The sequence below is a fragment of the Stappia sp. TSB10P1A genome (assembly GCF_900185725.1).
In the GTDB taxonomy this organism is placed as follows: domain Bacteria; phylum Pseudomonadota; class Alphaproteobacteria; order Rhizobiales; family Stappiaceae; genus Stappia.
This window is the reverse complement of sequence record NZ_FYAU01000018.1, coordinates 113,132-168,336: the sequence shown is the minus strand read 5'-3', so window position 1 is coordinate 168,336 and position 55,205 is coordinate 113,132. Positions and strand designations below refer to the sequence as shown.

Sequence of the window (55,205 nt, the reverse complement as noted above, 5' to 3'; positions counted from 1 at the left end):
TCTCCAGCGCGCTGTTATGGGCGCGCAGGCTGATATAGCCGCCCAGCGAGGCGCTGACGGGGTCCCGGTCCAGTCCACTCTCGCGCAGCACCGCGTCGAAGGGAACGCCGCGCAGCCGGCAGTAATCCGCAAGGCCGATCTGGGCGCGGGAATGAATGAGAAGCGTATCCGCCGAGGCGGCCACATCGTATCTCACCAGCATTTCGGCAACGATCCGTCCAGGGAGACCGGCAGGCTGCGCCGGTAGGGCAGGATCCGGGGGCCGGACCGCCGCGGATAGTATATGAAACGATCGCGATTATGGAAGCTCGCGTCGGACGCGTCCCGATCAGGGTAAACGCGCTGATTGCCGTTTGACTTTTGCGCGCCCGCGTCACATCAAGTCGGGCGCAAAGGTTGCGCTTCAGGCGCGGCGTTTTCCACCGCAAACGCCACGCTCGAAACGCCACACTCGAAACGCAACACCCGGCGCAAGACCAACGCGAACCCGACGAGACGGCCCATGGCGCCCCCCCGCGAAGATCGCTCCCCGACCGCTCCCTCGATGACGCCCGAACTGTTCCGCAAGTGGCGCAAGTCGCTCGGGCTGAAGCAGAAGGACGCCGCCGAGGTGCTCGGCCTCAAGAAGCGGATGATCCAGTATTACGAGAAGGGCGACCGCAACGGCCGTCCCGTCGAGATCCCCAAGGCGGTGCGCCTCGCCTGCTTTGCGCTCTCCGCCGGCATCGCCGATTTCGACGGCCTCGCACCGGTTCCGGCGCCGCTCGGCGCCCCCCTTCGCGCCGCCCTTCCGCCCGCCTCGTCCGCCGCGGCGTCTCCCGCCTCCGAGCCGGCCGTCGGCGCGTGACCGCACGCCCCCGCGCCAGGAGCTGGAAACATCGCGCGGATGGGGTTTCGCCTCCCGCGCTTTTTGCCTATAAGGCGCGCTCAGCCGTAGATTTCACCCATCAAGTCGCCAGCGACCGGATCCCGCCCGTGCGGGGGAGCCGGCGAAGGCCAGCCGCGAGCCCAGTATGCCCAGACGCACAGACATCTCCTCGATCCTGATCATCGGCGCCGGGCCGATCATCATCGGCCAGGCCTGCGAGTTCGATTACTCGGGAACCCAGGCCTGCAAGGCGCTGCGCGAGGAAGGCTATCGGGTCATCCTGGTGAACTCCAATCCGGCGACGATCATGACCGATCCGGATCTCGCCGATGCCACCTATATCGAGCCGATCACGCCCGAGATCGTCGCCATGATCATCGAGAAGGAGCGCCCGGACGCGCTGCTGCCGACGATGGGCGGCCAGACCGCGCTGAACTGCGCCCTGTCCCTGAAGAAGATGGGCGTGCTGGAGAAATACGGCGTCGAGATGATCGGCGCCACCGCCGAGGCCATCGACAAGGCCGAGGACCGCGAGCTGTTCCGCCTGGCGATGGAGAAGATCGGCCTGGAGACGCCGCGCTCGCGTCTCGCCCATTCGCTGGGCGAAGCGCTCGACGCGCTCGACGACATCGGCCTGCCGGCGATCATCCGCCCCTCCTTCACCCTCGGCGGCACCGGCGGCGGCATCGCCTACAACCGCGAGGAATATCTCGACATCATCGAGCGCGGCCTCGACGCCTCGCCGACCACCGAGGTCCTGGTCGAGGAATCGGTGATCGGCTGGAAGGAATACGAGATGGAGGTGGTCCGCGACCGCGCGGACAACTGCATCATCATCTGCTCCATCGAGAACATCGACCCGATGGGCGTGCATACCGGTGATTCCATCACTGTCGCGCCGGCGCTGACGCTGACCGACAAGGAATACCAGATCATGCGCGACGCCAGCCTTGCGGTGCTGCGCGAGATCGGCGTCGAGACCGGCGGCTCCAACGTCCAGTTCGCGGTCAATCCGCAGAACGGCCGCCTCATCGTCATCGAGATGAACCCGCGCGTCTCGCGCTCCTCCGCGCTCGCCTCCAAGGCGACCGGCTTCCCGATCGCCAAGGTCGCGGCGAAGCTCGCCATCGGCTACACGCTGGACGAGCTCGAGAACGACATCACCGGCGGCGCCACCCCGGCCTCGTTCGAGCCGTCGATCGACTATGTCGTCACCAAGATCCCGCGCTTCGCCTTCGAGAAGTTCCCCGGCGCCGAGCCGACCCTGACCACCGCCATGAAGTCGGTCGGCGAGGTCATGGCCATCGGCCGGACCTTCGCCGAGAGCCTGCAGAAGGCGCTGCGGGGCCTGGAGACCGGCCTCACCGGCCTCGACGAGGTCGAGATCCCCGGCCTTGGCCAGAACGACGACAAGAACGCCATCCGCGCCGCGCTCGCCTCGCCGACGCCGGACCGCCTGCTCAAATGCGCCCAGGCCTTCCGCCTCGGCACCGACATCGACCAGGTCTACCGCTCCTGCCACATCGACCCGTGGTTCCTGCGCCAGCTCAAGGCCATCGTCGACACCGAGGAGAAGGTGCGCGCCCACGGCCTGCCGGACACTGCGGTCGCCATGCGCGGCCTCAAGGCGATGGGCTTTTCCGATGCGCGCCTTGCCTCGCTCGCCGGTCTCGACGAGGCCGACGTCAAGGCGCTGCGCGGCAAGCTCGACGTGCACCCGGTCTACAAGCGCATCGACACCTGCGCTGCCGAATTCGCCTCGCCGACCGCCTATATGTACTCCACCTACGAGACGCCGTTTGCCGGCAAGCTCGCCGACGAGGCGCGGCCGAGCGACAGGAAGAAGGTGGTGATCCTCGGCGGCGGGCCGAACCGGATCGGCCAGGGCATCGAGTTCGACTATTGCTGCTGCCATGCCGCCTTCGCGCTGCAGGATGCCGGCTTCGAGACCATCATGGTCAACTGCAACCCGGAGACCGTCTCCACCGACTACGACACCTCGGACCGGCTGTATTTCGAGCCGCTGACCGCCGAGGACGTGCTGGAGATCCTGCGCACCGAGCAGACCAACGGCACGCTGCACGGCGTCATCGTCCAGTTCGGCGGCCAGACGCCGCTGAAGCTCGCCCAGGCCCTGGTCGAGGCCGACGTGCCGATCCTCGGCACCGCCCCGGACATGATCGACCTTGCCGAGGACCGCGACCGCTTCCAGAAGCTGCTGCACCGCCAGGGCCTGAAGCAGCCGCAGAACGGCATCGCCTATTCGGTCGAGCAGAGCCGGCTGATCGTCGCCGAGCTCGGCCTGCCGCTGGTCGTGCGCCCGTCCTATGTGCTCGGCGGCCGCGCCATGCAGATCATCCGCGACGAGGACGCGCTCAACGCCTATCTGCTCGGCACCCTGCCCGAGCTGGTGCCGGCCGACGTGCGCGCCAAGTATCCGAACGACAAGACCGGCCAGATCAACACGGTGCTCGGCAAGAACCCGCTGCTGTTCGACCGCTATCTCGACGGCGCCATCGAGGTCGATGTTGACGCGCTCGCCGACGGCAAGGACGTCTTCGTCTGCGGCATCATGGAGCATATCGAGGAGGCCGGCATTCACTCGGGCGACAGCGCCTGCTCGCTGCCGCCCTATTCGCTCTCCGAGGAGATGGTGGCCGAGCTCACCCGCCAGACCGAGGTGCTGGCGAAGGCGCTGGCCGTCGGCGGCCTGATGAACGTCCAATACGCCATCAAGGACGGCGAGATCTTCGTGCTGGAGGTCAACCCGCGCGCCTCGCGCACCGTGCCCTTCGTCGCCAAGACCGTCGGCGTGCCGATCGCCAAGATCGCCGCGCGGGTGATGGCCGGCGAGCCGCTCGCCTCCTTCGGCCTGAAGAGCGAGACGCTCGACCATGTCGCGGTCAAGGAGGCGGTGTTCCCCTTCGCCCGCTTCCCCGGCGTCGACACGGTGCTTGGCCCGGAGATGCGCTCCACCGGCGAGGTGATGGGCCTCAACGGCACGTTCGAGGTGGCCTTCGCCAAGTCGCAGCTCGGCTCCGGCACGCGCGTGCCGACCAGCGGCACCGTCTTCGTCTCGGTGCGCGATGCCGACAAGGAGCGGGTGCTCGATCCGATCCGCCGCCTGGCGCGCATCGGCTTCCGCATCATCGCCACCCACGGCACCCAGAGCTTCCTGGAGAAGCAGGGTATTTCCTGCGACAAGGTGAACAAGGTGCTTGAAGGCCGGCCGCACATCGTCGATGCTATCAAGAACGGGGAAGTCCAGCTCGTCTTCAACACGACCGAAGGCGCCCAGGCTCTCTCCGACAGCAGGTCGCTGCGCCGCGCGGCCCTGCTGCACAAGGTGCCGTATTACACGACCTTGGCTGGTGCGATCGCGGCCGCAAAGGGGATCGAGGCCTATGCCTCGGGCAACCTTGAAGTGGTTCCGTTGCAGGCCTACTTCACGAAGGCCTGAAATCACGAGGGCCTGAAATCACGAGGGTATAACTCCGGGTCTGAATGGCTCTGAGTCTGAGTGAGTTCAGGCACGAGTGACTCCGGACCTGAGTCTTGTGAGCGTTCCGGCCGGGCCAAGCCCTGCCGGGCGTCATTTTTTTTGACGCGCGACGTCTGTGGGCGGCGCGAAGAAGAAGGGTCGAAGACCTATGGAAAAGGTTCCGATGACAAGCGCTGGCTATGCCATGCTCGAGAAGGAGCTGAAGCAGCGGATGTCGGAAGAGCGGCCGCGCATCATCCAGGCGATCTCCGAGGCGCGCGCCCATGGCGACCTGTCGGAGAACGCCGAGTATCACGCCGCCAAGGAACAGCAGAGCCTCAACGAGGGCCGCATCAGCGAGCTTGAGGACAAGCTCGGCCGCGCCGAGGTGATCGACGTCACCAAGCTGTCCGGCGACACGATCAAGTTCGGCGCCACGGTCACCCTCATCGACGAGGACACCGAGGAAGAGAAGAAGTACATGATCGTCGGCGATGTCGAGGCGGACGTGAAGCTCGGCCGCATCTCAATCTCCTCGCCCATCGCCCGCGCGCTGATCGGCAAGGCCGTCGGCGACAGCGTCGAGGTCACCGCGCCCGGCGGCGCCCGCGCCTACGAGATCATCAACGTCACCTTCGGCTGATCCGCGGCTCGACTGATCCGCGCGCGTCTGTCCCGCGGCTCGGCTGATCCGCGGTTCGCCTGATCCGCGCGCGTCTGTCCCGCGCTCGCCTGTTCCGCGGCTCGGCCGCATCACCGGTTGCCGGTCGGGCTCCCTGTCCGATCGGCGGTTCGGTGGTTTGTCCGATCGGCGGAGCGGTGGCTTGGCTGACCGGCAGTTCGGCTGATCCGCAGTTCGGTGGTTTGTCTGATCTTCTGGCCGCCTGATCTCCTGATTGTCCGCATGACCGGTTGCCTGCCGGACTGCCCGCCAGATCGGCTGATCGCCCGTTTGTCCGATCGGCCGACCGCAGTTCGTCTGATCCGCAGTTCGTCTGATCCGCGGCTCGTCTGATCCGCGGCTCGTCCGCATGACCGGTTGTCCGCCGGGCTGCTCTTCAGATCGGCGGCTCGGTGGTTTGTCCGATTGGCTGATCAGCTCATCGGCTGGCTCACTGAGCGTCCGCCTCCTCCGCGCACCGCCCTCTCTCTTCGTCGTCCCGGTCAAGCGGAGCGCAGAACCGGGACCGGCGAGCCACGGCGCTTGCGGCTTTTGCCAAGGCCGATCACCGGCGCCCTTTGGCTCTCCGATCCCGGCTCGGCGCGATGCGCCGTCCGGGAGGATGCCCGCGGGGGCTGAGCGTGAGAACGACGATTGAAGGGCTGCGGCGGGATCACGCCGGCGGCCTCGCAACCCCATCGCAGCCGCTCTGGAAACGAATGGACCCCGGATCTCCGGCTGCGCCTGCGTCCGGGGTGACCTCGGAGAGGGAGGCGTGGCCTTGCGCTCGCTCAACCACCGCTCCGCTCGCGCCTCGCCAGCCGCCGCCCTGTCGAGCAAGGATGCCGAGCAGGGATGCCGAGCCACCGCCCGAAAGGCCGCCGAGCCCTCCTCCCCCTCGGCCGTCGTCCCGGCCAAGCGAAGCGCAGAGCCGGGATCCATTGGCAACCCCGGCAGGCGTGAGACGGCAGGTGCGCCCGCTCGTCATCGCGGGCGGCCCTTCTTCCGGTGCTCGGCCTCTCGTCCGCCACCTCCGGCACGGCCCCTCCTTTCGGTCACGCGGCGCCGGCCCCTTGCAAAAAGCGCCTGGGGGATAAATCCGGAACCCGCGCCCTTGCGGCCGCCTTCCTGGCGCGACCGGAACCGAGACAGGAAGCGCCTTCGCCACCCGCTCCCGCCCCTGCGGACGGCTTGCCGCACGGCCGATGGCCGATCCCGGAACCGGTCGCGATGCAGGCGCGCCGGGTGTCCGACAGGACGAGCCGTCCGACCCGTTCGGGGCCGCCGTCTCAATTTTCGCGGATTTCGAGAACGATTTTTGCAAAATTCTTATCGAAATTTGCGCGCGCAAAGCAGCTCGATTAGGCCAATTATTTCAAATGCCTAAGACCGAAAACCCGAACAGCTTCGCGAAATTCTCGAGACTCGCCTCTCACTCTCGTTTTGCCGCTATCCCCGCCCGCGCCGCCTCCGCCCATCCCGCCTTGTCCCCCCGCCCGTCGTCGTCTCGGGCAAGCGGAGCGCGGCCTGGAGCCGGCGCCCCCGCCGGGGATAACCGCCGGATGGCGGCCGGCACGAGGCGGGACGGCGTCGCCCCCTCCTGCCGCTGTCACGCCTGCGCCGGCAGACGTCCGGACGCCGCCGGGGCGGGCGGCATCGCCAGGCGGAAAGTCGCCCGCCGTCTGGCGGCACACAACCGGCCGGCGTGGGAGGAAAGAGCACTCGCCACCGGTCCCGTCCTGCCGCCCCTTCTTGCAGCGCCTCCGGGAACCGCCCTTCTTCCGCCGCCCCCTGGCACCGCCCCTCCTTCGTCATTCCGGGCAAGGCGCAGCCGCGACCCGGAACCGGCGAGCCACGGCGCTTGCCGCCCTGCCGAGCCCGCCACCGACGCCCTCGGCTCTCCGATCCCGGCTCGGCGCGATGCGCCGTCCGGGAGGACGCCCGCGGGGGCTGAGCGTGAGAACGACGATTGAAGGGCTGCGGCGGGATCACGCCGGCGGCCTCGCAGCCATCACGGCCGCTCTGGGAACGAATGGACCCCGGATCTCCGGCTGCGCCTGCGTCCGGGGGGACGATGGAGAGGAGGTCAGGCCACGCGTCACCAGGCGTCCGCCGCTCCGCTCGCGCCTCGCCAGCCGACGCCCTCTCGAACAAGGTTGCCGAGCAAGGATGTCGAGCAACAATGCCGAGCCACCACCCGAGAGGCCGCCGAGCCCGCCTCCCCCTCGGCCGTCGTCCCGGCCAAGCGAAGCGCGAGCCGGGATCCAGAGGCAACCTCAGCAGGCGTGAGACGGCAGGCTGCGCGTCGCCCACGTCATCGCGGGCAACCATTTTTTCGGCTCGCGGCCGCTTTTCCGCCGCCCCTGGCACCGCCCTCTCTCTTCGTCATTCCGGGCAAGGCGCAGCCGCGACCCGGAACCGGCGAGCCACGGCGCTTGCCGCTTTTACCAAGGCCGATCACCGGCGCCCTCGGCTCTCCGATCCCGGCTCGGCGCGATGCGCCGTCCGGGAGGGCGCCCGCGGGGGCTGAGCGTGAGAACGACGATTGAAGGGCTGCGGCGGGATCACGCCGGCAGGCTCGCAGCCATCACGGCCGCTCTGGGAACGAATGGACCCCGGATCTCCGGCTTCGCCTGCGTCCGGGGGGACGATGGAGAGGGTGGCAAGACTACGCGTCACCAGCCATCCGCCGCTCCGCTCACGCCTCGCCGGCCGCCGCCTGTCGACCAAGGATGTCGAACAAGGCTGCCAAGCAACGATGCCGAGCGACCACCGAGAGGCCGCCGAGCCCGCCTCCCCCTCGGCCGTCGTCCCGGCCAAGCGAAGCGCGAGCCGGGAACCATTGGCACCCCCGGCAGGCGTGAGAGGGACGCGCGCCGCCCACACGCTCCCGTCATTCCGGACGGCCTACGGTGCAGCCGCATGGCCAGATCCGGAATCCAGCGTATCATTTGCCCCGAAGGCGCTATCTTTTCTCCGCGTATTTCGTTCTAACATTTTTGTTTATATAAGAATTCAGTCCACTTCCGCGATCTGCCAAACGCTTCATCGCCTCTACATGATGGCGCCCAGCGCTAGCATATGTATAAATATACTCATGACCATCATGAAATTTAACAATTATACGATCATCCGCATAGTCATATGAAATAATTCCAGATTCACCACTCAAATTACGATATCTCTTCATAATAAATCTCCCTCATCAAATAAATCGGGAGTATCTTCGTCCCTTCGCTTGCTGAGCCCTTCTCCTTGGTGAAGACAGGGATGCTTGACCTTCGCAAGATCTTTCGACCCCTCAAAATGCACCCACCCGCCTTTTGGCATATGGACACTAATGATCGAGGCTCCACACGCCGGACATTCGTGACGATAACTACTCTTCTTCGGCTCGGAAGAATCCGAGATCAAAATCCAACAAGCCTTCACATGTGTAACACGACCGCCTGCAAGGTGGCGAGGGTGAGGCCTTCTTCGGGTCCATCGCATATGTATGATTTCGCCTCGAACACTACGAATCTACCGTAACGTAAGACAAAACCCTATCACAATCAGAAACAGGTGCCTCACTCCTTCACCGGCACCACGGGTTCGTTCTTGGTCTGGCGGATGGTGAGGGCTGTGCGGACGCTGTCGACATTGGGCGTGGCGGTGAGTTCGCGAATGATGAAGTTCTGGAACGCCTGCAGGTCCGGCACCACGCATTTCAGCAGGAAATCGACCTCGCCGGACAGCATGTAGCTTTCGCGCACCTCGGGCCAGCTCCGGACCTTCGCCTCGAAGGCGTTGAGATCGCTTTCGGTCTGCGAATGCAGGCCGACCATGGCGAAGGCGGTGACGTCGTAGCCGAGCTGCTTCTCGTCCAGCAAGGTGCGGTAGCCGGTGATCAGCCCGGCCTGTTCCAGCGCCCGCACGCGGCGCAGGCACGGCGGGGCGGAAATGCCGACGCGCCGCGCCAGCTCCACATTGGTGATGCGGCCATCCGCCTGCAGCTCTTTCAGAATGTGCCAATCAATCGCGTCGAGGCGAATTTTCACGCTGGTCTCCTTCACAAATCGCTGGCACAGACATGTCGTCGCCCCTTCGCCGAGTGCGGCGACCGCGCAAGCCGCCACCCCGCCGCCGGCAGGCGGGAGGGCCGGCCGGACGGGCAAGGGGCGCGTCGCGCGACGCATATCGGGGCCGACAGATCGCGCCTCCTGGTCATCCGGGCACTTATGATTCTTTGCCGAAATCTGCAATACTATATCAACACAGGTCATGACGAAGAAATATCCGGAAAGCAGAACCGCACAGGAACCGGCCACCGCATGGGTGCTGACCGACGGCAAGGCCGGCGACGAGACCCAGTGCCTCGCCGTGGCCGAGGCGCTGGGGATCGAGGCCGAGCGCCGCCGGGTGGCGCCGCGCGCGCCCTGGTCGTGGATCATGCCGCGCTTCGACCTGATCGACCCGCGCGAGGCGCCCTTGCGCCCCGGCAGCCCCATCGCCCCGCCCTTTCCCGATCTCGTCATCGCCTCGGGCCGGCGCGCCGTCTCCTATCTTGCCCGCATCAAGCGCGACAGCTTTGGGCGCACCTTCACCGTGCTCCTGAAGGACCCGCGCACCGGCGCGAAGGCGGCGGACCTGATCTGGGTGCCCGAGCACGACAGTTTGCGTGGCGACAACGTGATCGCGACGGCAAGCGGTCCGCACCGGTTCTCGCAGGCGCGGCTTGATGCCGCACGCGCCGCGCCTCGGCTTGAGATCGCCGCCCTGCCGCGCCCGCGCGTTGCCGTGCTGATCGGCGGCGACAGCCGCAACCACCGTTTCACGGAGGAAGACATCGCCCGCCTCGTCGCCGGGCTGGCACAGCTCGCAGGCGACGGCGCCGGGCTGATGATCACCGCCTCCCGCCGCACGCCACCGACCCTGGCGCAAGCGCTTGCCGGACTGGCACAAAACGGCCCGCACCTGATGTGGGACGGGCTCGGAGACAACCCGATGCTCGATTATCTCGCCAATGCCGACGCCGTGGTGGTGACGGCGGACAGCGCCAACATGGTCGGCGAGGCGCTGGCGAGCGGGCGGGCAGTACATGTTTTCCATCCGAGCGGGGGACACCGCAAATTCGATGCGTTTCTGGGGGCGGTTTCGGCAAGGAACGCCGTGCACCCCTTTCCCGGACCGCTTAAAGTGACTACCTGTGAGCCGATCGATTCCACCCCGGTGATCGCCGAGGCGATCCGACGGCGATTCGCGGTGCATCGCGCCGCTCTCGCGTCCGGCTGACAGGCACCCGGGCACAACAGGCAAGGACGAGGCGATGGCCGAACAGCACCACAGACTCCTGATCATCGGCTCCGGTCCGGCCGGCTACACCGCCGCCGTCTATGCGGCCCGCGCCATGCTGGAGCCGGTGCTGATCACCGGCATCCAGCCGGGCGGCCAGCTCACCATCACCACCGAGGTGGAGAACTACCCCGGCTTCGCCGACCCGATCCAGGGTCCCTGGCTGATGGAGGAGATGCGCAAGCAGGCGGAAAATGTCGGCACGACAATCGTTTACGACACCATTCTGTCGGCCGACCTTTCGGTGCGCCCGTTCCGCCTGACCGGCGACAGCGGCATCACCTATACCTGCGACGCCCTGGTGATCGCCACCGGCGCGCAGGCCAAGTGGCTGGGCATTGCGACCGAGCAGGAGTTCATGGGCGCCGGCGTGTCGGCCTGCGCCACCTGCGACGGCTTCTTCTATCGCGGCAAGGAGGTGGTCGTGGTCGGCGGCGGCAACACCGCCGTGGAGGAGGCGCTGTATCTCGCCAATCTCGCCTCCAAGGTGACCGTGGTGCACCGGCGCGATTCCTTCCGCGCCGAGCGGATCCTGCAGGAGCGGCTGGCCCGCAACGACAAGATCGAGGTGATCTGGGACAGCGTCGTCGAGGAAGTGCTCGGCGGCGGCATGCCGAAGGCGGTGACCGGCGCGCGCATCCGCAACATCCACACGGGCGAGACCCGCGACATTCCCGCCGACGGCTTCTTCGTCGCCATCGGCCATGCCCCGGCGGCGGAGCTGTTCAAGGACCAGGTGAAGATGAAGCCGTCGGGCTATATCTGGACCGCGCCGGACAGCACGGCGACCTCGATCCCCGGCGTGTTCGCCGCCGGCGACGTCACCGACGAGATCTACCGCCAGGCGGTGACGGCGGCCGGCATGGGCTGCATGGCCGCGCTCGAATGCGAGCGGTTTCTGGCCGAACATGAGATTGCGGAAGTGCAGGCCGCCGAATAGGCTGTCTGCCGGGAGGCTTCGGCCGAAATCGCGGGAACTGACGAGAACAGACAGAGGGTGTCGTGCCGCTTGACTGGGACAAGCTGAGGATTTTCCACGCGGCGGCGCAGGCCGGCAGCTTCACACATGCCGGCGACATGCTGAACATGAGCCAGTCGGCGGTCAGCCGGCAGGTCAGCGCGCTGGAGCACGACCTGAAGGTGCCGCTGTTCCACCGGCATGCGCGCGGCCTGCTGCTGACCGAGCAGGGCGAGGTGCTCTACCGCACCGCCCGCGAGGTGTTCATGAAGCTGGAGGCGGCGCAGGCCCGGCTGACCGACAGCCGCGAGAAGCCGAGCGGCGCGCTGAGGATCACCACCACCGTCGGTCTCGGCTCGACCTGGCTGACTCAGCGGCTCAACGAGTTCATCGACCTCTATCCGGAGATGGACCTGAGGCTGATCTTCGACGACGACGAGCTCGACCTCGGCATGCGCGAGGCGGACGTGGCGATCCGCCTGCGCCAGCCGACCCAGCCGGACCTGATCCAGCGCAAGCTGTTCACCGTGCATTTCCACGTCTATGCGGCGCCGAGCTACATCCAGCGCTTTGGTGCGCCGAAGTCCGTCGCCGCCCTCGACGGCCACCGGATCGTCACCTTCGGCGAGCACGCTCCGCCCTATCTGCGCGACATGAACTGGCTGGAAACCGCCGGTCTGCCGCCGGGCGAGTCCCGCCGCTGCGTGCTGCGGGTCAACAACGTGGTGGCGATCAAGCGCGCCGTCCAGCGCGGCATCGGCATCGCCATGCTGCCGGACTATATCAACGAGGACAGTTCCGGCCTCGTGCAGCTTCTGCCCGAGGCGGAAGTGCCGAGCTTCGACACCTATTTCGTCTACCCGTCCGAGCTGAAGAACACCGCGCGCATCGCCGTGTTCCGCGACTTCCTGCTGGCCAAGGCCGAGCGCTGGACCTATTGAGGCCGCCCCGCCGCCAGCCCCGCCGCCCATCGGGGAGAGGCGGGCGCGCCGCCGCCGGTATCGCAAGCCGGATCTCATCACGCGCCCCTTGCTGCCTGCATGGGATGCAGGCACGGCGCTGCCTGACCGAAAGGCAGTCGGCAGCCGTGGCCTCATCCGTATTTGACCCTGTCGCACTGCGGCAGACTAGCACAGTGCCGAGAGGGCGGGCATAACGCCTCCGGCGCAGGCAGGAAATCCGCCGATTTCTCCGAATTTCGCAGGCAGATGGCTGAGCCATGACGAATTTGCATAGCAGATCTGCACGCGTGCTTCTTGCATAGGCGCGTTGTGCACTGCATATAAGCAACAGGCTGTTGGTCTGCTTCGTCGCTACCTCCTCCCAGCGACGTGTGATGCGACCAGCTGTTCCCCTCTGGAAGGTGATTTCGCCACGATGTGGCAAAATCAAATAACTGCCGGGTCTTCGGACCCGGCATTTTTTTTGCCCCGATGGCCAGCACGCAAAAAGGCCCGGCGCAGGGCACCGGGCCTCTCGGGCGTTGGGGCGGGGGAAGCCGGAAGCGCACCCCTCACATGTAGAGCTTCTCGCCCTCCAGATCCTTGTAGAGATGGGCGACCTGCTCGCCATAGCCGTTGAAGAGCTGGGTCGGCACCTGCTCGCCGGTCGGCAGCAACTGCTCGCGCGCCTGGCTCCAGCGCGGATGCGACACCTCCGGGTTGACGTTGGCCCAGAAGCCGTACTCGCTCGCCTGCACCTCCTCCCAGAAGCTCACCGGCCGCTCCTCGACGAAGGAGAAGCGGACGATCGACTTGATCGACTTGAAGCCGTATTTCCACGGCAGGGCAAGGCGCAGCGGCGCGCCATACTGCTTGGCGAGCGGCTTGCCGTAGACACCGGTGACCAGGAAGGCGAGCTCGTTGGTCGCCTCGGCCAGGGTCACCCCCTCCACATAGGGCCAGGGATACCAGGACGCCCGCTGGCCGCCGGCGGTGTCGGGGTCGAGGAAGGTCTCCATGCGCAGGTATTTCGCCTCCGCCTTCGGCGAGGCGAGACGCACCAGTTCGGCGAGCGGGAAGCCGGCCCACGGCACCGCCATCGCCCAGGCTTCGACGCAGCGGAAGCGATAGAGCCGCTCCTCCAGCGAGACCTTCTGCATCAGCTCGTCGAAATCCAGCACCTGCGGATTGTCGCAAAGCCCGTCGATCTTCACCTCCCAGGGGCGGATCTTCAGCGCCTGCGCGGCGGAGGCGATCTGCTTGTGCGAGCCGAACTCGTAGAAATTGTTATAGATCGAGGTGACCTTTTCCGGGGTGATCTCGCGGTCGAGCGTGTAGGCCTCGTTGCGCGGCGCCGGATAGAGCCCGGCATTGGGGTCCTCCTCCGCGAAAGCCGGCCTCGGCAGGCCCGCCCCGGCCATCGAAGCTCCGGCAATGCCAAGCCCGGCCAGCACCGCGCGGCGGTTGAAAAACACGGCCTCCGGCGTCGCCTCGCGCTCGGGCAACTCCCAGCTCCGTCTGCGGATGATGTTCATCGTGACCCGTCCTCTTCCAGCCCGTTTCGCCCAGCCCGTATCGCCCAGCCCGTATTGTCCGTCCGGCCTCCAATTGACCTAGCGCGCGCGCTCCTTCGCGGCAAATCAACAGCGATTGAACGCCAAATGCCGGGCGCGTGAAAGCGCGCCGCCGGCCGCCGCTCAGGACAACTCGCGCAGCCGGTGGCCGGAGGCCTCCTGCCCGGCGGTCGCCGGCAGAACGGCGAAGATCGGCAGGGAGACCAGCGCCAGCGCCCCCGCCACCGCGAAGGCGATGTGGAAGTTGACGAGGCCGAGCGCATCGCCGGTGACCCAGCCCGTCGCCTCCAGCACGAAGCCGGCCAGCGCCACGCCCAGCGCCAGCGAGACCTGCTGGAACACCGAACTGAGCGCCGTCGCCTGGCTCGCCTCGCCGTCGTCGACGCTGGTGAACATCAGCCCGTTGGAGGCGGTGAACAGGAACGAGCGGGTCAGGCCGGCGCCATAGAGCACCAGCACGAAGATCCACACCGGGGTTCCCGGCGCGAAGCCGGCCATGGCGAAGGACAGCAGCGCGCCGCCGAGCGAGGCGATCACCATCGCCGTGCGGAAGCCGAGCGCGGCGAGCGCCCGCTTGACGATGAACTTCATCGAGATGGCGCCAAAGGCCCCGGTGAAGGTGATGAGGCCGGACTGGAAGGCATTGTAGCCAAAGCCCGTCTGCAGCATCAGCGGCATCAGGAAGGGCATCGAGCCCGACGAGATGCGGAAGATGTTGGTGCCGATCAGGGTCAGGCCGAAGGCGCGGTTGCGCAGCAGCGCGGGATCGAGGATCGGGTTGTCCCGCCTGCGGGCATGGGCGAGATAGGCGGCAAGGGCAGCAAGGCCAACGACGGTGGTCACAAGGCCGACGGCCGGCGGCAGCGCCGGCAGGCTGATCACCGACAGGCCGAAGACGATGCCGGCCGCCGCCGTGCCCGTCAGCAGGAAGCCGGTCCAGTCGAGCCGCGAGGTCTCGCGCCGCGGGATCTCCGGCAGGTAGATCCCGCAGAGCCAGATGCCGGCGAGCCCGATCGGCACGTTGATGATGAAGATCCAGTGCCAGGACAGATAGGTGGTGAGAAACCCGCCGATCGGCGGCCCGGCCATCGGGCCGATCAGCCCGGGGATCGTCATCAGGGTCATCGCATGCAGCAGGTCCTTCTTCTGGAAGGTCCTGACCAGGATGAGGCGGCCGACCGGCACCATCATCGAGCCGCCCATGCCCTGCAGGAAGCGCGACAGCACGAAGGTCAGCAGCGAGTCGGAGAAGGCGCAGGCGAGCGAACCGATGACGAAGACGACGATCGCCCAGCGGAAGACGCGCTTGGCGCCGAACGTGTCGGCCATCCAGCCGCTGACCGGGATGAAGATGCCGAGCGCCACCAGATAGGAGGTCAGCGCCAGTTTCAGCGCGATCGGGCTGGTGCCCAGATCCGCGGCGATCACCGGCAGCGACGTGGCGATGACGGTGGAATCCATCATCTCCATGAAGAACGCAAAGGCGATGATGAGCGGGACGGTATTCATGATGTCCGGGGGCAGGTGCGGCGCGGGAGGGAAGGCCGCCCCTCTCAATAGCCCGAAAGCGGAGGGCTGCAAATGGCGAAACGGCAAAAGCCGCAGCACCGGGCAGCGCCGCCGACGCTGCCCGGTCCCGTCTTGCGCAGTCGATCAGGGCGCGCCGGAAATCCGGTAGACCCCGCCCTCGCCCTCGTCGGTGGAGAACCACAGGGCACCGTCCGGGCCGTTGCGCAGGGTGCGAATGCGGCCATAGGCGCCGACGATGAGCCGTTCCTCCGCGGTCACCTGGCCGTTGTCGACCGTCAGCCGGGCGATCAACTGGTCCTTCAGCGCCCCGACGAACAGGTCGCCGCGCCATTGCGGCACCGCATCGCCGGTGTAGAAGGCCATGCCGGAAGGGGCGATCGACGGGTCCCAATAATGCACCGGCTGCTCATAGCCCTCCGCATGGGTCCCGACGCCGATCCGCGCGCCGGAATAGTGGCGGCCATAGGAAATCACCGGCCAGCCGTAATTCTTGCCGGCTTGCGGAATGTTGATCTCGTCGCCGCCGCGCGCGCCATGCTCGACGGTCCACAGAACGCCGGTGCCGGGCTCGATGGCGGCGCCCTGGATGTTGCGATGGCCGGTGGACCAGATCTCGGGCAGCGCCTGCGCCCCGTCGGCAAACGGATTGTCGGCCGGGATCGATCCGTCCGCGGCGACCCTGAGCACGGAGCCGGCATGGTCGCGCGGATCCTGTGCCCGCTCGTCCTCGCCGCGATCGCCGAGGGTGACGAAGAGCGTGCCGTCGGGCGCCGGCACGATGCGCGCGCCGAAATGCCGCCCGCCGGAGGTCTTGCGGTTCATGCTCGCCAGAACCGTGACGTCTTCCAGCCGTGCCGCCTCCCCCTCGACGACCAGACGGGCCCGGGCGGCGGCCGTTCCCGCCCCGCCCTCTCCCGGTTCGGAATAGGTGAGATAGACCGTGCCGCTCTCGGGGAAATCGGATGCCACGACGAGGTCGAGCAACCCGCCCTGCCCCGAGGCGCGCACCTGCGGCACGCCGGCGACCTCGACCCGCCTCTCCCCGTCGGGCGAGACGAGCAGCATGCGCCCGCTCACCTCGTTGACCAGCACGGAGCCGTCGGGAAGGAAGTCGAACCCCCAGGGGTGAGACAGACCGGCAACAATGCGGGTCACGGAGAAGCTGACATCGCCGGCCGTGTGCACCGATTGGGCGGAAACGCTGGCGCAGGCGGCGACAAGAACCGCGCTGCCTGCCAGGACGGTGAGTGCTGAGCGCAAGGAATCCTCCCCTAGCAATGGCCCCCTAGCAATGACCCCCGGGGGGTTAGCTAGGGTGCACAGGGAGAATGGCAAACGCCAAGCGGGCATCTGCGGGCGGCGGCCGGGCGCGGCGCGGCGGGTGCCGCGCCGTCCCCTGCGGTCCCGGACGGCCCCTTCACGCCGCCTGGCGGCCGTGCCGGGCCAGAACCTGATCGGCGGCCTTGCCGGTCAGTTCCGCCAGATGGTCGAAGCAGCTCGAATAGGTGGCAACCCCCGCCGTCGCCGAGCGCAGCTCGACGATCAGGCCGGAGAGCTCGCTTTCGGGCATCAGGGCGCGGACCTCGTCCCAACCGCTCCAGCCCGGCCTTGCATCGAAGCCGAGCAACTGGCCGCGCCGCGCCGAGACGATGGCGTTGATCCGCGCCGTCGCCTCGCTGGGGCAGGCGATGGTCACCTGGTGGATCGGCTCCAGCAGCACCGGCCGGCACTCCGGCAGTCCCTCGCGCATCGCCTGGATCGCCGCCATGCGGAACGCCTGGTCCGAGGAATCGACGCTGTGATAGGAGCCGTCGGTCAGCGTCACGGCGATGTCGACCGTCGGAAAACCGAGCGTGCCGGTCTTCAAGGCTTCCTCGACCCCCGCCCGCACCGAAGGGATGTACTGCTTGGGGACCACGCCGCCGGTGATCGTATCGGTGAAGACGAAGCCCTCGCCGCGCGCAAGCGGGCGGATCTCGATGGCGACATCGCCGAACTGGCCGTGGCCGCCCGACTGCTTCTTGTGACGGGCGCGCACGGACGCGCCGGCGCGGATCGTCTCGCGATAGGGGATCGCCGCCTCCCCCGTCTCCACCGTCAGCCCGTATTTGCCGGTCAGCCGCTCCAGCGCCACCCGCAGATGCATCTCGCCCTGGCCGTCGAGACGGGTTTCACTGGTGTCCTGCGCCTGGGTAACGACGAGTGCCGGATCCTCCTCGCACAGCTTGGTGAGCGCCGCCGACAGCTTGACCTCGTCGCGCCGCTCGCGCGGAGAGATGGCAAGGCCCAGAACCGGCGCCGACACGCTCAGCGGGGCGAGTTGCGGCGCCGGGGCTGTTCCCCCCAGCGTGTCGCCGGTCCTGACGCCGTCGAGCTTGCCGAGCCCGACCGTGTCGCCGGCCTCCGCCGGTGGACGCTTGACCGCCTGCTGGCCCATCACCCGGTAGAAGCCGGAGATGCGCACCTGCTCGCCGTCGGGCCGGGTCAGCGTGTCGGCATCGGCGAGCCGGCCCGACAGCAGCCGGGCGATGGAGAGCTTGCCCGCATGCAGCGTGTGTACCGTTTTGAGGATCTGCACCACCGGGCCGTCGGTCTCCTCCAGGCCGAGGCGGGCGCGGGTGGCGGCAACGCCCGGCGCGTCGTGGCGCAGCGTCTTGAGCAGCCGGCCGACGCCGTTGCCATGTTCGGCCGAGCCGAACAGCACCGGGCAGATCAGCCCGTCCCGCATCTCGGTGCTGATGTCGGCGAAGATCCGCTCGCGCTCCGGCGCGATGTCCTCCAGCAGCGATTCCATCAGGACGTCGTCATGGTCGGCGAGCGTCTCCAGCATGGAGAAGCGCGCTTCCACCTCCCGCGCCATCGCCTCGTTGGGAATGTCGATGACCTGGCTTTCGGCGTGTTCGCGATAGACATAGGCGCGCTCGAGCGCCAGATCGATGAAGCCGGTGGCGATGCCCTCGTTCCAGATCGGGATCTGGCGCAGCACCAAGGGAACGGCCGAGGCCGGCTGCAACATCGCCAGCACGTCGCGCAGCCGCGAGCCGGTCTTGTCGATCTTGTTGAGGAAGAGCAGGCGCGGAATGCCGCGATCCTCCAGATGCTTGAGGATAACCTGCAAGGCCGCGACCTTCTTCTCGTCGGCCTCCGCCACGACGACCGCAAGGTCGATCCCCGGCAGGACGCCGGTCATGTCGCCGAGAAAATCGATCGCGCCGGGGCAGTCGAGAAAGGTGAAGCGGTCGCCGAGGTACTCCGCCTCGGCGGCGTTGACCTCGACGCTCATGGCATGGCCGCGCGCTTCCGGCGCGCCGTCCCCGACCGTGTTGCCGGCTCCGACCGATCCCTGCCTGGCTATGGCCCCTGTGCGGGCGAGCACTGCTTCCAGCAACGTCGTCTTGCCGCTGCCGAACGGCCCGAAGATCCCGATGCACCGGGGCCCGGTTTCTCTGCCGCCGGCTGCACCGCCATTCACCCTGTCTGCGCCCATGTCGCGTCTCCTTCTCCCGTCGGCCCCGCAGGGCCGCGTGTTGTCAGGAGGAGCCGGGCGCGGCTGACCTAGCGGCACCGCGCACCGGCACCGCCGCCCGCCGACAGCGGGCGGACGCTCATCGTCGCGCCGAAATCGCGGTGAACGCAAGGGAAACCTGTACCGCACTGCGGCAAGCTGCGGCAGGCCAGGGTCCCGGAAACGGCAGCGGCCGGCGGCATTGCTGCCGCCGGCCGCTGGGCGCGGGACAATCCGTCGCGGCGTTTACGCGAGATTGCCGCAGAAGCGCTGGATGCGGGTGCAGGCCTCCTCCAGCGCCTCGGTTGAGGTCGCGTAGGAGATGCGGAAGTTGGGGCCGAGGCCGAAGGCCGACCCCTGGACGACAGCGACGCCCTCGGCCTCCAGCAGTTCGGTAACGAAGTCCTCGTCGGTCTCGATCACCTTGCCGGACGGCGCGGTCTTGCCGATCGTGCCGGCGCAGGACGGAAAGACATAGAACGCCCCTTCCGGCATCGGGCAGCTCAAGCCCTTGGCCTGGTTCAGCATCGACACGACGAGATCGCGGCGGGCCTTGAACACCTCGTTGTTGGCCGCAATGAAGTCCTGCGGACCGTTCAGCGCCTCGACCGCCGCCCACTGGGCGATGGAGCTCGGGTTGGAGGTCGACTGGGACTGCACCTTGGCCATCGCCTTGATCAGTTCGACCGGGCCGCCGGCATAGCCGATGCGCCAGCCGGTCATGGCATAGGCCTTGGAAACGCCGTTCACCGTCAGGGTGCGGTCGTAGAGCTTGGGCTCGACCTGGGCCGGCGAGGTGAATTCGAAGCCGTCATAGACGAGGTGCTCGTACATGTCGTCCGACATCACCCAGACATGCGGGTGCCGCAGCAGCACGTCGGTCAGCGCCTTGAGCTCGTCACGGGTATAGGCGGCGCCCGACGGGTTCGACGGCGAGTTGAAGATGAACCACTTGGTCTTCGGCGTTATCGCCGCCTCCAGCGCCTCGGCGGTGATCTTGAAGGTCGACTTGTCGGCCTCGACGATCACCGGCTCGCCGCCGGCCAGCAGCACCATGTCCGGGTAGCTAACCCAGTACGGCGTCGGAACGATCACCTCGTCGCCCGGATTGATGGTGGCGATCAGCGCGTTGTACAGCACCTGCTTACCCCCGGTACCGACGGTGATCTGCGAGGGCTCGTAGGTCAGACCGTTCTCACGGCTGAACTTGGCGCAGATCGCCGCCTTCAGCTCGGGGATACCGTCGACGGCCGTGTACTTCGTCTTGCCTTCGGTGATCGCGGCGATCGCCGCCGCCTTGATGTTCTCCGGCGTGTCGAAATCGGGCTCGCCCGCGCCGAGGCCAATGACGTCGCGCCCGGCGGCCTTGAGTTCGCGAGCCTTGTTGGTCACGGCGATGGTAGCGGACGGTTTGACGCGCGAAAGTGCGTCGGCAATGAAGCCCATGATGCTCTCCCGATGAGGCAATTGCCCGATAAGGCAGGGATTGAAAGCGCGCGGGAGACTACTTCCCGCACCCCGGCCACGCAAGGGAAGATGGCGCGCACCGCCAAGGTTTTGTGCGCAAGACAGCGACCCGGCGCGCCCCGAGGATCGCTTTGCCATCTATCCCGTCGGCCGTTGCGAACGCAGCCGGGCCACGCGGCCCGGCGTAAGCTAGTGCTTGGTCTCGATCAGCAGGTAATGCGTCGGCCCGCTCTCGATCAGCATCACGCGCATGCGCTTGCTGCGCGTCACTCCGTCGAAGCCGCTCACGGTCGCCTGCAGCGGCGTGTTGCCGCCCTTGCGGGCGTGATCGACCAGCGTGACGAAGGTCTTGGGATGCAGCATCGTCTCGGTGATCGGCGCGGATTCCATCAGTTGCTCGGTCACGGCAAAGGTCTTGCGCGCCGCGTTATTTGCCGAGACCAGCATCCGGGTGCGGACATCGACGACGAGCATCGGCGCATAGACGCAGTTGAAGATCTGCTGGAAGTCGACCCCGCGCTCCTTGACCTTGGTGGCCGAGAAGACGATGCCGCCGAGCCCGGCCGAGACGCGGAACGGGATCACGTCATAGTTCAGCGTGAAGGAATCGCCGCTCGCCAGGAAGAACCGCTTGCTGCCGTCCATCGGCGCGCGCCGCGCCAGCGCCGTCAGCACCACCGAGGCCAGCGTCTTGCCGACCCGGTTGGGGATATGCGCAATGTTGCGACCGATGCACAGCGAGGCGTCGGGGATCTCGAACAGCTTGTTGAAGGCATCGTTGGCGTAGCGCAGGTAGCCGAAGCTGTCGACGACGAGCACCGACTTCTCGCTGTCCTCCACCAGATGCCGGATCAGTGGTGCGACACCGCGCACCGCCGTGCCGTTGGCCTCGTCCTCGACCTCCGAGCCGGAGACCGCGATGACGAACGTGCGCCCGCCCTCCGCCTGATAGCGCATCGCGACCAGCGACAGGCCCGCGCCGAGATCGTCGCCGCCGAGTTCGATCGGCCCGGCGGATCCGCCTTTCACCGCCTGTTGGATCAGCCCGAGGATCTGTTTCTGGTCGTTCTGGGCCATATGGCGCATGGCCGTCGACAGCGACGCCTCGTTCAGTCCCGAGCGGTGTTCGAAATCGAGCGAGCGCGGCTCCAGCCAGACGACCCGCTTGGCCTGGATATCGACCATGAAGAACGACAGGCCAGCGATCGACATTGCCGGCGCCCCGCTTGCGCCGGGCACCGGCCGCACGACAGCCTCGCCGTCCGGGTCTCCAACCTCAGGCGGGCGGGCGCTCTTCTCCATTGCATCCATTTGGCTTTTCCGGTTGCTTGCGGGCGAGCCGGGGCCGGCGCGCACAGGACCTCTAACTGTCTGGTTTCCATCCTGACCGGGAGCTCCTGAGATTCGGTAAAGCCGAAGCTCGAAATTGACCGGAACCCGAAGATCGGCCCTGCCTTGGTTCTGCCGCGAAATGACACCGGAAGTGCCTGAAAGGCGGCTTGGGGAAGTCCAACTCGCCGATCACCTTGCCAGCATCAGGCACGTCCGTTTGGTCGGAGATAAGTCATGCGTTCCAGTACCCGGTCATCCCGCTCCCGCTTCGGCAGGACATTCAATGCCCTCGCGGTTGCCGTGCTCGGCGCCCTCCCCGCCCTGCTGATCGCCTCCAGCGCCCGTGCCTCCGGCAGTTCCTTCGTCGAGGACTGGACCATGGGTGTCCTGCTTCTCGCCTTCGGCAGCATGCTCGTTCTGGTGACCATGCTGGGCAAGCGCCTGTCGCAGGGTCTGGCGAGCGGCAGCCGCCTGCGCTCCGACGCCCGGGGAGAGCGCTGATGCGCAGCCCGTCGCCCAGCCTTGCCGACCGCATGCCCGCGCAGAACCGCCGCGACGAGGGTCATGGTGCCCTCCTGCTCGCCGCGGCCATCGGCATCGGCCTGCTCTTCGCCGGCACGCTGACCGTGTTCGGCGAGCCGCTGACCCATTCCCTCAAGGATCTGGCCCTCAAGGATCTGGCCCTCAAGGATCTGGCCTCGGCCGCCGCCCCTGCCGACCCCTCCCGCTGAACATGCATGCGGCCGTCCTTTCGGCCTCGTTCTTTCCACCATTGGCAAAGCGCCCTGCCAGCGCGTAGGCTCTTGCAGGGACGGGCCGTATCCCCCCACGCCCCGGATCTTGCGATGGATCAAGGATCCGGCGGCGGGGAACGGCAATGGTCCTGACAGGGACGGATTCCGGAGGCAGGCCGACAGGCGCCCCACGGGGCCACGAGCTGGTGTGCATCGCACGCGGCCCGTGCGGGCGGGGTCCGGTTCCCCTTGCGACGGGAGCGGAGTTCGAGCCATGGCGGTCAACCTGACACTTTCCCCGGCAACCATGCGCATGCTGGTGCAGAAGGCCCGCGCCGCATCCGCATCGGCGCTGGACGGCGGCTATGACGACGGCCGCGACCGGGAGATCGAGTTCGACGTCGACACCCTGCAGGACACCCATGCCCATGACGGCCTCGCCGAAGAAGAAACCGAGGACCTGTCGGCCGAGGAACTGAGGGAACTCATCGAAGATCTTAACGTCGATGAGGCCGCCGAACTCGTCGCCACCGTCTGGATCGGCCGCGGCGACTACGAGGCGGACGACTTCGACCAGGCTGTCGAGGATGCGCGCGACCGTGCCCTTGGATCAACCGCCAAGTATCTGATCGGAATGCCACTTCTTGCCGATCACCTGGAGGCGGGGTTGGACGCTCTCGACCTCTAGGGTCGACCCGCTCCACAGGCGCCAGCCTTTTCTCTGGATATCCGTGCCTGCCGCGCCACCGGGGGGTTTACAGATTGTTAACCATGACGGTTAACTCTCCGATGGCGCGAAAACAGGTCGGAGACACCGCATGAGCTTCACGGATCGCAGCCAGAACGACGAAAAAGCCGGTGCCTATGCCGACATGCTGACGAGCGCCAAGCCCTCCCCCTGGCCCATCGCCCTGCGCGTGACCAGCGCCGCCCTGCTGCTGACCCTGATCATCTGCTACGCCTTCCCCAACGGCTGATTTCGCGCGTCGGATCAACCCGCTTGCAGGGGGCTCCGCTTTCCGATAGCGCAAGCTGATGAGCCGCACCCTTGCCAATTCCCTCCTGCTTCTGACCGCCCTGATCTGGGGCTCCGCCTTCGTCGCGCAGGCGACGGCGATGAAGCATCTCGGCCCCCTGACCTTTACCGGCCTCCGCTTCCTGATGGCCGCGCTCGCCGTCCTGCCCTTCGCCCTGGCCGAGGCGCGCCTGCGCCGCGACCGGCCGCTGGACCTGCGCAGCGCCGCGTCCTTCACCGGGCTCGGACTGGTGTTCTTCGCGGCGATCACCCTGCAGCAGGTGGGTCTGCTCACCACCACCGTCACCAATGCCGGCTTTCTCACCGGCATCTATGTGGTGCTGACGCCGCTGGTGGCGCTGGCAGCCTTCCGCGAAATGCCGCATCCGATTGTCTGGCCGGCCTCGCTGGTGACGCTCGCCGGCATCTACCTGCTCGGCGGCGGCGCGCTTTCCGCGCTCACCACCGGCGATCTGCTGATGCTGATCTGCGCGGTCTTCTGCGCCCTGCATGTCGGGCTGATCGGCAGCGTCGTGCGCCACTGCGCCCGGCCCGTGCTGCTGTCGGTCTGGCAGTTCGCCGTGGTGGGAACGGCAGCGATTATCCCCGGCCTGCTGCTGGAGCCGGTGAGCCTTGCGGCCGTGCTCGCGGCCTGGCCAGAGCTGCTCTACACGGGCCTCGTCTCCGGCGGCCTCGCCTTCACCCTGCAGGCCATCGGCCAGCGCTGGACACGGGCGGCCGATGCCGCGATCCTGCTGTCTTCCGAGGCGCTGTTCGCCGCCCTGTTCGGCGCGCTGCTGCTGGGCGAGCGGCTGGGACCGACGGGGCTTGCAGGCTGTGCGCTGATCTTCGCCGCGATCCTCGCCGTCCAGTTGGTGCCGATGCTTGCCCGCCCGCGGCGGGCAGCGCCTGCCGCACCCACCCTCGCGCCCGCCCTCGCGCCGACCGCTGCCGCCAAACCGGAGCCGGCGACCTCCGCCTGAGGAAACGGCCCGACCGTCGCACAGGAGACGAACTGCCGTGACCGACATCGTCCCGCCCCCCGCAGGCCGCTCCCCCGGACGGATCGACGCCCTAGACGCGGCGCGCGGGCTCGCGCTCGCGACGATGGCCGTCTATCACTTCTCCTGGGACCTGAAATGGTTCGGCGTCGTCGACTGGCCGGTCGATTCGGCCATCGGCTGGCGGGCCTTCGCCATGGCCATCGCCGCAAGCTTCCTGTTCCTGGTCGGCGTCGGCCTGGCGCTGGCCTATCGCGAGGGCCTGCGCCCCCGCCATGCCCTGCGGCGGGCGGGGCGGATCGCGCTGGCCGCCGCCGCCATCAGCCTGGCCACCTATGCGGCGCTCGGCGACCAGTATGTGCGCTTCGGCATCCTCCACGCGATCGCCGCCGGATCGCTGCTGGCGCTGCCGGCCCTGCGCGCACCGCTGTGGCTGGTGACCGGCCTCGCCCTTGCGGCGCTGGCGCTGCCGCACCTGGTCAGCGTGAGCTTTCCCGGCGATGCCTGGTTGATGTGGAGCGGCCTTGTCGCCGCCCCGCCTCTGTCGGTCGACTATGTACCGCTGCTGCCGTGGATCGCGCCGATCCTCGCGGGCATCGTCGCGGCGCGCGTGGGACTTGCCACCGGTGTCTTCGCACGGCTGTCGCACTGGACCGCGCGGGGGGCGCCCGCCCGTCTCGCCGCGCTTGCCGGCCGCCACTCGCTGCTCTTTTACCTCGTGCACCAGCCAATTCTTTTCGGCCTGGTGTGGACCGCGGCCAGTCTCGGGCTGACGCCCGACCGCGCCGCCGCGACCTTTGTCGAGCAATGCGTCCAGAGCTGCACCCTCACCGGCGAGGAAGCCGCCTGCCGCAGCACCTGCACCTGCACTGTCGAGGCGCTGCAAGCCGACGGCACCTGGGCGGCGCTGCTCGCCCGCCCCGACGATCCCGCGCTCAACGACCGGCTGGCCGAACGCTACCGCCTGTGCCGCGACTAGGCGCAGTAGCGGCCCTCACCGGAACGTGACACAGGTCACTTCGCGGCCAGCCGTGCAAACGCATTCTCATGCTACAGTCACGAGGCGAGCAGGGACCACCACAGACATGACGGCACAGGCACGATCCGACCGGCGGAATGCCACCGACCGGCCGCCGCAGCCCTGTCCCACGGGAGCCACAGGATGATCCGGCAGGAATGGACCGTCGGGCTGATGACCGGCACGGTGCTGGACGGCAATATCGACGTGGCGCTGCTGCGCAGCGACGGCGAGAGCATCGCCGAATTCGGCCCCTGGACGCTGGCGCCCTATCCGGACGGCCTCAGGCCCCTGCTGGTCGAGACCCTGGCACAGGCGGCCGACTGGGGGTTTTCCGGTGAGGAGCCGGCGATCTTCGCCGAGGCCGAGGCCCGTGTCACCGAAGCCCAGAGCGAGGCGGTCGCCAGGTTTCTCGATGAGGTCGGCCTGCCGCGGGCGGAGGTCGCCGCCATCGGCTTCCACGGCCAGACCGTGCTGCACCGCGCGCCGACGCCGGGCCGCAAGGGCCGCACCCGCCAGCTCGGCGACGGCGCCGACATGGCCCGCCGGCTCGGCATCACGGTCGTCAACGATTTCCGCAGCGCCGACATGGCCGCTGGCGGCCAGGGCGCGCCGCTGGCCGCGATCTACCACGCCGCCCTGCTGAAGCGCGCGGATGCCGGCCCCGAGACCGCGGTGCTCAATCTCGGCGGCGTCGCCAACATCACCTGGGTCGATGCGGACGGCGTGCCGCACGCCTTCGACACCGGCCCGGCCAACGCGCCGCTCAACGACTGGATCGGCCGCAAGGGCCTCGGCGGCATGGATCGCGACGGACGGATCGCCGCCACCGGCAGGGTCGACGAGGCGCGGCTCGCCCGCCTGTTCGAACATCCCTATCTCGCCGCCCCCTATCCCAAGTCGCTCGACCGCAACGACTTCACCTCGGCCATGGCCGACGGCCTGTCGGACGCGGACGGGGCGGCGACGCTGACCGCCTTCACCGCCGGCGCGGTCGACAGGGCGCTCGCCCGCCTGCCGCGGCGCCCGCAGCGGCTGGTGCTGTGCGGCGGCGGCCGCCACAACCCGGTCATGCGCCGCGAGATCGCCGAGCGCGCACGTGTCGAGGTGCTGATGTCGGAGGATCTCGGCTGGCGCGGCGATGCCGTGGAGGCCGAGTGCTTCGCCCTACTCGCCGCCCGCACCCTGCGGGCCCTGCCGATCAGCTTTCCGACCACCACCGGCGTCGCCCGTGCCCTCGGCGGCGGCGTCGTCCACGCAGCGCCGGCATACCTGCAGGCCGGTGCCCGATGACCCTGCGACCGCCACAGAGCCTGCGGCCGCGCCGCGCGGACGACCTGCTCCAGGATCCCTTCCGCGAGGAAGCGGCGGCCGAGCGTGTCGCCTCGCTGGTGCGGCTCAACCGGGCGCTGGCGAGCGCGCTGGAGCGGCTGGAGAGCGCCGCCCGCCGGTTCCACGAAGCCGGGCGCGAGACGCGCGACGAGGCGCGCCGGCACTGGCGCCGCCGCCATGCCGAGGCCGGCGAGGCACTGTGGAACGTGCTGATCCAGCGCGAGACGTGCGGCCTGCATCGCCACGAGGGGTACTTGCGCGAATTCGGCGTGCCCGGCTCTGTGCACCTGCTGATGGGGCCGGCGGCAACGGCGATGGATCCGCCCGATCCGCCGCCGCTCGCCGAACCCGACCCCGCCGCTCCAGACCGGACATCGCACCCTGCATGACCCCGTTTCCGCCCTCCACAGCCACCCCTTCGTGGGACGAAGGCAACACCTTGCGAAATGTTCTCTCCGGCCGGACGACAAATGCGAGACAAGCCTTCCCACGAAGCAAGCCCCCGGTATATGGACAGGGCTTCCAAAATCCCCAGCGCCGGACCGCCGTGCCGACCATGAGCAGACTTCTTGCCCGAAGCCGGAAAGCGGCTGTCAACGCGGCGCTCGCCACCATGCTGCTGGCCTTCGTGCCGGCTCCCGAAGGGCCGCGCGGCCTGCCGTCGATGACGGGTCAGGCGCAGGCCGCGACCACCGTGCCGCCCGGCAACCGCTCCGCCGCGCAGCCGCGCATCCCCTTCGCCTCCGCCCGGCGCACCGCCGCCGGCGGATCGGGCTATGAGGCCAAGTTCGACCGGATCATCGGGGTGCTGCGCCGCGACACCCGGCTGATCCGCGACATCAAGCGCGTCGCCGATCTCTACGGCATCGATCCGGTGCACATGCTCGGCGCCATCGTCGGCGAGCACACCTATAATTACGACAGCCTGGACAGCGCCCAATCCTACTACGTCAAGGCGCTCAGCTATGCCGGGATCCGCATGGAATTCTCGCTCGGCGGCGAGCATGTGCAGGATTTCGTCGAACGGCCGCAGTTCGAGCGCTGCAATGCCGGGCGCAGGGACACCAACACGCTGTGGAACTGCTACCAGCGGGTCTGGAACGCCACCTTCCGCGGCAACCGCGTGGACGGCATCCGCTATCCGGACAAGACCTTCAACGAGGCGTTCTTCCAGCCGCTCTTCGCCGGCCAGAGCTTCGGGCTCGGGCAGCTCTCGCCGCTGACCGTGCTGATGATGAGCGACAAGGTGGCGAGCACCAGCGGCCTTGCCAAACTGTCGCCGCGCGACGAGCAGGAAATCTACCGCGCGGCGATGGATCCGGGCCGCTCGCTCCACTATATGGCGGCGATCCTGCGCGATGCCATCGACGCCTACAAGTCGGTCGCCAATGTCGACATCTCGAAGAACCCTGGCATCACGTCGACGCTCTACAATCTCGGCGACCCCTGGTCGCGCGCCGCGGAATACCGGCGCCGGCGCGCCGCCGGCACCCAGCCCTGGCCGGTCGAGAACTACTATGGCTGGCTGGTAAACGACAGGATCGAGGTCCTGCGCAGGCTTCTGTAGCCGCCGCCGAGCACCGGGCGCGGAGCCGCCTCACCTCAGATACGGATTGGTGCGCCGCTCGTGGCCGATGGTCGACGCCGGACCGTGGCCGGGCAGGAAGGTCACGTCGTCGCCGAGCGGCAGCAGCTTGTCCCGGATCGAGGCGATCAGCGTCTCGTGATTGCCGCCCGGCAGGTCGGTGCGCCCGACGGAGCCGGCAAACAGCACGTCGCCGGAAATCGCAAAGCGCAGCTCCGGGTCGAAATAGACCAGATGGCCCGGCGCATGGCCCGGACAATGCAGCACCTGGAAGCTGCGGCCGGCCATGGTCAGGTCGTCGCCTTCCGACAGAAAGGTGTCCGGCTCGACCGAGCGGGCCTCGCCGACGCCGAACTCGCGCGCCTGCTGCTCGACCCGCTCCAGCAGCGGCCGGTCCGCCTCGTGCGGCCCCAGCACCGGCACCGCCAGCCGCTCGGCAAGGTCCGCCGCGCCGCCGACATGGTCGATATGGCCGTGGGTGAGCACGATCTTCTCCACCTTGACCCCGTGCTCGGCCAGCGCCCCGAGGATCCGCTCGACATCGCCGCCCGGGTCGATCACCGCCCCGGCCTTCGTCTCCCGGTCGAAGATCACCGAACAGTTCTGCTGGAAGGCCGTAACCGGGATGACGATGATCTGGATGGGGGGCTCCTGGCCCTGCGGTTCCGACATGACGGCTCCCATGTTGGGGGTTACGCTGGCGCGGCACACTCGCCCTGACGGGGCCGCTGACACGCGCTCAGGTAACCCGTCGGCTGCCGGTCTGGCAACCGCCGGCGACGGAAATGCCCGGCCCGCGCCGCCTGTCCTGTCATTTCCGGCAGGGCAAATGCCGCGCTGCAGCCTCTCTCCTTCGGAAAAAACCGTCACACACGCGGATTGCAAGGGTTTTCCTTGCCCGAAAGGCGCCTGAGACCGTATGATATTCACGCGGTTGGCAAGGCTGGAGCGGTGCGCGGGTGCCGAAAGCATAAGTTCGGGCAGTTCGGCAAGACACAAGTCATCGAAATTGGTCACGCTGCACGCTCGCGACGGTTTTCCCTTGGGGAAATCGGGCGCGGCGATGTGGCGGGCAGCCGCATGTGGACCCTGGCGTGGCAAGGACTGAGAAGGCAGCCCTGCGCCGGAAGATGGTGATCTGCGAGCCTGCTGCTGCGGCAGGCCGTTACAAGGTGATGTGAACATGGAAGACTGGCGTTCGGACAATCGTCGGCAGGGAAAGCGGCGCGGCGGTTCGAAGGACTATGGTGGGGACGGGGACGAGTTCGACGCTGGTTTCGACCATGGCAAACGCAACAAGCCCGAACGCGGCGGACGGCGTGACAGTTTCGGAGAAGCCGGTTGGACTGCCCCGGAGCCGGGCCTTGCGCCGGAAGAGCCTTATGCGCCGGCTGACCGGTTTGGCGGCGGCGGTGATCGCGGCCCGCGCGGCGGCGGCTTCGGCGGCCCCCGCGAAGGCGGCGATCGCGGTCCCCGGCGCGGCCCTCCGGCCGAGCGTGGCCCGCGCCAGACCGGTGTCGTGAAGTTCTTCAAGTCCGACAAGGGCTTCGGCTTCATCATGCCGGACAATGGCGATGCGGACGTCTTCGTGCACATCTCGGCGGTCGAGCGCTCCGGCCTCACCAGCCTGGACAGCGGCCAGCGCGTCTCCTTCGAGACCGAGCCGGACCGGCACGGCAAGGGGCCCAAGGCTGTCGAACTGAAGATCGAGGAAGGCGGCGGCGAGGAGGTCTGAGCGACCTTCCGACGTGCCAACCTTCGCAAGGAACTGCCGCGCGCTCGGGCCTGCGGCACCCTTGCGAACCGACATGGCGGCGGCCAGCGATGGCCGCCGTCTTTCGTTTCGCCCGCCCCCGAAGCCTCGTCGCTCCGCCGGCTGCCTCCCGAGGGGCACCGGAACCGGCCGTGCCTTCGGCCGACTTCGCGGCCGAGGTTCGCGCAACGGGAAGACTTGCAAGCCGCGCGGCAAGCAGCCATAGACCGGACATGATCGACATTCGCCCCTTCACACCTGCGGACACCGACGCCGCGCTCGCCGCCAACGAGGCGAGCCTGCCGGCCGTCAACAGCCTGACCCCGGACGAGTTGCGCGCCCTGGCGGCACAGAGCCGCCACACACTGGTGGCCACTGGGCCCGACGGCCTCGTCGGCCTGATGGTCTGCCTCGACGAGACCGCCGACTATGACAGCCGCAACTTCGCCTGGCTGAAGCAGAACCTCGGACGGTTCTCCTATGTCGACCGGATCGCGCTGGCACCTGCCGCGCGCGGCTCGGGCACCGGCGAGCGGCTCTATCGCGCATTGCTCCAGCGACTGGCGGCCGATCCCGAGCGGGCCGGACTGCCGCTCGCCTGCGAGGTCAACACGCGGCCGGCCAATCCCGGCTCGCTGCGCTTCCACCAGCGGCTCGGCTTCGCCGAGATCGGCGCGAGTGATCATGGCGACAAGGCGGTCGTCTATCTGGCCCGGGCGGTGACGCTCGCGGAACAGGAAGGAGCTTCAGCGTGAACTATCGGCACGCCTTCCATGCGGGCAATATCGGCGATGTGCTCAAGCACGCGACGCTCGCCCGCATCCTCACCTATCTGAAAACCAAGGATGCACCGTTCCGGGTCATCGACACCCATGCCGGCCTCGGGCTCTACGACCTGACCAAGGGCGATGCCCAGCGCACCGGCGAATGGAAACAGGGCATCGCCCGGGTCCTGGAAACCCCGCAGCCGCCGAAGGTCGCGGACCTGCTCGCGCCCTGGCTCGATGTGGTGCGTGAGGTCAACGGCTGGACGGAGGGGGGAAGCGGCAGGCTGACGCTCTATCCCGGCTCGCCGCTGCTCGCCCGCAAGCTGATGCGCGACCAGGACCGGCTGACGGCGACGGAACTGCATCCGCTCGATGCCGCCAAGCTTGCCGAGCTCTTCGACGGCGATCACCACACCAAGGTGATCGAGCTCGACGGCTGGCATGCGATCAAGAGCTTCGTGCCGCCGAAGGAGAAGCGCGGGCTGATCGTCGTCGATCCCGCCTTCGAGGAGCCTGACGAGTTCGAGCGCCTCGCCTCGGGCCTCTACAAGGCCTGGCGGCGCTTCGGTACCGGCGTCTACATGGCCTGGTATCCGATCAAGGACCGCAAGCTGATCAAGCGCTTCTACGACGCGATGTCGGTCTCCGGCATCACCCGGATCTCGGTCGCCGAGCATCTCGCCGGACGTCCCGCGCCGGACAAGCCGATGGCCGGCAGCGGGCTGATCATGATCAACGCGCCATGGGTGCTGAAGGGCGAGTTGGAAATCCTGCTGCCCTGGCTGACCGAAACCCTGCAACAGGGGCGCGGTGCCGAGTGGAAGGTCTTCGACCTGACCGGCGAATAGCCGGACATGGCGGCGGGCGCGAGTGCGACGGGCGCTTGACCGGGGCTGCCCGCTGACGCATCGTCCACAAGCTCAGACGTGCCCCGAGGAGACCGCCGCATGACCGCCATCATCCGCCCGCTTCTGCGCAGCCTGTCTGGCGCCGCGCTGGCCGCCCTGCTGGCCCTGCCGGCAACCGCCGGCGAGCGGCCTTACTTTTCCTGGAACAGCGACCCGCGCGTGCCCGAATGCGAGGCGATGTCGGTGCAGGGCGCCGTCATGGGCCACATTGCCCGCGCCGATCCGGACTATGGCCGCGGCCTCAAGATCCGCGACATGCACCGGATCGTCGAGACCGGCTACAGGGTCAACCAGCCGAGCCCCTATGCCCGCCGCTATTGCGAGGCCCGGGCGCGGATGAGCGATGGCCACGAGCGGCGCGTCTACTACGCGATCATGGAGCATAGCGGCTTCGTCGGCGTCTCGTGGAACCTGCAGGCCTGCGTCGCCGGTCTCGATCCCTGGCGGGTCTATGACGCCCGCTGCCGGACGGTTCGTCCCAACTGAGCAGGCCCCGACACGGCGGGATAGGCGCGATGCGACAGCCCGGCCCTGCGCCGCTCCGGCAGGTGCGTGTCCACCTCCGGGGCACGGCTTTCGCGGTGCTGCTGCTGGCGCTCGCCTGCCTGCTGACGGGCGCGGCGCAGGTCGAGGCGCGAGACGCCGGCCGCTTCGACTACTATGTCCTCGCCCTGTCCTGGTCGCCCTCCTACTGCGCCCGCGCCGGTCGCTCCGCCGATCCGATGCAATGCCGGGCGGCGCGGCCCTTCCGCTTCGTGCTGCATGGGCTGTGGCCGCAATATGAGCGCGGCTACCCGGAGTTCTGCCGGCTGCCGCAGGGCAGCGACCTGTCGCGCGAGACCATCGAGCGCATGCTCGACATCATGCCGAGCCGGGGGCTGGTCCGTCACCAGTGGCGCAAGCACGGCAGTTGCAGCGGGTTGGAGGCGGAGGCCTATTTCGATCTGTCCCGCCGGGCCTTCGCCAGGGTGAAGATCCCCGCCGCCTTCGCCACCACGGCGGCCGGCGGGCAGATGTCGCCCGATGCGGTGGAAACCGCCTTCCGCCTCGCCAATCCGGGCCTGCGCGACAATGCCATCGCCGTCACCTGCGAAGGAGGGCGGCTGAGCGAGGTGCGGGTCTGCCTGACGCGGGATCTCCAGTTCCGCTCCTGTCGCTGGGTCGACCGGCGCGGCTGCACCCAGAGGCAAATCAATGTCCCTCCCCCCGCTCGCTGACCGTTGCCACCCTCACCCAGGCCGGGCCGCGCGCGCGGCCGTCCTCGCCCTTGGCCTAGCCACCGGGATGCCGCCCGCCGCCGCATTGGCCGAGGCCTTCGGCGACTGGCGGCTCGACTGCGCGACGCGCGAGGCCTGCCGCCTGTCCGTCGAGGGCCGCGAGGAGGTGACCGGCGAACCGCGCTTCACCCTGGCGCTCGCCGCCAGCGGCCAGGCTCTGGCGCTGGAATTCGCCTCCCGCGGGCCGCGCCCGGATGACGGCCGCGCCATGCAATGGGAGGTCGATAGCCAGTTGCTGCATGTGCTGCGCCCCGGCGAGTTCGCGCTGCATGGCGACGTCCGCCGCCTCTTCGTCACCGACGGCGCGGCCGGGCGCAAGCTCCTGGCGGCCATGCGCAAGGGTACGCGCCTACGCATCTCCTATCTCGACGCGGTGGCCGAGGCGCATGACGCGGTGTTCTCGCTGGACGGGCTGACGGCAGGACTGGAGGCGCTGGCCGGCAAGGCGGAGCTTGCCGCATCGCCGCCGGTCGCCGCGCCGGCGCTCGCGGAAGTCGCCGCTCCCTCGCGCAGCGAAGCGGTTGCCGCTCTCGGCATTCCCTATGCGGTGCTGGAACGCCACGCCCGCACCAGCGACTGCGAGAGTACCGACAGCAGCGCCTTCCGCGACGTCGACATCCCCATCGCCGCACTCGGGCAGACGGCAGTGCTCTACGCCCTTCCCTGCACGGTGTCCGGCCGAACGGTGACCTATCGCCTCTACCTGCGCGACACCGGCGAGATCGGCGGCCTCGAAACCCTGTTCTTCGCCCTGCACGACCCGCGCTTCGGCTGGATCGGCACGGACCTGCTGGCCAATGTCGGCTTCGACGATGTGTCGAGAACCTTGCGGGCCGACTATGCCGGCCCGTCGGACCGGACCTGCGGCTATCGCGCCGCCTGGTCGTGGCAGGACCATGCCTTCCGCCTGGAAAGTTTCGAGGGACCCGGAGACTGCCGCGACGCTGGAAATCCGGGGCGCTGGCAGCGTCATCATCCCCGCTGAGGCCGACCAATCAATCGGACTACCGGCGCAGCATCTCGTCCAGCTTCTGCCTGACCTGCTGCGGCGAGGCGCGCAAGGGGTCCGCGACCATCGCCAGGGCCGGCGTCTTGTCCGAGATCACCTCGTTCACCGCCTGATGATAGCGGCTCAGCGGCACGTCGAGGATGTCCGGACGGTAGGGCGCAAGCGAGGGGCCGGACACCGCGTAGACCGCGGCCGACAGAAACAGCGCCTTGCAAAACGCTCCGAGCGGAGAGTGAAGCGACAGCCGCATGTCGGGCCCCTTGCGCGTGAGGGAGAAGGCGGAGAGGCCGCTTGCGGCCCCCCTTGATCCCCGGGTGATCCCCACGCTAGAAACCGCCCTTTAACGAGACCTTACCGTGCTCCCGACAATTCGCCTCAACAACGTGCTGAAACCCTTGTTGTTTTTCAAGCCGTGGACAAACAACGCAAAACCGCGTTAACCAGAGAGATGCCATCCTGAAAAAAGCTGGCACTCCTTCCCCGTCCCCCGCAAGGCGCGCCCTGCGGCTTCAGTCCCACACCATCCGATCCGCGCCACAGCAACACCGGAGGTTTCCCGTGCTCGTGCTCCGCTCCTCCCCGCCCTCGCCCTTCGGCCGCAAGGTCAAGATCGCGGCCGCCGTCCTCGGCCTCAAGGACCGCATCACGGTCGAGATGACCGACACGCTCGATCCGCAGGATTCGATTCGCGGCCAGAACCCGCTCGGCAAGATCCCCGCCTTGGTGCGGGAGGATGGCAAGGTGCTGTTCGACAGCCGGGTGATCCTGGACTATCTCGACCACCTGGCCGGTGGCGGCCGCATCATCCCGACCGGCGAGGCCCGCTTCGACGTGCTGTGTCTTGCAGCTCTTGCCGACGGGCTGATGGATGCCGCCCTGCTGCAGGTCTACGAGGCGCGTTTCCGCCCCGAGGAACGCCGCCATGCCGACTGGCTCGCCTATCAGGGCGAGAAGGTGACCCGCGCACTCGCCGTTCTTGAGGCGAACCCGCCGGCGGCGCTTGCGGCCGGTGCCACGCCCGATGTCGGTCAGATCGGCGTCGCCTGCGCGCTCGGCTATCTCGACCTGCGCTTCGGCGGCGCCTGGCGGGCCGATCACCCGAAGCTGGTCGCCTGGCTCGACGCCTTCGAGGCGGCCGTGCCGGCCTTTGCCGAGACCCGCATCGCCGCGTGAGGCCTCCCCTCACGCCAATACGGGATATCCGAGCGCGGCCGCCTGCCGGTCGCGCTCGGCGATGACCGCATAGTCCTGGACATCGAAAGCGACGAAGCCCCGCAGCGACAGCGCTGCGCGCAGATCGCTGGTTGCCGCCTCGATCGCCGCGACCACCGCCCGCCGCAGGACCGGAACCCACGCGTGATTCGCCCGTGCCGTGATCAGCGGCAGGCCCGGCGTCGGCGGCGTCTCCAGCAGCACCCGCACCTTGCGCGCCGCCGGCTCATGCGCCTGCGCCAGACGGAAACTCACGGCATCGAGCGTGGCGGCGTCGGCCTGCCCGCCGGCCACCGCCTGCAGGGCGGCGCGGTGGGAGCCGGTCTCGATCACGCCGGAGAAGTACGCCCGCCCCTTGGCAAGCGGCGCCAGAAGATGGCGCAGCGCGCCCTCTCCCGATTGCGAGCCCGAATGATTGTAGGCGAGCCGCGCGCCCTTCAGATCGGCGAGCGTTGCCGCCGCGCTGCCCTGCGGCACGACCACCACCGAGCGGTAGTGGCCGGGCGGGCAGGCGTCGAGGCCATAGTTGGGTGAGCCCAGCACGCAAACCGCCTCCGCCAGATGGCGCACCAGCGGCAGCCCGCAGGTCTGGCCGATCAACAGGGCGGGATCGCGCCAGGCCGGCAGAAGCTCGCGCCCGCGCTCCAGCCGCGCCGGGGCGGCGAGGCCGTGATCGCGAAGCGCCTCGCGCAGGAGAGACCAGAAGCGGTCGGTCTCGCTCCGCACCTCCGGCCAGTCATACATCGGCAGGAAAGCGAAGCCTGCGGGTTTGACGGAGGGAGGGGACACGCGGTGCCTGTCTGCTGGGAACAGTCGGAGAGGTGACGACGGGACCTTAGGAAGCAAGCCGGGGAGAGGCAACCCGCCCGCAACACTGTAAAACGGCGCGGGATCCTGCAGAAACGACAACGGGGAGCCGATGTGGCTCCCCGTCGTGCAGTCCGTGCCGCAAGCGGCTCAGAACTTGTAGCTGACGCCGAACCGGACCTGATTGTTGTCCAGACGGGTCCTGTAGGTCTGGCCGCCGAGCCCGAACTTCGTGGTACCGTAGTCCTGGTACTGGTATTCCAGGCGCGCCGTGATGTTCTCGGTGACGGCACCTTCGACACCGGCACCCAGCGTCCAGCCGATACGCGCCACGCTCTTGGAGGCGCCGTTTGCCCGGACATCCACATCGGCAATGGCAAGACCACCGGTACCGAAGACCAGGAAGCGGTCGAAGGCCCAACCGGCGCGCGCGCGCACCGTGCTGTTCCAGTCGCTGCTGGTCTTGTAGTTGACGCCGGCAACCGTGCGCGACTTGTCGATGGCGCTGAGGCTGAAGTCGGCTTCGGCACCGACCAGGAAGTTCGGCGAAACCATGTAGTTGTAGCCGGCGTGCACACCGCCGGTCACACCGTTGTCGCGGGTGTTGAAACGACCGGTCACCGCATTGGTGGTGCGGAAATCGGACCAGTTCCATCCGAGATGCCCACCGAAGTAGAACCCCGACCAATCGAACCGTCCGGCCGGAGCCGGGTCCGCATAGGTGTAGCTCTGAACGGGCTGCGGAAGGTCGGCCGCGAATGCCGGGCCACTCGCCGCAAGGGCGGCGGCCGCAGCAAAACCGGCAGCAGCTAGACGCTTCATGTGAATACTCCAGTTACGCGTTGATCAATCAGACATGCAGGCGCGCACGCAGCACATGTCCGGCCCCCCAACGAACAAGTTATGGAGGCGAAATGTGGCGATGCCCGTAACGAAATGAGGAGATCCCGTGGCAGCGGTCGATTTTTTGGCGACGTGGTAACCAATTGGTTACCTTGGGGGATCGATAGATTTCACCAGGGGAGCGGACATGACGGACGGTCTCCCCCGACCACGCGGTGCCCCCGTATCAGACCCGAAACGTCCGCCGGAAGCAACCGTTTGCTGGCGGGTGGCTATCCCCGGACGCAGGGCAGCATCCCGCATGCCGGGCTTTTCATCTGCAGCCGAATACATATATAGGGCAGGCTTCAGGCAGGCAGCAGGTTGGCAGTCGAGCCGGGCTCCGCAAGGCGCCGCACTGCCCTGCCGACCAAGCACGCTCGCACGTCAGTTCACCTCTCAACCGGGTGTCACAGCTTCATGCTCATCGACTATGTCAGCCTCGTCGGGGGTCTCGTCGTTCTGATCGTCGCCGGCGACGTTCTGGTTCGGGGGTCGGTGAGCGTTGCGGAACGGTTGGGCATTCCCACCCTGGTGATCGGACTGACCATCGTCGCCTTCGGCACCAGCGCGCCGGAACTCGTCATCTCGCTCAGCGCCGCCCTGGACGGTCTGTCCGGCATTGCCATCGGCAATGTCGTCGGTTCGAACGTTGCCAATGTGCTGGCCGTTCTCGGCCTGCCGGCGCTGTTCGCCGCGACCTCCTGCGACGAGAATGGCGCGGTGCGCAACTCGGTCTTCATGGTCGCGGTCAGCGCCATCTTCATCGGCATGTGCTTCTACAGCCCGATCTCGCGGATCGACGGCGGGATCCTGTTGCTGCTGCTGGCTCTTTTCCTCTGGGAGTCCGTCCGCGCCACCCGCAAGCACCGGGCCCAGAATGTCGGCGCCGCAGCGGTTGCCGATGCCGACGGCGAGCTGCCCTTCGACGAGGTGGAAGGTGTCCCCGACAATATCGGCCTCGCGGTTCTCTTCATCCTTCTCGGCCTGATCGGCCTGCCGCTCGGCGCCCATTTCACCATCGAGGGCGCCTCGTCGCTGGCCCGGAGCTGGGGCGTGTCCGACGCGGTGATCGGCCTCACCGTCGTCGCGCTCGGCACATCGCTGCCGGAACTGATGACCTCGCTGATGGCCGCGATTCGCGGCCACGCGGCGGTGGCGCTCGGCAATGTGATCGGCTCGAACGTCTTCAATCTGGTCGCGATCATCGGCATCACCTCCATCGTCGTGCCGCTGCAGGTGCCGGAGGAAGTGCTGCGCTTCGACCTGTGGGTGATGTTTGCCTGCGCCCTTCTCGTGCTGGCCTTCGCCGCGTTCAGGATCACGATCCGCTGGCCCGCCGGCCTGCTCCTCAGCGCCCTTTATGTCCTCTATATTTTCATCGTGTTCCAGACGGGCAAGATCGCCTGATCGGACCTTGCCGAAATCGCGTAAGCTGCGCTGACGTTCGTTCCGTTCGATATCCAGCGAGTCGCCATGCCCGTCTCCCAGAGCCCCGCAGAGACACCCCCAGCGCCCCCCTCAGAGACACCGGCAGATCCCGCGCAGCCCGTCGCCCTGGTAACGGGCGCGGCCTTGCGAATCGGTCGGGCCATCGCCGAGGACCTTTCGGCCAACGGCTTCCGCCTGGCGATCCATGCCCACCGCTCGCTGTCGGAGGCAGAAGCGCTGGCGAGGAACATCGCCGAACGCGGCGGCAGCGCCTGCATCGTCTCCGGCGACCTGACCCGGCCGGAAACGCCGCAGCGGATCATGGCGGCCGCCCGCGCACAGCTTGGCCCCGTCCGCCTGCTGGTCAACAGCGCCTCGATTTTCGAGAAGGACGAGATCGGCGGCCTGGAGATAGACCGCTATGAAAAGCACATGGCGATCCACACCCGCGCGCCGATCTTCCTGACCCAGGAGATGGCCAACGCCCTGCCGGACGGCATGACCGGCCTCGTCGTCAACATCATCGACCAGCGGGTCTGGAAGCTGACGCCGCAGTTCTTCTCCTACACCCTGTCCAAGGCGGCGCTGTGGACAGCGACGCAGACGCTGGCGCAAGGGCTCGCCCCGCGCATCCGCGTCAACGGCATCGGCCCCGGCCCGACGCTCGCCAACACCCGCCAGCAACCGTCCGATTTCGCCCGCCAGGCCGAGGCCGTGCTGCTGCGACGCGGCCCCGGCCTCGACGAGTTCGGCCGAACGATCCGCTATCTCTGGGACACGCCCTCGATCACCGGCCAGATGATCGCGCTCGACGGCGGTCAACATCTTGCCTGGGAAACCCCGGACGTCGTAGGCATGGAGGAATGACCGGACGCAAGAACGACACCCCGCCCGAGGACGACGACCTGCCAGAGGCGTTCGACCTCGACGATACCGAGGACGGTGACGGCGCGGGCGAAGGCACTGGGGAAGGCACTGGGGAAGACACTGGCGCGACCGCCGGCGGGCGCGCGCCCCTGCCCGTGTTCGAGGCGGAACCCTCCCCGCTCGGACCCGAGGCGCGCGGCGTCGACGTCATCTCGCATGCCGTGCGACGGCTGCCGCTGGGACCGGGCGTCTACCGGATGCTCGACGAGGAGGGCACGGTCCTCTATGTCGGCAAGGCGCGCTCGCTGAAGAAGCGGGTGACCAGCTACACGCGCCTGCAGGGCCAGTCCAACCGCATCCTGCGGATGATCATGGCGACCGCCTCGATGGAATTCGTGACGACGCGCACGGAAACCGAGGCGCTGCTGCTCGAGGCCAACCTGATCAAGCGCCTGCGGCCACGCTTCAACGTGCTGCTGCGCGACGACAAGTCCTTCCCCTATATCCTCGTCACCGGCGACCACGAGGCCCCTGCCCTCGTCAAGCATCGCGGCGCCCGCCGCCGCAAGGGCAGCTATTTCGGCCCCTTCGCCTCGGCCGGCGCGGTCAACCGGACGATCAACGCGCTGCAGAAAGCGTTCCTGATCCGCAACTGCTCCGACAGCTACTACGCCAATCGCAGCCGCCCCTGCCTGCTCTACCAGATCAAGCGCTGCGCCGGCCCCTGCACCGGCGAGATCGAGCCGGAGGATTATGCGGGCCTGGTCGCGGAAGCGAAGTCCTTCCTGTCCGGCCGCAGCCAGATGGTGAAGAAGGATCTCGCCCGGCAGATGGAAGCGGCGGCGGAAACGCTCGATTTCGAGCGCGCGGCCGTCTATCGCGACCGCCTTTCCGCCCTCTCGCACATCCAGTCGCACCAGGGTATCAACCCGCAGAACGTGGAGGAGGCGGACGTCTTCGCCATCCACGAGGATGGCGGGCAATACTGTATTCAGGTGTTCTTCTTCCGCACTGGCCAGAATTGGGGCAACCATGCCCTGTTCCCGCGCGCCGACCGCTCGCTCGGCGTTGCCGAGGTGCTGGAGAGCTTCCTCGCCCAGTTCTACGACGACAAGCCGGTGCCGCGGCTGGTGCTGCTGTCGCACGAGATCGAGGAGCGCGCGCTGCTCGCCGCCGCCCTGTCGGAAAGCGCCGGCCACAAGATCGAGGTGGCCGTGCCGCAGCGCGGCGAGAAACGGGAACTGGTCGAGCACGCGCTGAAGAACGCCCGCGAGGCGCTTGGTCGCCGGCTGGCCGAGACCAGCAGCCATGCCCGCCTGCTCAAGGGCGTCGGCGAGGCCTTCGGCCTCACCGCAACGCCGCGCCGCATCGAGGTCTACGACAACTCCCACATCATGGGCACCAACGCCGTCGGCGGCATGATCGTCGCCGGCCCCGAGGGCTTCGCCAAGGGCCAGTACCGCAAGTTCAACATCCGCTCGCAGGATCTCGTTCCGGGCGACGACTACGGCATGATGCGCGAGGTGCTGACGCGGCGCTTCTCGCGGCTGCTCAAGGAGCATGCCGACGAGCGCAAGGCGGCAACGCCCGCTCCCGAGGCGGCGGCGGCGGACGACGAGATCTCCGAGGACACCAGCGCGCTGCCGGCCTGGCCGGACCTCGTCTTCATCGACGGCGGCCTGGGCCAGCTCAACGCGGCACGCGAGACGCTGAGCGCGCTCGGCATCGAGGACGTGCCGCTGGTCGGCATCGCCAAGGGGCCGGACCGGGATGCGGGGCGGGAGAAGTTCTTTATTCCCGGCAAGCCGTCCTTCATGCTGCCGGAGCGCGATCCGGTGCTGTATTTCGTCCAGCGCCTGCGCGACGAGGCGCATCGCTTCGCCATCGGCACGCACCGGGCGCGGCGCAAGAAGGACATTACCCGCAATCCGCTCGACGAGATCGCCGGCATCGGTCCTGCCCGCAAGCGCGCCCTGCTGCGCCACTTCGGCACCGCCAAGGCCGTCTCCAAGGCCGGGATCGACGATCTGATGGCGGTGGATGGCGTGTCGGAATCGGTCGCGCGCGCGATCTACGACCACTTCCACGAATAGCGCCCGCGCCGCCCAAATCTGTGCAAAACCGCTCCTGCCGGTCTGGCAGGTGGCGGCAAGCCGCCATGATGCGAAAAGCCCAGCGGGCGATTCCCTGTCACCACCAGCCTTGTTCGGACCCATGGCGAAGCTCTATTTCAGCTACTCCTCGATGAATGCCGGCAAGTCGACGATCCTGCTGCAGGCGGCCTACAACTATCGCGAACGCGGCATGGCCGCCCTGTTGCTGACGGCGGCGCTCGACGACCGGGCGGGGCGCGGACGCATCGCCTCGCGCATCGGGCTTGCGGCCGAGGCGGATCTGTTCGAGGCGACCACCGACCTTGCCGCCCACATCCGCACCCGCCGCAGCGAGGGGCCGCTCGACTGCGTCTTCGTCGACGAGGCGCAGTTCCTGACCGAGGCGCAGGTGTGGCAGCTCGCCTCCGTCGCCGACGACATGGGCATCCCGGTGATGTGCTACGGCCTTCGCACCGACTTCCAGGGGCGCCTGTTCCCCGGCAGCGCCGCCCTGCTGGCGCTGGCCGACACCCTGCGCGAGGTCAAGACGATCTGCTGGTGCGGCCGCAAGGCCACCATGGTCGCGCGGCTGGATGGCTCGGGCCGGATCGTCGAACAGGGCGAGCAGGTGGTCATCGGCGGCGAGGACCGCTATGTCTCCCTGTGCCGGCGGCACTGGTCGCGGCGGCAACTGTCGCATGAAGGCGGCCACGGCGCCGCGACGAACGAGGGGGCGGACGGCGCCTGACGGTGGCACAGAACACGGCCATGACACCGCATGCGCGGCACGGTGAGGGAAGGACGGACAATGGTTTTCGGGAAACTCTTCGGCGGACTTTTCGGCGGTGGCGACAAGGCCCCGGCGGCCTCGCGCCACCAGACGCAGGAATACAAGGGCCACCTCATCACCCCGGCGCCGACCGCGCGTGACGGCCAGTGGCAGGTCGCGGGCTCGATCTGCCGCACCTTCGAGGACGGCGAGACCAAGACTCACGACTTCATCCGCGCCGATCTGATGCCGAGCGAGGAACAGGCGGCGGAGTTCGCCGCGCGCAAGGCCCGCCAGATCATCGACGAGCAGGGCGACCGCCTGTTCGGCTGAACGCGCCGCGACCCGTCGGCCGCGCCTATCGGCCCTGCGAGCGGAGGTCTTCCAGCCGCTGGATCTGGCGGCCGTTCAGATCGAAATTCTCCGGCGAAAGCCAGGCCTCGAACGCGGCGCGCAGGCGCGGCCATTCGCTGTCGAGGATCGAGAACCAGGCGGTGTCGCGGTTGCGGCCCTTGTAGATCATCGCCTGGCGGAACGTGCCCTCGTACGAAAAGCCGAGACGCCCGGCGGCGCGCCGCGACGGCGCGTTGAGCGCGTCGCATTTCCACTCGTAGCGGCGATAGCCGAGCTCGTCGAACACCCGCCGCATCATCAGATACATCGCCTCGGTGGACTGCACGCTGCCCTGCATCAAGGGCGAGAAGTTGATGTGCCCGACCTCGATGACGCCGTTGGCCGGGTCGATCCGCAGATAGCTGGCGACCCCCAGTTCGCGGCCGGTCGCCGCGTCCACCACCACATGGAACAGCGGATCCTCCCCGGAATAAGTCGCCTCGGCAAAGCGCTGGAACTCGTCCTCGGTCTCGCTGGGGCGGTAGCCGAGATAGGTCCAGTTGCGCCCCTCCCGATCCTCCCGATAGGCCTGAAAAAGACCGGGCGCATGGCGCGGCTCAAAAGGCTCAAGACGGCAGGCCCTGCCTCCCATCGCCGCGCGCGGCGGCCTTGGACGCGCCGTCCAGCCCGCAACCTCCGGCCCGATCGCCTGCCCGAATTCGTTCCGCCGCTCGATCATTCCAACGCCCCGCCACCTGTCTGGACCGCACCCAGATATACCGCGCCCGCACACCCATGCGAGCACCGCCCGCACGCAGTTTCACGGCACCGGTGAGAGGCTTGCAAGGCCCTGCGGCACCGAGGGCCGATTGACGCGATGGGGTCCGCATGCTTCAAGGACCAGAGCAATCCCTGCCACTCATGCAGTGCGAGACCCTGAAGCGACATGTCTCAATCCCATGTCTGGAGCCTTCCCAACATCCTGACCTACGGCCGCATCCTTGCGGTGCCCGCGGTCATGATCTGCTTCTATTTTCCCGGCCATGGCCCGCGCTGGATCGCCCTCGGCATCTTCATCGTCGCCGCGATCACGGATTTCTTCGACGGCTACCTGGCCCGCGCCTGGCAGCAGCAGTCGCGCCTCGGCCAGATGCTCGACCCCATCGCCGACAAGCTGCTGGTCGCCGTGTGCCTGCTGCTGCTGGCCGGTCGGGGCGACATCGCCGGCTGGTCGATGATCGCTGCCGCGATCATCCTGTGCCGGGAGATCCTGGTGTCGGGCCTGCGCGAATTTCTGGCGGAACTGCGGGTCAGCGTGCCGGTGACCAGGCTCGCCAAGTGGAAGACGACGGTCCAGCTTGTCGCCATGGCCTTCCTGTTGGCCGGCCCGGCCGGCGAGGCCGTGCTTCCCGGCACCCAGTTGCTCGGGCTGATCGCCCTGTGGATCGCCGCCCTGCTGACGCTATATACGGGCTACGACTATTTCCGGGCCGGCATCGGCCATCTGGTGCGGGACTGAACCGCAAGCCGGCGCGAGGACGGAGCACACCATGCAACTGCGCTATTTCGCCTGGGTCCGCGAGCGCATCGGCCTCGATGCCGAGATCGTGGACCTGCCGGGCGGCATCGCCACCGTCGCCGATCTGCTCGACTGGCTCGCCTCCCGCGACGAGGGTTATGCCAGCGCCTTTGCCGAGCGGGAGATCATCCGCGTCGCCCTTGACCAGGAGCATGCCGAGCACGACGCGCCGCTTGCCGGCGTGCGCGAGGCGGCTTTTTTCCCGCCGATGACCGGTGGCTGAGGCAGCCATGGCCAGCACGCCGAAGTCATACCAGGACACCTCGCCGCCGGTGGACGTCCGCATCCAGAGCGGCGATTTCGACGTAGCCGCCGAGATCGAACGGCTGCGGCAGAGCCATCCGAACATCGGCGCCGTCGTCACCTTCACCGGCCTGTGCCGCGACGAGGGCGGGCGCCTCGCCGCGCTGGAACTCGAGCACTATCCCGGCATGGCCGAGGCGGAGATCACCCGCATCGCCCGTGAGGCCTGCGCCCGCTGGCCGCTCGACGGGCTGACGGCGATCCACCGCCACGGCCGCATCGAGCCCGGCGGCAACATCGTGCTCGTCGTCGCCGCCTCCCGCCATCGCCGCGCCGCCTTCGAGGCGGCCGAATTCCTGATGGACTATCTCAAGACCCGTGCTCCGTTCTGGAAGAAGGAGCACCTGAAGGACGGCACCAGCGGCACCTGGGTCGATGCCCGCGACAGCGACACGCGCGACGCCGACCGCTGGAAGGCTTGACCTGCCGCCGATAAGGGAGGATGTCTTGTCCATCCTCGCAGGCGCTCCACAGGCCTGCGCCCCCCCGTCTCCCCCAACAGGCGCGCCCCCCCATCGTCCGGAGGCCGCGACCGGACCGCTCATGACCTCCACAGCAACGCCCGTCGCGACGCTCGACGGCCCGCGCCATGGCCTCGGCTTCAAGGAATTCGTCGCCATCGTCGCGGCGCTGATGGCGCTGAATGCCCTCGCCATCGACGTGATGCTCCCCGCGCTCGGCGACATCGGCCGGGCCTTTGCCATCACCGATCCCAACGAACGCCAGAAGATCGTCATCGTCTACCTGATCGGCTTCGGCTCGGCGCAACTGGTCTGCGGCCCGCTGTCCGACCGCTTCGGCCGCCGTCCCGTCCTGCTCGGCGGACTGGCGCTTTATGCCGCCGCCGGCCTGTTCAGCGTCGTCGCCGCCTCGATGGACCAGATGCTGCTCGCCCGCCTGCTGCAGGGCATCGGCTGTGCCGCGCCGCGCGTGGTGGCGGTGTCGGCGGTGCGCGACTGCTATTCCGGCGCGCGCATGGGCAGGGTCATGTCGCTCGTCATGATGGTGTTCATGAGCGTGCCGATCATCGCCCCGTCGATCGGCCAGGTGATCCTCCTTGTCGCGCCCTGGCGGGCGATCTTCCTGATGCTGACTTTCGGCGGCTTCGCCATGCTCGGCTGGTGCGCGCTGCGGCTGCGCGAGACGCTTCCCGTGGAGGAGCGCCGGCCGCTTTCGGTCTCCACCGTTCTCGGCGCCTACCGCGCCACGCTCGCCACCCGGGTGACCTTCGGCTACATGCTGGCGACGACGCTGATTTTCGGGGCGCTGTTCTCCTTCATCGCCTCGGCGCAGCAGGTCTATGTCGACCTGTTCGGCCTCGGCCCGGCCTTTCCGCTTGTCTTCGCCCTGATGGGTCTGGCGCTCGCCGCCGCGTCCTTCCTCAGCGCCTCCCTGGTCGAGCGCATCGGCCTGCGGCCGCTCTCGCACTGGGCCCTGGTCGCCTATGCCCTGCTCAACATCGTCCAGGTGATCGCCGCACTGACCCTCGGCTCCAACGTCTTCGTCTTCACCTCTCTGCTGGTGCTCGGCATCTTCTCCTTCGGACTGATCGGCCCGAGCTTCAACGCCATCGCCATGGAGCCGCTCGGCCACATCGCCGGCGCCGCCTCGGCCATGGTCGGCTTCGTCACCACCAGCGGCGGCGCCGCGCTCGGCTACCTCGTCTCCAGCCGCTTCGACGGCTCGGTGCTGCCGTTGACCCTCGGCTTCGCCTGCTTCGCGTTGTCGGGCCTTGCCGTCGTCGCCTGGACCGAACGCGGACGGATGTTCGCCGTCTAGCCCCCCTTCAAAGGCAAAAGGGCGGCCCGCCGGCCGCCCTTCGCAGTGTCGCTCAATGAGGGGTACCTGACGGTCTCAGCCGGCGGCTGCGACCTTCACCGCTGCCTTCGGCTGCACCTCGAGGTGATAGTCTTCCATCAGGGTCTTGGTGATCGGATGGACCGTGAACGTATACGGCCCGACCTCGGACACCGGGGTCACTTCCGCCGCCGTGCCGGTGAGGAAGCAGGCCTCGAAGCCCGCCATCTCCTCCGGCAGGATCGCCCGCTCGATCACCTCGAAGCCGCGCCGCTTGGCCAGGTCGATGACCGTGCGGCGGGTGATGCCGTCGAGGAAGCAGTCCGGCTTGGGCGTGTGGATCTTGCCGTCCTTCACGAAGAAGACATTGGCGCCGGTCGCCTCGGCCACCTGGCCGCGCCAGTCCAGCATCAGGGCGTCGGCATAGCCCTTGCGCTCGGCCTCGTGCTTGGAGATCGTGCAGATCATGTAGAGGCCGGCCGCCTTGGAGCGCGAGGGCGCGGTCATCGGGTCCGGACGGCGATAGGCCGCCATGTCGAGACGAATGCCCTTCAGCCGCTCTTCCGGCTTGAAATAGCTCGGCCATTCCCAGGCGGCGATCGCCAGGTGGATGGTGTTGGACTGGGCCGACACGCCCATCATCTCGCTGCCGCGCCAGGCCACCGGGCGGACATAGGCATCGACCAGATTGCCCTTTGCCAGCAGTTCGCGCGTCGCCTGGTTGATGGTCTCGGCGCTGTAGGGGATCTCGAAGCCGAGGATCCGGGCCGACTCGTGCAGGCGCTCGGTGTGCTCGCCCAGCTTGAACACCTCGCCGCCATAGGCGCGCTCGCCCTCGAAAACGCTGCTGGCATAATGCAGGCCGTGGCTCAGTACGTGGAGCTTGGCTTCGGCCCAGGGCACGAACACGCCATCATACCAGATGTGGCCTTCGCGTTGGTCAAAGGGCAACTGCGCCATATGAACTACTCCCGAAACAGGCAACGGGCTCGGTCCCGTTTGCGTTTGCGTTGTGTTTGAATGAGATGCCGGTCCGCCGGCACCGTCACGACTGCAATATGCTTCCGCCTCGCGGCTTTGCGCGGCCCGCCAACTGTTTGTATGGTGACGGGCCCCTCGGCGCCTGACCACGCGCGACACCGGAGTCGCACGCCTGGCCCGGAAAGCCACGGTCTGCAACGCCGATGGACAACATCTACCATGCTTGAACGGCGATGACGTACGATCGTTTCGCAGCAGACTGGATACGTGTAACAATCAGTCGGAAATAAGTCAATATGGCTGACGTAAATTTCTCGCAGGACTCGGATGAGGGGCAGCCGGCCCCTGCGATGGCGATCCCGATCGACCTCATCGAGCTGCTGTTCTTCGCCTATCGCGACTTCACGGCGGACCCGGACGCGGCGCTGGCCGAATTCGGGTTCGGCCGGGCCCATCACCGCGTGCTGCATTTCGTCAACCGCAATCCGGGCCTGCGGGTCACCGACCTGCTGGCGATCCTGAAGATCACCAAGCAGAGCCTTGCCCGGGTGCTGAAACAGTTGGTCGAGGAAGGCTATATCCTGCAGGAGCCGGGACCGCAGGACCGGCGCGAGCGCCTGCTCTTCGCCACGGCCAAGGGCGAGGAACTGGCCGCGCGCCTCACCGATCTGCAGGCCCGCCGCATCCGCCGCGCGCTCGCCGCAATGCCGCCGGAGAGCCACGATATTGCCCGGCAGTTCCTGTATCATATGATCGATCCGGATCAGCGCGGCGACGTCGCCCGGCTGATCGACAGCCAGATCCCAACGAGGGTGAGCCCGTGACGCTGGACAGCACCGAGACCCAGGCAGACGGCACGCCGCCGGTGGCGGGCGTGCAGGATGACGCGCCGCACCTGCTCCTGGTCGACGACGACACCCGCATCCGCACCCTGCTCAAGCGCTTCCTTGCCGAGCACGGCTTCCGCATCACCGTCGCCGCCTCCGCCGCCGAGGCGCGGCGGCGGATGAACGGGCTGGCCTTCGACCTCCTCGTGGTCGACGTGATGATGCCGGGCGAAAGCGGACTGGAGCTGGCCGCCGACCTGCATGCCCGCTCCGACGTGCCGATCCTGATGCTGACCGCCCGTTCCGATGCCGCCGACCGGATCGCCGGACTGGAGGCGGGCGCCGACGACTATCTGGTGAAGCCGTTCGAGCCGCGCGAACTGTTGCTGCGCATCCGCGCGATCCTGCGCCGCCGCTCCGCCACCGATGTCGCCGTGCCGACCGACATCCGCTTCGGCCCCTATGTCTTCGATCCGACCCGTCGCGAGTTGCGGCGCGGCGACGAGATCATCCGCCTGACCGACCGGGAGAAGGAGATCCTCGTCCTCTTCACCGAAAAGCCCAACGAGACCGTCCCACGCACCGAGATCGTCGGCGACGACAGCGGCCTTGGCGAGCGCACGGTCGACGTGCAGATCAACCGGTTGCGCCGCAAGATCGAAACCGATCCCGGCAACCCGCTCTATCTGCAGACCGTGCGCGGCATCGGCTACCGGCTCGTATGCGATTGAAACAGGCGTTTCGCGGCGCCCTCGCCCGCCTCCCGAAGCTTCCCGTTCCCGGCGTGCTGCGCCGGGCCGGCGCGCTTGTGGCAACGCCGTATCAGGCGCTGGCGCGCGCGCTCTACCGGCGCATGCCGAAGGGGCTGTTCACCCGCACCCTGCTGATCATCGTCATCCCGCTGGTGGTGATGCAGGCGGTGCTCGCCTTCGTGTTCCTGGAACGGCACTACAACCTCGTCACCCAGCGCCTGTCGGACGCGGTCGTCCGCGACATCTCGCTGATCGTTCGCCTGACGGAGAGCAGCGCCGGCGAGGAAGAGTTCCAGCGCCTCGCCCAGATGGCGCGGAGCGACCTTGGCCTTGCGATCACCCTGCTGCCTCCCGAGCCGCTGCCGCCGCCGCGCCCCAAGCCCTTCTTCGACATCGTCGACCGCTACCTGTCGCAGCAGGTCGCCGCGCGGATCGGCAAACCCTTCTGGATCGACACGGTCGGCCGCTCCAGCTTCGTGGAACTGCGCATCAAGCTGGAGAACGGCGTGCTGCGCGTGATCGCCCGCCGCAGCCAGACTTATGCCTCCAACTCGCATTTCTTCATCGTCTGGATGGTCTCGACCTCGCTCGTCCTCGTCGTCATCGCGCTGCTGTTCCTGCGCAACCAGACGCGCCCGGTCGAGCGCCTCGCCACCGCCGCGGAAAGCTTCGGCAAGGGGCGCCCGATCGAGGATTTCCGCCCCAGCGGCGCACGCGAGGTGCGCCGCGCCGCCCAAGCCTTCATCGAGATGCGGCGGCGCATCGAGCGCCAGATCGAGCAGCGCACCACGATGCTCGCCGGTGTCAGCCACGACCTGCGCACGGTGCTGACGCGCTTTCGCCTGCAGCTCGCGCTGTTCCCCGCCAGCGAGGAAGTGCGCGCCCTGCAGCGTGATGTCGACGAGATGAAGACGATGCTGGAGGACTATCTCGCCTTCGCCCGCGGTGAAGGCGACGAACAGGCGCAGCCCACCGATATCGGCCTGATGTTCGAGGAACTGGAGGCGGAGGCGGAGATCCTCGGCGCGGCGGTGACCTCGCATCTGCAAGGTCCGCCCGAGGTGACGCTGCGGCCCAGCGCCTTCAAGCGGGCGCTCACCAACCTTGTGACCAATGCCGCAAGGCACGGCGACAGGCTGAACATCGACGGCCGCAACGCCGATGGCTGGCTGACGATCACCATCGAGGACGACGGCCCCGGCGTGCCGGTCGAGGAACGGGAGAACGTCTTCCGCCCGTTCTACCAGCTCGACCACGCACGCAATCGCGACAGCGGCGGCAGCGGCCTTGGCCTCGCCATCGCCCGCGACATCGTCCGCGCCCATGGCGGCGACATCGTGCTGGGCGAAAGCGAGACGCTGGGCGGCCTGCGCGCCCGCGTCCGCATTCCGGTTTAGCTCAGCGGCTCGTCCCGGCGGGCTCCGCTACTAAGTATCCCAGCACCGCGCGCTTCAGACGCAGTGTCAGCCCGTTGATGTCCTTCTCCCCCGCCTCGATTGCCGCGCTCGACAATCCGTGGCACAGCGCGACGAGATCGAAGGCCACGGATTCCGCATCGGCGATCCCGTGCCCGGCCAGCACATCCGCTACAATGTTCCGCAACTCTCCCTTGAGCTCTCGGGTTTCCGCATCGACCGGAAGCTCCGCCTCGACACGTTCCAGTGCCCGGGCAAGTTCAGGGCGGGTGAGATGGTGCTCGAGAGCGGCCGCCACCATGAGTTCCACCGTCGAAGCCAGACTTTCCTCACGTCCGAGATCCGCCGCCCGGCGCATGGTCAGAACCATATCGCGCCGCAGGCCGCGGATCAGTTCGGCGAGGATCGCCTCCTTGCCGGGGAAATACTGGTAGAGCGAGCCCACCGAGACGCCCGCCCGCTCCGCAACCCGGTTGGTGGTCAGGGCGTGGCTTCCCTCGGCCTCCAGAATGCGAGCAGCGGCCTCAAGAACGGCCGCGCATGTCGCTTTGCTGCGCGTCTGAAGCGGAGTTTTGCGCGGTCTGAGTTCCGGCTCGGTCATGGCGCCCAATGCGAGTGTGAATGTGAGCAATTATTCGCATAATTGAGGCGACACGCGAAGCGATTTCCCCTCACCCGGACCACGCAGATGAGAAACCCCTTCAACCTTGCCTCCCGCACCGTTCTCGTGACCGGCGGCTCCCGCGGCATCGGACTGGAGCTGGTGCGCCAGTTGCTCGCCCGAGGCGCCTGCGTCCTTGCAACCGCGCGCGACATCACACCGCTCGACGATCTGGCCCAGGCGCATCCCGGCAGGCTCGACGCCTTCGCGGCCGACCTCGGCCGTACCGAGGGCGTTCGTGCCCTCGCCGATTGGGTGGCCACCCGCCATCCCGATTGCAGCGTCCTGATCAACAATGCCGCGATCATGCTGCATCAGCAGCTTGCCGCCGCTCCGCCCGCCTATCTCGACGAGATCGCCCGCGAAACCGCGGTCAACCTTGTGGCTCCCGCTCAACTGGCGACCACCCTCCTGCCCCTGCTGGCACGCCACCCGTCTGCGGCCATCGTCAACGTCACCTCGGGCCTTGCCGTCGCGCCCAAGAAAGACGCCCCGGTCTATTGTGCCACCAAGGCCGGTCTGCGCAGCTTCACGCGTGCCTTGCGGGACCAGTGCCATGCAGCAAACCGCCGGATCCTCGTCAGCGATGTCGTGATGACGCTGGTCGATACCGGCCTGTCACGTCCCTCCGCCGCCCGAAAATACCCGCCCGCACGCGCGGCCGCCGACCTGCTGCGTGGAGTGGAGGCAGGCCGGAAGGAGATCTGGGTCGAGAAGGCCCGGCTGCTGAGGATTGTTCACCGGATCTCTCCCGCCTTCGCCTATCGGCTCCTGCGGAGCCGCTGACGGACCGGCCGATACCGCGCCGGACACCCCCATTCTGCGGGAGCACCAGATGAGTCGAGACGGCTTCTTGCTTCAGTTTCTGCGCAAACCGCGGCAGGTCGCCGCCCTTGCCCCATCCTCCCGCGCCCTTGCGAAAGCGATGGTCGAGCAGGTGCCGCACCGGGCGAAACGGATTGCCGAGCTCGGCCCGGGAACGGGTGTCTTCACGCGATGCCTGGTCGACCACGGCATCGCCGAGCAGGACCTGACGCTGTTCGAGATCAATCCCCGTTTCGCGGACCTGCTTGCCCACCGCTTTCCGCGAGCCGTGCTGCACCGTCTGCCGGCCCAGGAACTGGCAGGGGTTGCCGGAGGTCCCTTCGACGCGGTCGTCTCCGGCCTGCCGCTGCTGTCGATGACCGCTGCCGAGCAGGAGGCAATCCTGGATGCTGCGTTCGCGCGGCTGGCGCCGGACGGCGCCTTCATCCAGTTCACCTACGGCCCTGCCTCTCCCGTCCGTCGCGGGATATGCGGGAAGCTCCAGCTCACCTTCACGCGCACGCGCAGGATCTGGGCCAACCTGCCGCCGGCAACCGTCTATGTGTTCCGCCGGGCGAGGGTTCCCGCCCGCATCCTCGACATGGAGCCGGCGGCGGATGCCTGGACCACGAGGTGTCTGGAGCCGACCTAGGGTCAGGACCCATTCATATGACGACAATGGCGTTCGATAGACCAAGACCTGCAAGGAGAAGCCCGCAGAAGCGGGGTCGCCCCCCGGTCAAGGGTTTCGACGCGGCAGGTCGCCGGTCTATCGGACGTCCTGCGGATCGTCCCGACCTGCACGGGCTACTTTGTCGCAAGGCCTTGAAAGACTTTATGTCTTCCTGCGGCCCTGCTTCGCGTATCCGCGCACGTCAGGACGACCATTGCGGCCATATTAATGGGTCCTGACCCTAGAACAGCCGGCCGCCGAGCGGCACCTCCTGCTCGGGCGCCAGCAGAACGACCTCGCCATCGGCATCGGGCACCCCGAGCGTCAGGACTTCCGACATCATCGGGCCGATCTGGCGCGGCGGGAAGTTGACGACCGCCAGCACCTGCCGGCCGATCAGGCCTTCCGGCGTGTAGTGCCGGGTGATCTGGGCGCTGGACTTCTTGAGCCCGATCTCGGCTCCGAAATCGATCACCAGCTTGATCGCCGGCTTGCGCGCCTGCGGAAACGGCGCTGCCTCGACAATGCGGCCGACGCGGATATCGACCTTGAGGAAATCGTCAAAGGAAAGGACCGGCGAAACGGCCGCGTGGTCTTGCGTCATGATGGGTGATGTCCTGAACGACAAAAGGCGGGAGTGTGAAAACCCGCGCGGGCCTTTCGGCCGGCGCGGTTGTGCGGCGCTCCCGCCACTCTAGTCGTCAGGCAGCGCTCGGGGAAGCCCCCGAAGGAGCCGCCGCGTCTTGCGGCCCGTCGGCGCCCGGCGGCGGCGTGTCCTGCCGCGAACCCCGCGTGCGCGCCCGCGACAGCAGCGGCTTCAGGAACCTGCCGACCCGGTCGAGCCGGCCCATCCACACCTCGCCCTCGTCGAGCTGGCGGGCAAGCGCCGACATGGTGCGTGCAAGCCCGGGATCCTCGTCGTCCAGCCACACGTCGACGACCCGTCCGAAGGCGACGACCAGCGCCTGCGACATCACCGCCGCCCGCGGACCGGAGGCCGGAAGACCGGCCGCCGTCAGCATCCAGCGCTGCGAGGTCACCGCCTCCCTGTTCAGCTTCAGCGCGAACTGCGGATCGCATCGCACCGCCTTGCGCAGGGCGCGGATCGCATCCCTGTGCGGAGACAGCGCATCGAGGCGGGTCATCAGCACGTCGAACAGGCGCTCGCGCGCCGGCTCGCCCGCCATGTCCGGATCGATGGAATCGAGAACCGTCTGGTCGATGTCGGACAGGAATGCCCTCAGGCAGGCCGTCTTGCCGGGAAACTCCGCGCGCAGCACCGACAGCTTGACGCCCGCCTCGCGGGCGACATCCGCCATCTCGAAGCCGTGCCAGCCCTTCTCTCCCAGCAGGGACAGGAAGCTGGAAACGATCTTCTGCCTGGTCTTTGCCGTAGCCATGGGCTCCTCCGGATCACGCGGGACCGCGCTGCGCCACCCCTGCGATGGCCGATCGCGAACACATCCAACGGATGTAGGGACCCGGCACCGGATTTTCGAGCATCAATGCAGGCAATGCGCGGCAGTGCCGCATCGCGCCCGTCGCCCCGTCAGCCGGCAAGCTCCTGCGACCGCTTGCGCGCCGCCGCCACCGCCTTGTCCATCACCGGCTGCAGACCGCTGTCCGGCTCCATCAGCACGGCAAGCGCGGCCGCGGTCGTTCCGTTCGGAGATGTGACGTTCTGTCGCAGCTCCGCCGCCGGCAGATCGGAGCGATAGAGCAGTTCGCCGGCACCGCACACGGTCTGGCGCGCGATGCGCATGGCCAGATCCTCGGGCAGCCCGGCCTTGACGCCGGCCGCCGCCAACGCCTCCGCAAGATAGAAGACATAGGCGGGGCCCGAGCCGCTGACGGCGGTCACCGCGTCGATCTGCTCTTCGTGCTCGATCCAGTCGGAGGCACCAATCGCCGTCAGCAACCGGTCGACGGTCGCCCGCTGCGCGCTGTCCGTCCTGTCATTGGCATAGGCGACGCTCATGCCGCGGCCGACCTGGGACGGCGTGTTCGGCATCACCCGCACGATAGCGACGTCGCCGAAGGCCTTGCGGAAGGCCGCGACCGGCGTGCCGGCGGCGACCGAGATCACCAGCGTGTGCGCATCCACCGCCGGCGCCAGGCCGGGCAGCACATCGGCCATCACCTGCGGCTTCAGCGCCACCAGCAGCACGCCGGCCTTCAGCCCGTCGGTGACGGCCTCCGCATGGCGGATGCCGGAGGCGGAGACCATCTCGAGAAGCTCCGCCGACGGCTTCGGATCGATCACCAGAATGCTTCCGGCATCGGTCCCGGCGGCAAGCCAGCCGGCCAGCATCGCTCCGCCCATCTTGCCGGCACCGACAAGGACGAGCGGGCGCTCCTTGGAAAAACTCATGCCTCCCCCGCGGTTTCGAACAAGGCGGTGTCGATCGCCTCGGACGCGCTTTTACCGGCCCAGACCACGAACTGGAAGGCCTGGTAGTAGCGTTCGCAGGAGTCGAGCGCGTTGGTGAGCAGTCCCTCGATCTGCTTCGAGGTCGCTTCCGCGCCGCCGGCCAGCAGCAGCGACTGGCGGAAGATCACCACGCCCTCGCGGTTCCACAGGTCGAAATGCCCCATCCACAACTGTTCATTGACCAGCGCGAGCAGGCGCACGACCTCGGTGCGGCGCGGTTCCGGCACCTTGAGATCGAAGGCGCAGGCCAGATGCAGAGCCTCCAGATCCTCCATCCAGGAGAAGGAGACGTGATAGTCGCACCAGTGGCCGGCGACCGAAATCGTGATCTCCTCGTCGCAGGAGCGCTCGAAGGACCAGTCGTTGATGGCGGCGATGTGCTCGATCGTGTCGACGGGGTTGGCGGGCCGTTCGAAGTCGATGTCGATGAGGCTCATGGGGGTTCCTCTCGGCTTGCGGGCCATGCGCGGCGCTGCCGCGGCGCCTGGCCACCATGTCGGTCCGCAGGATGCTTGACCTGCCGCAAGCGAAAGTCCGC

At 67.9% G+C, this 55,205-nt stretch carries 55 protein-coding genes (1 of these 55 cut by a window edge); 36 read left to right on the top strand and 19 right to left on the bottom strand.

What is annotated here, in order from left to right; all coding sequences use genetic code 11:
- A protein-coding gene (locus TSB10P1A_RS07435) for an AraC family transcriptional regulator (protein ID WP_186387271.1) crosses the window boundary here: on the bottom strand, positions 1–202 show its 5' portion. Its footprint begins 842 nt before the window's first position; only the first 202 of its 1,044 coding nucleotides appear in the window; the start codon lies at positions 200–202; its stop codon lies off the left edge, out of view.
- A 300-nt stretch (positions 203–502) separates the two neighbouring features.
- On the opposite strand from TSB10P1A_RS07435, the gene TSB10P1A_RS07430 reads away from it, so the two are divergent.
- The 3 genes from TSB10P1A_RS07430 to greA all read left to right on the top strand — a co-directional run bounded on the left by TSB10P1A_RS07430 (position 503) and on the right by greA (position 4,992).
- Positions 503–847, top strand: coding sequence for a helix-turn-helix transcriptional regulator (locus tag TSB10P1A_RS07430; RefSeq protein ID WP_244293022.1), 345 nt, complete (start codon positions 503–505; stop codon positions 845–847).
- Positions 848–1,013: 166 nt separating this feature from the next.
- Positions 1,014–4,328, top strand: a complete 3,315-nt coding sequence (gene carB / locus TSB10P1A_RS07425) for a carbamoyl-phosphate synthase large subunit (protein ID WP_186387270.1) — start codon at positions 1,014–1,016, stop codon at positions 4,326–4,328.
- Between the two features lie 190 nt (positions 4,329–4,518).
- Positions 4,519–4,992, top strand: coding sequence for a transcription elongation factor GreA (greA, locus tag TSB10P1A_RS07420; RefSeq protein WP_186387269.1), 474 nt, complete (start codon positions 4,519–4,521; stop codon positions 4,990–4,992).
- 3,587 nt (positions 4,993–8,579) lie between these two features.
- Here the strand turns inward: greA and TSB10P1A_RS07415 are convergent.
- Positions 8,580–9,050, bottom strand: coding sequence for an Lrp/AsnC family transcriptional regulator (locus TSB10P1A_RS07415; protein ID WP_186387268.1), 471 nt, complete (start codon positions 9,048–9,050; stop codon positions 8,580–8,582).
- Between the two features lie 223 nt (positions 9,051–9,273).
- On the opposite strand from TSB10P1A_RS07415, the gene TSB10P1A_RS07410 reads away from it, so the two are divergent.
- The 3 genes from TSB10P1A_RS07410 to TSB10P1A_RS07400 all read left to right on the top strand — a co-directional run bounded on the left by TSB10P1A_RS07410 (position 9,274) and on the right by TSB10P1A_RS07400 (position 12,243).
- Entirely contained in the window at positions 9,274–10,284 is a 1,011-nt protein-coding gene (locus TSB10P1A_RS07410) for a mitochondrial fission ELM1 family protein (protein ID WP_186387267.1), read from the top strand.
- A gap of 34 nt (positions 10,285–10,318) precedes the next feature.
- On the top strand, positions 10,319–11,284 hold the full coding sequence (gene trxB / locus TSB10P1A_RS07405; protein ID WP_186387266.1) for a thioredoxin-disulfide reductase: 966 nt from the start codon (positions 10,319–10,321) through the stop codon (positions 11,282–11,284).
- 62 nt (positions 11,285–11,346) lie between these two features.
- Positions 11,347–12,243, top strand: coding sequence for a LysR family transcriptional regulator (locus TSB10P1A_RS07400; protein ID WP_186387265.1), 897 nt, complete (start codon positions 11,347–11,349; stop codon positions 12,241–12,243).
- 572 nt (positions 12,244–12,815) lie between these two features.
- Here TSB10P1A_RS07400 and msrP read toward each other — a convergent pair.
- From msrP to TSB10P1A_RS07370, 6 genes are all read right to left on the bottom strand, one after another.
- On the bottom strand, positions 12,816–13,778 hold the full coding sequence (gene msrP / locus TSB10P1A_RS07395; protein ID WP_186387264.1) for a protein-methionine-sulfoxide reductase catalytic subunit MsrP: 963 nt from the start codon (positions 13,776–13,778) through the stop codon (positions 12,816–12,818).
- Between the two features lie 162 nt (positions 13,779–13,940).
- Positions 13,941–15,326 carry a DHA2 family efflux MFS transporter permease subunit gene (locus TSB10P1A_RS07390; protein ID WP_186387263.1) on the bottom strand — a complete coding sequence of 462 codons (1,386 nt, stop codon included), beginning with the start codon at positions 15,324–15,326 and terminating at the stop codon, positions 13,941–13,943.
- 144 nt (positions 15,327–15,470) lie between these two features.
- Positions 15,471–16,607 carry a PQQ-dependent sugar dehydrogenase gene (locus TSB10P1A_RS07385; RefSeq protein ID WP_244293021.1) on the bottom strand — a complete coding sequence of 379 codons (1,137 nt, stop codon included), beginning with the start codon at positions 16,605–16,607 and terminating at the stop codon, positions 15,471–15,473.
- Positions 16,608–16,764: 157 nt separating this feature from the next.
- Positions 16,765–18,834 carry an elongation factor G gene (locus TSB10P1A_RS07380; RefSeq protein ID WP_186387261.1) on the bottom strand — a complete coding sequence of 690 codons (2,070 nt, stop codon included), beginning with the start codon at positions 18,832–18,834 and terminating at the stop codon, positions 16,765–16,767.
- 264 nt (positions 18,835–19,098) lie between these two features.
- The gene (locus TSB10P1A_RS07375; protein ID WP_186387260.1) at positions 19,099–20,298 is read right to left on the bottom strand and encodes a pyridoxal phosphate-dependent aminotransferase; all 1,200 of its coding nucleotides are present in this window, start codon (positions 20,296–20,298) and stop codon (positions 19,099–19,101) included.
- A 210-nt stretch (positions 20,299–20,508) separates the two neighbouring features.
- Positions 20,509–21,531, bottom strand: a complete 1,023-nt coding sequence (locus TSB10P1A_RS07370) for a PAS domain-containing protein (RefSeq protein WP_186387259.1) — start codon at positions 21,529–21,531, stop codon at positions 20,509–20,511.
- 354 nt (positions 21,532–21,885) lie between these two features.
- On the opposite strand from TSB10P1A_RS07370, the gene TSB10P1A_RS07365 reads away from it, so the two are divergent.
- The 9 genes from TSB10P1A_RS07365 to TSB10P1A_RS07325 all read left to right on the top strand — a co-directional run bounded on the left by TSB10P1A_RS07365 (position 21,886) and on the right by TSB10P1A_RS07325 (position 28,318).
- Complete coding sequence (locus TSB10P1A_RS07365) at positions 21,886–22,152, top strand: hypothetical protein (protein WP_186387258.1); 267 nt, start codon at positions 21,886–21,888, stop codon at positions 22,150–22,152.
- Entirely contained in the window at positions 22,152–22,382 is a 231-nt protein-coding gene (locus TSB10P1A_RS07360) for a hypothetical protein (RefSeq protein ID WP_186387257.1), read from the top strand. Before TSB10P1A_RS07365 ends, TSB10P1A_RS07360 begins: the two co-directional genes overlap by 1 nt.
- Positions 22,383–22,659: 277 nt before the next feature.
- On the top strand, positions 22,660–23,073 hold the full coding sequence (locus TSB10P1A_RS07355) for a DUF3775 domain-containing protein (protein WP_186387256.1): 414 nt from the start codon (positions 22,660–22,662) through the stop codon (positions 23,071–23,073).
- A gap of 130 nt (positions 23,074–23,203) precedes the next feature.
- Complete coding sequence (locus tag TSB10P1A_RS07350; protein WP_186387255.1) at positions 23,204–23,362, top strand: hypothetical protein; 159 nt, start codon at positions 23,204–23,206, stop codon at positions 23,360–23,362.
- A gap of 58 nt (positions 23,363–23,420) precedes the next feature.
- A complete protein-coding gene (locus TSB10P1A_RS07345; protein ID WP_186387254.1) occupies positions 23,421–24,383 on the top strand; it encodes a DMT family transporter in 963 nt (320 codons plus the stop codon).
- Positions 24,384–24,420: 37 nt separating this feature from the next.
- Positions 24,421–25,380, top strand: coding sequence for a heparan-alpha-glucosaminide N-acetyltransferase (locus TSB10P1A_RS07340; RefSeq protein WP_208987036.1), 960 nt, complete (start codon positions 24,421–24,423; stop codon positions 25,378–25,380).
- 186 nt (positions 25,381–25,566) lie between these two features.
- Positions 25,567–26,712, top strand: coding sequence for an anhydro-N-acetylmuramic acid kinase (locus TSB10P1A_RS07335; protein WP_186387364.1), 1,146 nt, complete (start codon positions 25,567–25,569; stop codon positions 26,710–26,712).
- Positions 26,709–27,140 carry a hypothetical protein gene (locus TSB10P1A_RS07330; protein ID WP_186387253.1) on the top strand — a complete coding sequence of 144 codons (432 nt, stop codon included), beginning with the start codon at positions 26,709–26,711 and terminating at the stop codon, positions 27,138–27,140. Before TSB10P1A_RS07335 ends, TSB10P1A_RS07330 begins: the two co-directional genes overlap by 4 nt.
- Positions 27,141–27,307: 167 nt before the next feature.
- The gene (locus TSB10P1A_RS07325; RefSeq protein ID WP_208987034.1) at positions 27,308–28,318 is read left to right on the top strand and encodes a DUF1402 family protein; all 1,011 of its coding nucleotides are present in this window, start codon (positions 27,308–27,310) and stop codon (positions 28,316–28,318) included.
- Between the two features lie 30 nt (positions 28,319–28,348).
- Here TSB10P1A_RS07325 and TSB10P1A_RS07320 read toward each other — a convergent pair whose 3' ends face one another.
- Positions 28,349–29,008, bottom strand: a complete 660-nt coding sequence (locus TSB10P1A_RS07320) for an MBL fold metallo-hydrolase (protein ID WP_305849836.1) — start codon at positions 29,006–29,008, stop codon at positions 28,349–28,351.
- Positions 29,009–29,519: 511 nt separating this feature from the next.
- Between TSB10P1A_RS07320 and TSB10P1A_RS23930 the strand changes: the two genes are divergently transcribed.
- The 6 genes from TSB10P1A_RS23930 to TSB10P1A_RS07290 all read left to right on the top strand — a co-directional run bounded on the left by TSB10P1A_RS23930 (position 29,520) and on the right by TSB10P1A_RS07290 (position 34,026).
- The gene (locus TSB10P1A_RS23930) at positions 29,520–30,071 is read left to right on the top strand and encodes a cold-shock protein (protein ID WP_208984383.1); all 552 of its coding nucleotides are present in this window, start codon (positions 29,520–29,522) and stop codon (positions 30,069–30,071) included.
- Positions 30,072–30,322: 251 nt separating this feature from the next.
- Entirely contained in the window at positions 30,323–30,844 is a 522-nt protein-coding gene (locus TSB10P1A_RS07310; protein WP_186387252.1) for a GNAT family N-acetyltransferase, read from the top strand.
- Positions 30,841–31,704, top strand: a complete 864-nt coding sequence (locus TSB10P1A_RS07305) for a 23S rRNA (adenine(2030)-N(6))-methyltransferase RlmJ (protein WP_186387251.1) — start codon at positions 30,841–30,843, stop codon at positions 31,702–31,704. Before TSB10P1A_RS07310 ends, TSB10P1A_RS07305 begins: the two co-directional genes overlap by 4 nt.
- Positions 31,705–31,803: 99 nt before the next feature.
- Positions 31,804–32,250 (top strand): hypothetical protein, encoded by a 447-nt coding sequence (locus tag TSB10P1A_RS07300; protein WP_208984385.1) that lies wholly within the window; start codon positions 31,804–31,806, stop codon positions 32,248–32,250.
- A 29-nt stretch (positions 32,251–32,279) separates the two neighbouring features.
- The gene (locus TSB10P1A_RS07295) at positions 32,280–32,981 is read left to right on the top strand and encodes a ribonuclease T2 (RefSeq protein WP_186387250.1); all 702 of its coding nucleotides are present in this window, start codon (positions 32,280–32,282) and stop codon (positions 32,979–32,981) included.
- 67 nt (positions 32,982–33,048) lie between these two features.
- A complete protein-coding gene (locus TSB10P1A_RS07290; protein WP_186387249.1) occupies positions 33,049–34,026 on the top strand; it encodes a DUF1176 domain-containing protein in 978 nt (325 codons plus the stop codon).
- Positions 34,027–34,045: 19 nt separating this feature from the next.
- On the opposite strand, the gene TSB10P1A_RS07285 is transcribed toward TSB10P1A_RS07290, so the two are convergent.
- Positions 34,046–34,300, bottom strand: a complete 255-nt coding sequence (locus TSB10P1A_RS07285) for a hypothetical protein (RefSeq protein ID WP_186387248.1) — start codon at positions 34,298–34,300, stop codon at positions 34,046–34,048.
- A gap of 308 nt (positions 34,301–34,608) precedes the next feature.
- Between TSB10P1A_RS07285 and TSB10P1A_RS07280 the strand changes: the two genes are divergently transcribed.
- Positions 34,609–35,223: a glutathione S-transferase family protein gene (locus tag TSB10P1A_RS07280; protein ID WP_186387247.1), complete on the top strand. Its 615-nt coding sequence runs from the start codon at positions 34,609–34,611 to the stop codon at positions 35,221–35,223.
- Positions 35,224–35,232: 9 nt separating this feature from the next.
- On the opposite strand, the gene TSB10P1A_RS07275 is transcribed toward TSB10P1A_RS07280, so the two are convergent.
- Together TSB10P1A_RS07275 and TSB10P1A_RS07270 are read right to left on the bottom strand one after the other, a co-directional pair.
- Complete coding sequence (locus TSB10P1A_RS07275; protein ID WP_186387246.1) at positions 35,233–36,051, bottom strand: phosphate/phosphite/phosphonate ABC transporter substrate-binding protein; 819 nt, start codon at positions 36,049–36,051, stop codon at positions 35,233–35,235.
- 168 nt (positions 36,052–36,219) lie between these two features.
- Complete coding sequence (locus tag TSB10P1A_RS07270) at positions 36,220–36,891, bottom strand: outer membrane protein (RefSeq protein WP_186387245.1); 672 nt, start codon at positions 36,889–36,891, stop codon at positions 36,220–36,222.
- A 480-nt stretch (positions 36,892–37,371) separates the two neighbouring features.
- Between TSB10P1A_RS07270 and TSB10P1A_RS07265 the strand changes: the two genes are divergently transcribed.
- The 5 genes from TSB10P1A_RS07265 (at position 37,372) to TSB10P1A_RS07245 (ending at position 42,444) form a co-directional block, all read left to right on the top strand.
- The gene (locus TSB10P1A_RS07265) at positions 37,372–38,361 is read left to right on the top strand and encodes a calcium/sodium antiporter (RefSeq protein WP_186387244.1); all 990 of its coding nucleotides are present in this window, start codon (positions 37,372–37,374) and stop codon (positions 38,359–38,361) included.
- 147 nt (positions 38,362–38,508) lie between these two features.
- Positions 38,509–39,249, top strand: a complete 741-nt coding sequence (locus TSB10P1A_RS07260) for an SDR family oxidoreductase (protein ID WP_371515078.1) — start codon at positions 38,509–38,511, stop codon at positions 39,247–39,249.
- Positions 39,246–41,342: an excinuclease ABC subunit UvrC gene (gene uvrC, locus TSB10P1A_RS07255; RefSeq protein ID WP_208987033.1), complete on the top strand. Its 2,097-nt coding sequence runs from the start codon at positions 39,246–39,248 to the stop codon at positions 41,340–41,342. Before TSB10P1A_RS07260 ends, uvrC begins: the two co-directional genes overlap by 4 nt.
- Before the next feature lie 121 nt (positions 41,343–41,463).
- Positions 41,464–42,090, top strand: coding sequence for a thymidine kinase (locus TSB10P1A_RS07250; RefSeq protein WP_186387242.1), 627 nt, complete (start codon positions 41,464–41,466; stop codon positions 42,088–42,090).
- Positions 42,091–42,150: 60 nt separating this feature from the next.
- On the top strand, positions 42,151–42,444 hold the full coding sequence (locus tag TSB10P1A_RS07245) for an HlyU family transcriptional regulator (protein WP_186387241.1): 294 nt from the start codon (positions 42,151–42,153) through the stop codon (positions 42,442–42,444).
- 25 nt (positions 42,445–42,469) lie between these two features.
- On the opposite strand, the gene TSB10P1A_RS07240 is transcribed toward TSB10P1A_RS07245, so the two are convergent.
- On the bottom strand, positions 42,470–43,183 hold the full coding sequence (locus TSB10P1A_RS07240; protein WP_186387240.1) for a GNAT family N-acetyltransferase: 714 nt from the start codon (positions 43,181–43,183) through the stop codon (positions 42,470–42,472).
- A 207-nt stretch (positions 43,184–43,390) separates the two neighbouring features.
- Between TSB10P1A_RS07240 and pgsA the strand changes: the two genes are divergently transcribed.
- The 4 genes from pgsA (at position 43,391) to TSB10P1A_RS07220 (ending at position 46,105) form a co-directional block, all read left to right on the top strand.
- Positions 43,391–43,963: a CDP-diacylglycerol--glycerol-3-phosphate 3-phosphatidyltransferase gene (gene pgsA, locus TSB10P1A_RS07235; protein ID WP_186387239.1), complete on the top strand. Its 573-nt coding sequence runs from the start codon at positions 43,391–43,393 to the stop codon at positions 43,961–43,963.
- A 31-nt stretch (positions 43,964–43,994) separates the two neighbouring features.
- Positions 43,995–44,246 (top strand): molybdopterin converting factor subunit 1, encoded by a 252-nt coding sequence (gene moaD / locus TSB10P1A_RS07230; protein WP_186387238.1) that lies wholly within the window; start codon positions 43,995–43,997, stop codon positions 44,244–44,246.
- A 7-nt stretch (positions 44,247–44,253) separates the two neighbouring features.
- The gene (locus TSB10P1A_RS07225; RefSeq protein ID WP_186387237.1) at positions 44,254–44,748 is read left to right on the top strand and encodes a molybdenum cofactor biosynthesis protein MoaE; all 495 of its coding nucleotides are present in this window, start codon (positions 44,254–44,256) and stop codon (positions 44,746–44,748) included.
- Positions 44,749–44,869: 121 nt separating this feature from the next.
- The gene (locus TSB10P1A_RS07220; RefSeq protein ID WP_186387236.1) at positions 44,870–46,105 is read left to right on the top strand and encodes a multidrug effflux MFS transporter; all 1,236 of its coding nucleotides are present in this window, start codon (positions 44,870–44,872) and stop codon (positions 46,103–46,105) included.
- A 75-nt stretch (positions 46,106–46,180) separates the two neighbouring features.
- Here TSB10P1A_RS07220 and TSB10P1A_RS07215 read toward each other — a convergent pair whose 3' ends face one another.
- Positions 46,181–47,083 carry a branched-chain amino acid aminotransferase gene (locus TSB10P1A_RS07215; protein WP_186387235.1) on the bottom strand — a complete coding sequence of 301 codons (903 nt, stop codon included), beginning with the start codon at positions 47,081–47,083 and terminating at the stop codon, positions 46,181–46,183.
- Between the two features lie 317 nt (positions 47,084–47,400).
- Between TSB10P1A_RS07215 and TSB10P1A_RS07210 the strand changes: the two genes are divergently transcribed.
- From TSB10P1A_RS07210 to TSB10P1A_RS07200, 3 genes are read left to right on the top strand one after another with little or no spacing between them, the layout of a single operon-like run.
- Positions 47,401–47,928 (top strand): MarR family transcriptional regulator, encoded by a 528-nt coding sequence (locus TSB10P1A_RS07210; protein ID WP_186387234.1) that lies wholly within the window; start codon positions 47,401–47,403, stop codon positions 47,926–47,928.
- Positions 47,925–48,662 carry a response regulator gene (locus TSB10P1A_RS07205; protein ID WP_244293020.1) on the top strand — a complete coding sequence of 246 codons (738 nt, stop codon included), beginning with the start codon at positions 47,925–47,927 and terminating at the stop codon, positions 48,660–48,662. The genes TSB10P1A_RS07210 and TSB10P1A_RS07205 overlap by 4 nt, the downstream gene beginning before the upstream one ends.
- Positions 48,653–50,080: an ATP-binding protein gene (locus TSB10P1A_RS07200; RefSeq protein WP_186387233.1), complete on the top strand. Its 1,428-nt coding sequence runs from the start codon at positions 48,653–48,655 to the stop codon at positions 50,078–50,080. Before TSB10P1A_RS07205 ends, TSB10P1A_RS07200 begins: the two co-directional genes overlap by 10 nt.
- Before the next feature lies 1 nt (position 50,081).
- On the opposite strand, the gene TSB10P1A_RS07195 is transcribed toward TSB10P1A_RS07200, so the two are convergent.
- Positions 50,082–50,699: a TetR/AcrR family transcriptional regulator gene (locus TSB10P1A_RS07195; RefSeq protein WP_186387232.1), complete on the bottom strand. Its 618-nt coding sequence runs from the start codon at positions 50,697–50,699 to the stop codon at positions 50,082–50,084.
- An 87-nt stretch (positions 50,700–50,786) separates the two neighbouring features.
- On the opposite strand from TSB10P1A_RS07195, the gene TSB10P1A_RS07190 reads away from it, so the two are divergent.
- Together TSB10P1A_RS07190 and TSB10P1A_RS07185 are read left to right on the top strand one after the other, a co-directional pair.
- Complete coding sequence (locus TSB10P1A_RS07190; RefSeq protein ID WP_186387231.1) at positions 50,787–51,545, top strand: SDR family oxidoreductase; 759 nt, start codon at positions 50,787–50,789, stop codon at positions 51,543–51,545.
- A gap of 67 nt (positions 51,546–51,612) precedes the next feature.
- Complete coding sequence (locus TSB10P1A_RS07185; protein WP_208987032.1) at positions 51,613–52,215, top strand: class I SAM-dependent methyltransferase; 603 nt, start codon at positions 51,613–51,615, stop codon at positions 52,213–52,215.
- A gap of 262 nt (positions 52,216–52,477) precedes the next feature.
- Here TSB10P1A_RS07185 and TSB10P1A_RS07180 read toward each other — a convergent pair whose 3' ends face one another.
- The 4 genes from TSB10P1A_RS07180 to TSB10P1A_RS07165 form a co-directional block, all read right to left on the bottom strand.
- Entirely contained in the window at positions 52,478–52,840 is a 363-nt protein-coding gene (locus TSB10P1A_RS07180; RefSeq protein WP_186387229.1) for a tRNA-binding protein, read from the bottom strand.
- Positions 52,841–52,937: 97 nt separating this feature from the next.
- A complete protein-coding gene (locus TSB10P1A_RS07175; RefSeq protein ID WP_186387228.1) occupies positions 52,938–53,636 on the bottom strand; it encodes a TetR/AcrR family transcriptional regulator in 699 nt (232 codons plus the stop codon).
- Positions 53,637–53,785: 149 nt separating this feature from the next.
- On the bottom strand, positions 53,786–54,607 hold the full coding sequence (proC, locus tag TSB10P1A_RS07170; protein WP_186387227.1) for a pyrroline-5-carboxylate reductase: 822 nt from the start codon (positions 54,605–54,607) through the stop codon (positions 53,786–53,788).
- Complete coding sequence (locus tag TSB10P1A_RS07165) at positions 54,604–55,104, bottom strand: YbjN domain-containing protein (protein WP_186387226.1); 501 nt, start codon at positions 55,102–55,104, stop codon at positions 54,604–54,606. The genes proC and TSB10P1A_RS07165 overlap by 4 nt, the downstream gene beginning before the upstream one ends.
- Positions 55,105–55,205 lie beyond the last annotated feature (101 nt).

Bases quoted from the DNA above. Each gene is read 5' to 3' on its own strand.
- TSB10P1A_RS07430 (WP_244293022.1), top strand. From the start codon at position 503: ATGGCGCCCCCCCGCGAAGATCGCTCCCCGACCGCTCCCTCGATGACG.
- carB (WP_186387270.1), top strand. From the start codon at position 1,014: ATGCCCAGACGCACAGACATCTCCTCGATCCTGATCATCGGCGCCGGG.
- greA (WP_186387269.1), top strand. From the start codon at position 4,519: ATGGAAAAGGTTCCGATGACAAGCGCTGGCTATGCCATGCTCGAGAAG.
- TSB10P1A_RS07410 (WP_186387267.1), top strand. From the start codon at position 9,274: ATGACGAAGAAATATCCGGAAAGCAGAACCGCACAGGAACCGGCCACC.
- trxB (WP_186387266.1), top strand. From the start codon at position 10,319: ATGGCCGAACAGCACCACAGACTCCTGATCATCGGCTCCGGTCCGGCC.
- msrP (WP_186387264.1), bottom strand. From the start codon at position 13,778: ATGAACATCATCCGCAGACGGAGCTGGGAGTTGCCCGAGCGCGAGGCG.
- TSB10P1A_RS07390 (WP_186387263.1), bottom strand. From the start codon at position 15,326: ATGAATACCGTCCCGCTCATCATCGCCTTTGCGTTCTTCATGGAGATG.
- TSB10P1A_RS07380 (WP_186387261.1), bottom strand. From the start codon at position 18,834: ATGGGCGCAGACAGGGTGAATGGCGGTGCAGCCGGCGGCAGAGAAACC.
- TSB10P1A_RS07375 (WP_186387260.1), bottom strand. From the start codon at position 20,298: ATGGGCTTCATTGCCGACGCACTTTCGCGCGTCAAACCGTCCGCTACC.
- TSB10P1A_RS07370 (WP_186387259.1), bottom strand. From the start codon at position 21,531: ATGTCGATCGCTGGCCTGTCGTTCTTCATGGTCGATATCCAGGCCAAG.
- TSB10P1A_RS07365 (WP_186387258.1), top strand. From the start codon at position 21,886: ATGCGTTCCAGTACCCGGTCATCCCGCTCCCGCTTCGGCAGGACATTC.
- TSB10P1A_RS07360 (WP_186387257.1), top strand. From the start codon at position 22,152: ATGCGCAGCCCGTCGCCCAGCCTTGCCGACCGCATGCCCGCGCAGAAC.
- TSB10P1A_RS07355 (WP_186387256.1), top strand. From the start codon at position 22,660: ATGGCGGTCAACCTGACACTTTCCCCGGCAACCATGCGCATGCTGGTG.
- TSB10P1A_RS07350 (WP_186387255.1), top strand. From the start codon at position 23,204: ATGAGCTTCACGGATCGCAGCCAGAACGACGAAAAAGCCGGTGCCTAT.
- TSB10P1A_RS07345 (WP_186387254.1), top strand. From the start codon at position 23,421: ATGAGCCGCACCCTTGCCAATTCCCTCCTGCTTCTGACCGCCCTGATC.
- TSB10P1A_RS07330 (WP_186387253.1), top strand. From the start codon at position 26,709: ATGACCCTGCGACCGCCACAGAGCCTGCGGCCGCGCCGCGCGGACGAC.
- TSB10P1A_RS07325 (WP_208987034.1), top strand. From the start codon at position 27,308: ATGAGCAGACTTCTTGCCCGAAGCCGGAAAGCGGCTGTCAACGCGGCG.
- TSB10P1A_RS07320 (WP_305849836.1), bottom strand. From the start codon at position 29,008: ATGTCGGAACCGCAGGGCCAGGAGCCCCCCATCCAGATCATCGTCATC.
- TSB10P1A_RS23930 (WP_208984383.1), top strand. From the start codon at position 29,520: ATGGAAGACTGGCGTTCGGACAATCGTCGGCAGGGAAAGCGGCGCGGC.
- TSB10P1A_RS07310 (WP_186387252.1), top strand. From the start codon at position 30,323: ATGATCGACATTCGCCCCTTCACACCTGCGGACACCGACGCCGCGCTC.
- TSB10P1A_RS07300 (WP_208984385.1), top strand. From the start codon at position 31,804: ATGACCGCCATCATCCGCCCGCTTCTGCGCAGCCTGTCTGGCGCCGCG.
- TSB10P1A_RS07295 (WP_186387250.1), top strand. From the start codon at position 32,280: ATGCGACAGCCCGGCCCTGCGCCGCTCCGGCAGGTGCGTGTCCACCTC.
- TSB10P1A_RS07290 (WP_186387249.1), top strand. From the start codon at position 33,049: ATGCCGCCCGCCGCCGCATTGGCCGAGGCCTTCGGCGACTGGCGGCTC.
- TSB10P1A_RS07285 (WP_186387248.1), bottom strand. From the start codon at position 34,300: ATGCGGCTGTCGCTTCACTCTCCGCTCGGAGCGTTTTGCAAGGCGCTG.
- TSB10P1A_RS07270 (WP_186387245.1), bottom strand. From the start codon at position 36,891: ATGAAGCGTCTAGCTGCTGCCGGTTTTGCTGCGGCCGCCGCCCTTGCG.
- TSB10P1A_RS07265 (WP_186387244.1), top strand. From the start codon at position 37,372: ATGCTCATCGACTATGTCAGCCTCGTCGGGGGTCTCGTCGTTCTGATC.
- uvrC (WP_208987033.1), top strand. From the start codon at position 39,246: ATGACCGGACGCAAGAACGACACCCCGCCCGAGGACGACGACCTGCCA.
- TSB10P1A_RS07250 (WP_186387242.1), top strand. From the start codon at position 41,464: ATGGCGAAGCTCTATTTCAGCTACTCCTCGATGAATGCCGGCAAGTCG.
- TSB10P1A_RS07245 (WP_186387241.1), top strand. From the start codon at position 42,151: ATGGTTTTCGGGAAACTCTTCGGCGGACTTTTCGGCGGTGGCGACAAG.
- TSB10P1A_RS07240 (WP_186387240.1), bottom strand. From the start codon at position 43,183: ATGATCGAGCGGCGGAACGAATTCGGGCAGGCGATCGGGCCGGAGGTT.
- pgsA (WP_186387239.1), top strand. From the start codon at position 43,391: ATGTCTCAATCCCATGTCTGGAGCCTTCCCAACATCCTGACCTACGGC.
- moaD (WP_186387238.1), top strand. From the start codon at position 43,995: ATGCAACTGCGCTATTTCGCCTGGGTCCGCGAGCGCATCGGCCTCGAT.
- TSB10P1A_RS07225 (WP_186387237.1), top strand. From the start codon at position 44,254: ATGGCCAGCACGCCGAAGTCATACCAGGACACCTCGCCGCCGGTGGAC.
- TSB10P1A_RS07220 (WP_186387236.1), top strand. From the start codon at position 44,870: ATGACCTCCACAGCAACGCCCGTCGCGACGCTCGACGGCCCGCGCCAT.
- TSB10P1A_RS07215 (WP_186387235.1), bottom strand. From the start codon at position 47,083: ATGGCGCAGTTGCCCTTTGACCAACGCGAAGGCCACATCTGGTATGAT.
- TSB10P1A_RS07210 (WP_186387234.1), top strand. From the start codon at position 47,401: ATGGCTGACGTAAATTTCTCGCAGGACTCGGATGAGGGGCAGCCGGCC.
- TSB10P1A_RS07200 (WP_186387233.1), top strand. From the start codon at position 48,653: ATGCGATTGAAACAGGCGTTTCGCGGCGCCCTCGCCCGCCTCCCGAAG.
- TSB10P1A_RS07195 (WP_186387232.1), bottom strand. From the start codon at position 50,699: ATGACCGAGCCGGAACTCAGACCGCGCAAAACTCCGCTTCAGACGCGC.
- TSB10P1A_RS07190 (WP_186387231.1), top strand. From the start codon at position 50,787: ATGAGAAACCCCTTCAACCTTGCCTCCCGCACCGTTCTCGTGACCGGC.
- TSB10P1A_RS07180 (WP_186387229.1), bottom strand. From the start codon at position 52,840: ATGACGCAAGACCACGCGGCCGTTTCGCCGGTCCTTTCCTTTGACGAT.
- TSB10P1A_RS07175 (WP_186387228.1), bottom strand. From the start codon at position 53,636: ATGGCTACGGCAAAGACCAGGCAGAAGATCGTTTCCAGCTTCCTGTCC.
- proC (WP_186387227.1), bottom strand. From the start codon at position 54,607: ATGAGTTTTTCCAAGGAGCGCCCGCTCGTCCTTGTCGGTGCCGGCAAG.
- TSB10P1A_RS07165 (WP_186387226.1), bottom strand. From the start codon at position 55,104: ATGAGCCTCATCGACATCGACTTCGAACGGCCCGCCAACCCCGTCGAC.